Raw genomic sequence first — 45236 nt, 5'->3', positions numbered from 1 at the left:
CGCGGCGGCGCGGGTGGCCGGGGTGGCCGATGCCGGCGTGTCGGCGGGCGTGGACGCGGGGGCCGACGCCAGCGACCACGAGATCGTGCGCGCGTCGCCGTCGAGCGCGACCTTCGTCGCACCGGCCACCGGCGTGCTCTCGTAGGTGCGCGAGAAGCGCTCGACCGCGAGCAGGCCGAGCGCGTTCGACGTCGTGGTCTGCCAGGCGCCCTGGCGCTGCAACGCGAGCAGGCCGGCCGTCACGCGCGGCATCTCGTCCTTCCACGCCGGGTCGCCCGCGAATTCCAGCGCGAGACGCGCCGCGTTGGTCTCGTTGCTGGTCATCAGCCACCACAGGTCGTCGTCGCGTGCGGTCGAGAACACGAGTTGCGTGCCCTGGTACGTCAGGCGTGCCCGCAGGATCTGTTCGACCTGCGCGCGTTTCTCGTCGCGTTGCGGGATGTCCTTCACGCGCGTCAGGATCGCGTGATAGTCGATCACCGCGGAAGTCGGCCACTGGTTCGGCGCGATCTCGATCGAGCCGAGCATGCGGCCCTGCGCGGCGCCGTAGCGCGACAGCGCCTCGATTGCGGCGAGCTTGCGCAGGTCGCGATCCTGGCGCGGCGCCCACGTGTTGCGCTCGAGGCGGCCGTCGACGAAACGGGCGAGCCCGGCCTCGAGCTGCGTGCGCAGGTCTTCCGGCAGCGCGAAGCGCGGGTCGAGACGGCTCGCCTCGTCGGACACCACGAGCAGGTACGACGACAGCGTCGCGCTGCCGGCATGCGAATCGTCGGACGACGGCGGGAAGTAGCTCGCGAGCCCGTCGCTGTCGAGATAGACGGGCATGCGTGCGATCAGCGCCTGCCATTGCGCGGGGTCCCGCAGGCCGATCGCGCGCGACGTCTGCTGTTCGAGGCAGCGGTACGGATAGCGCTCGAACCAGCGTTTCACGCCGGGCAGCCCGTCGGCGAGCTTCGACTGCAGCGACACGGCGATGCCGCCGCGCGGCAGGCCTTGCGCGTTGTTCGCCGCGCCGGCCGGGGAGGCGATCGGCACCGTCAGCGTGCCGTCGACTTGCGCGAGGGTCGCCTGCTGGACCGTGACCGGGAGCGCGGGCACGACCTTCTGCGCGACCGCCAGCGCGTCGGACGCGCGCTTGCCGCCTTGTTCGGCCGCTTCGATGCGCCAGTTCAGCGCACCGGCCGCGTCGAGCGCCTGCTCGGGCACGGTGATCGTCCACGCGACCTCGGTGGCCGTGTTGGCCGCGAGCGAGACGGTTTGCGGCGCGACGTCGAGGCCCGTCACGCGCGGCGTCACGACGACCTGCATCGCGCGGTCGGTCGTGTTGCGCAGCGTGACCTGCGCACGGAACGCGTCGCCTTCGCGCACGAGCGGCGGCAGGCCGGAGATCAGCTGCAGATCCTGCGTGCTGCGGATCGACGTGCTGCCGGTGCCGAAGCGGTCGGGGCCGACCGCCGCGATCGCGACGATCCGGAAGCGCGTGAGCGCGTCGTTCAGCGGCACCTCGACGGTCGCGCTGCCATTGGCATCCAGCGTCACGCGCGGATTCCACAGCAGCAGCGTGTCGAACAGCTCGCGCGTCGGCGCGCTGCCGCCACCGCCGCCGGCGGGCACGGCCTTGCGGCCGAAGTGTCGGCGGCCCACGATTTCCATCTGTGCCGTGGATGTCTCGACGCCGTACGCGCGTCGCCGCAGCATCGCGTCGAGCAGGTCCCAGCTGTTGTTCGGCATCAGTTCGAGCAGCGCTTCATCGACGGCCGCGACCGCGATCTGCGTGCCGGCCGGCGCGGGCTGGCCGTTCGGCAGCGTGACCTTCACGTGCGCCTGCGCCTTGCTGCGCACCGTGTAGCGCGTCGCGTCCGTCGTCACGGTCACGCCGAGTCGATGCACGCCCGTGCCGACCTTGATCTCGCCGAGGCCGTAGCGGAACGCGGGCTTCGACAGGTCGACGAACGCGGTCGGCGCTTCATAGTGGCGGCCTTCGCGCCAGAACGCGCGCGCCCATTCGACCGGTGCCTTCCAGCCCCACGTGAAGAACGAGTACCACGGCACTTCGCGAATCCGGCCGCGCAGCGCGAGCACCGACACGTAGACGTTCGGCCCCCACGATTCGCCGACCTTCAGGTCGACCGTCGGGTTCTTGCCGTTCAGCTCGACGATGTGCGTTTCCATCACGCCGCCGCGTTCGACCGCGACCAGCGCGGTCGCGTAGCGGAACGGCATGCGTACCTGGAAGCGGGCGGTTTCGCCCGGTTCGTACGCGGTTTTCTCGGGGATCACGTCGATCCGGTCGGTGTTGTCGCCGCCGAACCAGAGTTCGTCCTCGCGCGTGACCCACACCGACGTCGATGCGTTCGACGTGCGGCCGTCGCCGTCCTTGGCGACCGCGATCAGCTGCACGTTGCCGGCCTGTTCGAGCGTCGCGTCGCAGGCCATGCGGCCCTTGTCGTCGGTCTTGCCCGAGCACAGCACGCCGAGGTCGCGCGTGTCGCTCTTGTTGTCGTACGCATAGAAGCCGCCGACCATCCGCTTGCGCGACGACGTCGTGATGCGCGCGATGCCCTTGATCTCGATCGGCACCGACGCGCGCGGCTTGCCTTGCAGGTCGACCGCCAGTGCCTGCACGGGCACGCGCTGGCCGACCGATACCCAGCGGCCCGCCTTGATGCCGGCCACCACCGCGGCCGGCCACAGGATCGTGTCGCCGCGAATCGTCTGCACTTCGCCGTTCGGGTCGGCGAACGTCGCTTCGAGCGCGATGCGCTTCGGTGCGTCGACGTCGGGCAGGCCCTTGAGCGTGACCGAGCCCGCGCCGTTTCGGTCGAGTGTCAGCGGCAGCTTGTCGGCGATCAGCTTCGTCGCGTCGGGATCGTTGTTCGACGCCGACGCGTTGTCGCCGTCCTGCGAATCGTCGTCGGCATTGCCGTCGCTCCGGTCGGGGCGGTACGGCGTGAAGCTGAAATCCTCGAAGCGATCCGCGAACGGCGGCGAGGTCCACTTCATCAGTGCCGACACCTGCACCGGCAGGTTCGATGCGCCGCCGCCCGACACGTAGTCGATCTGCACCGCGAGCGGCGCTTCCTTCACGGCGACGAGCGGGCTCTTCTGCGCGTCGCGCGCGCCGATCGACCCCTTCAGCACCGGCAGGCGGAACGCCTCGACGCGGAAGCTGCCGCTGTAATAGGTGGCGGTCGGTGCGTCTTCCGGGCCGCCTTCGAGTTCGACGCTGTATTCGCCGAGCTTCGCGGCGGCCGGCAGCGTGAACTGCGTGTCCGCGCTGTGGTCGGCTGCCCACGTGAGCGGCAGCTTGTAGGTCTGGCCCGTGCCGAGATGGCGGATCGTCACGCGCGTCGGGTATTGCGACGGGAACGCGAGGCTCTGCAGCGTCTCGGCGCGGATGAAATGCTTCATCGACACGGTTTCGCCGGCGCGCAGCAGCGTGCGGTCGAAGACCGTATGCGCGCGCACGGTTCGTGCGCTGTCCGTGTCGGTCGGCACGTTGAAGCGCCACGATTCGATCCCGCGGTTCCAGCCCGAGCTGACGAACGCCATGTCGGGGCCCGTCTTCGGATCGTTCACGCGGGCCGACACGAAGTAGTCGTCGAAGCGTTGCTCCGAATCGGACGAACTGCATGCGCGCTTCGATTCGAACGCGCCGTCGATCTTCAGCAGGCCCTGCGCATCGGTCTTGCCGGATGCGATCTCGTCGCCGTTGCAGTCCGACACGCGGATCTGCGCGTTCGGCACGGGCTTGCCCTTGTCGAGCGTCGTGACCCACACGAGGTTGTTCTCGCGGCCCTGTTTCAGGTGCACGCCGAGGTTGGTGACGAGCACCGTGGTGCGCACGTACATGCTCGACGGCTTCGCGAGCAGCGAGCGGCCGAGCGCGGGCGACGCGAGTTCGAGCACATAGAAGCCGGGCTTGTCGATCGGCACGCCGACGACCTCGAACGGGCGCAGCGCCTTCGGGTCCGCCTTCGGCAGCGTCAGCGCCTGCACGCCGGGCTGGCCCTTGAGCAGCGTCAGCGAGCGCACGTCGATGCGGCGATCCTTCGGCGCGGGCGCCTTTTCGCCGGCTTCGCGCGGCACGTAAACAGGATGCTGGCCCTTGCGTTCGAGCAGGCCGGGAATCTGGCTGTCGATCGAGCCGGCCGTCATCGACCAGTTGTCGAAGCGGTCGACGGTGCGCATCCACTGGCGGATCGCGGTGTCGTCGTCGACCTTCAGGTTCGAAAACTGCGCGCCCTGGGTGTTGAGGCCGTCGATATGCAGGTCGGCCTCGACGTTGCGCAGCGTGACGGGCACGAGCGCGGGCGAATCGGGTTCGGCGAAGCGCTCGACGATCCCGAAGGTGCCCGACGAGAATTTCGCGAGCGGCGGCATCGGCGCGGTGCGCGTCGCGAGCGGGAACAGGTCGGCGTTGGACAGCGAACGGTCGGTCACGTCGCGCAGGCCCGACGGCAATTCGATCGTCAGGGCGGCCTGTTCGGGCAGCGGCGGGTTGAACGTGACGGTGGTGACTTCCTCGCTCTTGTCGTCGGCCGCGAAGGTCGGCGCGAGCGAACCGTCAGGGCCGCGCAGCTTGATCGCCTCGGCGTTCTTGCGCGAGATCGGTGCGTTGAACGACAGCGTGAGCGGGCGCAGCGGCGTGCAGGGCGCCTTCGCGTTCTCGCGTTCGCACGAGAAGCTCGCGGCGAACGGCGCCCGCACGGTGAAGTCGAAGCGCCGTTCCGTTTCGTTCGGGATCCCGCTCGGGCTCGTGACGCCCTTGCCGTATACGAGCTGCATCTTCGCGCTCGCCGGCAGTGCCTGGGCGCACGACAGCGTCAGCACGCGCGCGGCATCCTTCTTCAGGCCGAAGTGATCGAGCAGTGCGTTGCGTGCATCGTCGTCGGCGGCCGTGACGGGAATGCGGTTGCCGATGCCGGCTGCTTCGCACCAGATGTTCGCGAGCGCCGAGCGCGGTTCGGCCGGGCCGTTCAGCTTCAGCACGAACACCTGCCGTTCCTCGATCTCGCGCGAGCCGGGACGGACGTTCACCGGGAACGGACCGCCCGTCTGGAACGTGAAGCGGCGCGGGCCGCTGGCCGCGTTGCCGGCGACCGAGCGCAACGTGTCGTTGAGCGCGACCGAGCAGCGCACGCCGGGCGGCAGGTCGTTTTCGAAATCGTAAACCCAGGTCTTGTCGTCGAGCCAGTGACCCTGGCCGCGCGCGGCCGTGGAATCGTTGCAGGTGACGCGTGCGGGATTCGGCGCGGAGGCCGAGCCGAACGCGACCATCGGTTCGTCGAACTTGACGACGGTTTGCCGGACCTCGGTGACGGTGCCTTGCGGCGACACGCTCACCGTGCGCGCCGCACCCGCATGCAGCGACAGCGCGGTGGCGCCGCCGAGCGCCGCGACGGCGCCGATGCGCCAGAGCAGCCGGGTGGTGTGGTTGGTTCGTTTTGCTTTGTTCTGTTTGTCGTGCTGCTTCATCGCTCGATTGCCCTCGGAGGGAAGCTTTCTGTTTGATTGCACGCGATTCTAACCGACCGACCTGCGTGCGCATTGCGCTGCACAGTGTGTCGTCGGCGTGCGACACTGGTGTGCGTGCCGCAGATTTGTCGCGTCAACGACACAAAAATGCAGCGAAATGTCGATTGTCTCGGATTGCGGAACATTTAATGGACTATAAAAAGATTGTTCGATCCGATTTGTGCGCGTACATTTCAGGTCCGCGCCAATGTTTGAGAAATATCAAGCGTGGTTTTCCCGAATCCGGTGTTCGAGAGAAGGAAACATGCACAACGACAACACTCCCCACTCGCGTCGCACGGGCGACGCAGCCGTAACAGGCATCACACGGCGTCAATGGCTGCAGGGCGCACTGGCGCTGACGGCAGCGGGCCTCACGGGCTCGCTGGCGTTGCGGGCCCTGGCCGACGATCCCGGCACCGCGCCGCTCGACACGTTCATGACGCTCTCCGAAGCAGTGACAGGCAAGAAGGGGCTGAGCCGCGTGCTCGGCCAGCGCTTCCTGCAGGCCTTGCAGAAGGGTTCGTTCAAGACGGCCGACGGCCTGCCGCAACTCGCCGGCGCACTCGCGTCCGGTTCGCTGAATCCTGACCAGGAAGCACTCGCGCTGAAGATTCTTGAAGCGTGGTATCTCGGCATTGTCGACAACGTCGTGATTACCTACGAAGAAGCATTAATGTTCAGCGCCGTATCCGATACGCTCGTGATCCCGTCGTATTGCCCCAACAAACCCGGCTTCTGGGCCGAAAAACCGATCGAGAGGCAAGCCTGATGGCCGATACCGATACGCAAAAGGCCGACGTCGTCGTCGTCGGGTCGGGTGTCGCCGGCGCGATCGTTGCACACCAGCTCGCGATGGCGGGTAAATCCGTGATCCTGCTGGAAGCCGGCCCGCGCATGCCGCGCTGGGAAATCGTCGAGCGCTTCCGCAACCAGGTCGACAAGACCGATTTCATGGCGCCGTACCCGTCGAGCGCGTGGGCGCCGCATCCGGAATACGGCCCGCCGAACGACTACCTGATCCTGAAGGGCGAGCACAAGTTCAACTCGCAGTACATCCGCGCGGTGGGCGGCACGACGTGGCACTGGGCCGCGTCGGCGTGGCGCTTCATCCCGAACGACTTCAAGATGAAGACCGTGTACGGCGTCGGCCGTGACTGGCCGATCCAGTACGACGACATCGAGCATTACTACCAGCGCGCCGAAGAGGAACTCGGCGTGTGGGGCCCGGGCCCCGAGGAAGACCTGTACTCGCCGCGCAAGCAGCCGTACCCGATGCCGCCGCTGCCGTTGTCGTTCAACGAGCAGACGATCAAGAGCGCGCTCAACGGCTATGACCCGAAGTTCCACGTGGTGACCGAGCCGGTCGCGCGCAACAGCCGCCCGTACGACGGGCGGCCGACTTGTTGCGGGAACAACAACTGCATGCCGATCTGCCCGATCGGCGCGATGTACAACGGCATCGTCCACGTCGAGAAAGCCGAGCAGGCAGGCGCGAAGCTGATCGACAGCGCGGTTGTCTACAAGCTCGAGACCGGGCCGGACAAGCGCATCACCGCCGCGGTCTACAAGGACAAGACGGGCGCCGACCATCGCGTCGAAGGCAAGTACTTCGTGATCGCCGCGAACGGCATCGAGACGCCAAAGATCCTGCTGATGTCCGCGAACCGCGATTTCCCGAACGGTGTCGCGAACAGCTCGGACATGGTCGGCCGCAACCTGATGGACCACCCGGGCACCGGCGTGTCGTTCTACGCGAACGAGAAGCTGTGGCCGGGCCGCGGCCCGCAGGAGATGACGTCGCTGATCGGTTTCCGTGACGGCCCGTTCCGCGCGACCGAAGCCGCGAAGAAGATCCACCTGTCGAACATGTCGCGCATCAACCAGGAAACGCAGAAGATCTTCAAGAGCGGCAAGCTGATAAAGCCCGACGAGCTCGACGCGCAGATCCGCGACCGTTCCGCCCGCTACGTGCAGTTCGACTGCTTCCACGAGATCCTGCCGCAACCCGAGAACCGCATCGTGCCGAGCAAGACGGCCACCGACGCGGTCGGCATCCCGCGCCCCGAGATCACGTACGCGATCGACGACTACGTGAAGCGCGGCGCCGTGCACACGCGCGAGGTCTACGCGACGGCCGCGAAGGTGCTGGGCGGTACCGAAGTCGTCTTCAACGACGAGTTCGCGCCGAACAACCACATCACGGGCGCGACGATCATGGGCGCGGATGCACGCGACTCGGTCGTCGACAAGGACTGCCGCACGTTCGACCATCCGAACCTGTTCATCTCGAGCAGCTCGACGATGCCGACCGTCGGTACGGTGAACGTGACGCTGACGATCGCGGCGCTTGCGCTGCGGATGTCGGACACGCTGAAGAAGGAAGTCTGACCGTGCGGAAATCTACTCTCACCTTCCTCCTCGCCGGCTGCCTCGCGCTGCCGGGTCTCGTACGCGCGGCCGATGCGGCCGATCCGGCGCTGGTCAAGCGCGGTGAATATCTCGCGGTCGCGGGCGACTGCATGGCGTGCCACACCGCGAAGGGCGGCAAGCCGTTCGCGGGCGGTCTCGGCATGCCGGTCCCGATGCTCGGCAAGATCTACACGAGCAACATCACGCCCGATCCCGAGACGGGCATCGGCAACTGGTCGGCCGAGGACTTCGAGCGCGCGGTGCGCCACGGGGTGTCGAAGAACGGCGACAACCTGTATCCGGCGATGCCGTACGTGTCGTACGCGAAGATCAACGACGACGACGTGAAGGCGCTGTACGCGTACTTCATGCACGGCGTCGAGCCGGTCAAGCAGGCGCCGCCGAAGAACGAGATCCCCGCGTTGCTGAGCATGCGCTGGCCGCTGAAGATCTGGAACTGGCTGTTCCTGAAGGACGGTGTATACCAGCCGAAGCCGGCGCAGAGCGCCGAGTGGAACCGCGGCGCGTATCTGGTCCAGGGTCTTGCTCACTGCAGCACGTGCCACACGCCGCGCGGCATCGCGATGCAGGAGAAGTCGCTCGACGAGACGGGCGGCAGCTTCCTGTCGGGCTCGGTGCTCGCGGGCTGGGACGGCTACAACATCACGTCCGACGCCAACGCGGGGATCGGCGGCTGGACGCAGCAGCAGCTCGTCCAGTACCTGCGCACCGGCAGCGTGCCGGGCCTCGCGCAGGCGGCCGGCCCGATGGCCGAGGCGATCGAGCACAGCTTCTCGAAGATGACGGAAGCCGACATCGGCGCGATCTCGACGTACATTCGCACGGTGCCGGCCGTCGCCAGCGGCGATGCGAAGCAGTCGCGCGCGTCGTGGGGCAAGCCGTCCGACGACGGCGAGAAGCTTCGCGGCGTGCCGCTGGCAACGTCGGGCATCGATCCGGCGCGGCTCTATCTCGGCAACTGCGCGACCTGCCACCAGATGCAGGGCAAGGGCACGCCGGACGGCTATTACCCGCCGCTGTTCCACAACTCGACGGTCGGCGCATCGAATCCGACCAACCTCGTGCAGGTGATCCTGAACGGCGTGCAGCGCAAGGCCGGCAGCGAGGACGTCGGGATGCCGGCATTCCGCCACGAGCTGTCGGATGCGCAGATCGCCGCGCTGTCGAACTACCTGACCGGGCAGTTCGGCAATCCGGCCGCGAAGGTGACCGAGCAGGACGTCGCGAAGCTGCGCTGATGCGGCACGTGACGAAGCAGGGCGATAACTGACAAGAGGAGGAGCACAGCACATCGGGTTGTTGCCCGATGCCGGTTGTTGCAGAGCGGGGCGGGCGGCGCAGGCGGCCGCCCGTCCTGGTTCATTCGCAATCCGGTGCGCCGGGGCGGTTCCCGCCACGCGCATCGTTTTCGTTGATCGATACCATGACACCGAATCAACCGTTTCTCGCGTCCCAGCGCGATGTGCTGCTGCTGCTTGCCCGGATCCTGCTCGTGATCCTGTTCATCATGTTCGGCTGGAAGAAGATCGTCGATTTCCCCGGGACCATCGCGTTCATGGGTTCCGAAGGCGCGCCCGCGCCGATCATCTCCGCCGCGATCTCCGTCGTGATGGAGCTGTTCGTCGGGATCGCGATCCTGGTCGGTTTCCAGACGCGGGCGCTCGCGCTTCTGCTGGCGCTCTATACGATCGGCACTGGCATCATCGGCCACCACTACTGGACGATGACGGGCGGCGAGCAGATCAACAACATGATTCATTTCTACAAGAACATCGCGATCGCCGGCGGCCTGCTCGCGCTTTGCGCGGCGGGCCCTGGTCGCTTTTCGATCGATCGCGGATAAACGGACCCGGGGCGCGCGCATGGGGCACGCGCTGGAAGGTCGAGACTCCGAGGGGGGCATCATTTTGCGACTCAAATATTTCGCATGGCTGATCGCGGCTGCCACACCGGCGGCCGCTTTTGCACAGACGAGCGTCACGCTGTACGGCCGCGTCGACGGCGGCATCGAATACCTGAACCACATCGCGAAGCCGAATGGCGGCAGCGGGACCCGCTGGAGCGCCGAAAGCGGCGACTGGGGCACCAGCATGTTCGGGCTGAAAGGCATCGAGGATCTCGGCGGCGGGCTGTCGACGGTCTTCAACCTGGAAACCGCGTTCCAGGTGATGAACGGCCAGACGGGCGGCGGCCGCATGTGGTCGCGTCGCGCGTACGTCGGACTGAAGAGCAACACGTGGGGCCAGCTGCAGGCCGGCCGCAACCTGTTCATCGACAGCGACGGCGTGTGGGAATTCGACCCGTTCGTGCAGCAGGCGTTTTCGTCCGCATCGCTCGTGCGCGGCCGTAACTGGCAGCAGACCAGCAACAACATCGAATATCACAGCCCGGTGATCGGCGGCTTCGACGTGCAGGCGCAATACGCGTTCGGCAACCAGTCGCGCGGCTTCAACTACGGCGCGGCCGACGATTTCGGCCGCTCGGACGGGATCATGATCTCGTACCACTCGCCGTTGCTCGACGTGCGTGGCATCTACGACGAACTGCGCGACAACAACGGCAAGTTCAGCAACATCTTCACCGCGTCGCGCGAGTATTTCGTCGGCGCGAACGTGAAGGTGTCGAAGTTCAAGATCCAGGGCGCATATACGCACTACCAGGCGCCGGACAGCCCGGCAGGTGTGGCCGATCGCGCCGATCACTACTGGCTCGGCGCGACTTACACCGCGACGCCGCAATGGGCCGTGACGGGCGGCGGGTACTACGTGAAGGTGGGTGACGGCGGCGGCGATGCGTCGCACGATCCGTCGGGGCACGCGATGATGTACGTGCTCGGCACGACGTACAACCTGTCGAAGCGCACGTTCCTTTATGGCACGGTCGCGTATGTGCGAAACGGCGGCAACTCGAATTTCTCGCTGCTCGCGACGCCGCGCGACGCGACGTCGGGGACGAGCCCGATGACGGGTGAGTCGCAGACGGGTGCGTATGTGGGGATGATGCATACGTTCTGAAGGTAGGCAACGCCAGATACGCAAAAGGCACGGGTGATTGAACCCGTGCCTTTTGCGTTTACAGCGCTTGCGAAGCGTTCTGGCAAGCATGCCGATGTCGGGCGGAGGAATCAGAGGCATCGTATCGGCCGCGGCAGTTCTCACGTACCCAACCGCACGTTGCTCGACTATCCATTGGCCCGCAGAGGGCGCATGGCTTGCGCGAGCATTGCGTTGCGGGGAGTTCGCGCTCGATGGATTCACGGTTTCTGACGTTTATGGACTAGAGGCTTCGAGGTAAACGGCGGTTATTCGATTTATCGCTATCTGGCTGGCCCGAGCTACGGTGGGCGCTGTCGTTAGCGAATGCCGTGGCCCACGGGCTGCGTGCCGGTACCGCCTGACGGCATCGATTTGCGCGAAAGCATGACGTAAGCCACATCCGAGTTCGTTTTGATATGATGAATTCCGGTTCGGCCAGATGTGGTTTGAATCGTGTCTATGCCGAAGGCCTCTGTAGGGGCCAGAAAAAATTCTGGGCCGTTTCCTATTGCGAAGAGATACCAATCTGCCGCCCGGCGATGCTCGGCGGCCGTTTTTGTTACTACACGGTACGGGGTAGTTTGATGGTTTCCGATCTCCTGAACAAGGCGCTGCGCACGCAATACGTGCAACACGGACGCATTGTCCGCCTCGATACGCCGCTTGGCGAAGACTGGCTGGTCCCGCTCTATGTCCGTGGGCGTGCTTGCCTCGGGCGAGACTTCGAATTCACGATCGACGCAACGTCGACGCGACTCGAAACGATTCAGGCGAAGGCACTGATCCGGCAATCCGTGACGCTGTGGATTCGGCAGACGGACGGCAGCGAAATGCCGATTCACGGTTATGTGACTGCGTTCAGTCGCTTGGGCGGGGACGGAGCCAACACCTATTACCAGCTCCGATTCAATTCGTTCCTCGCGCTGCTGCGGCTCGGCAGCGACCGGCGCGACTGGATCGAGACTCCTGCGCAACAAACCGTGTCCGATGTGCTTGGGAAGTATCCGCAGGCGGCCGGTAACTTTACGTGGCAACTGCGTCAGGCATTGCGCTCGTATTCGCAGCGGATGCAATGGGAATCCGACTGGAACTACGTCCACCGTACATTTGAAGAACTCGGCCTTTTTCCGCGTTTCGATATCGCGCAGGACGGCAAGTCGCACAAGGTCGTCATCATGGACGATCTTTTCTCGGTTCCCGAGTTGAAGCAAAAGACCATTTTGTTTAGCCGCTCAGTGCAGAACGAAGAATTCGATGGTCTTAGCGAGTGGATCGATTCGCAGGAAATCCAGTCGGCCGAACTCGACACAGGTACGTTCGACTACAAGCGTCCGGATCTTTCGAAGCACGTCACGATGCCTGCGTTCGATCTTGACGATGTACCGGGGCTGGGTGAGCAGTACGAATACACCGGGTCGCATACGTGGTCCGATCGCGACATGGGCGAGGCTCAGGCAAACGTTGTCACCGAGGAATGGCGCTCACGCGCGCAACGCTTCTACGGCGTGGGCGCATTGCGTTGCGCATGGCCTGGCTGCTATGGGGTGCTGACCGGGCACCCGGTGCATGACGCACAACCGGATCAGGATCGCGAAATGGCGATTCTCTCGGTGAACTGGCTCATCCAGAATAACGTGCCGGGACTCGAGAACCTGATGCGTTTTCGCAGGAGCCTGCGCGCTGAAGTCGAGCAAGCGCGCGCGAGCGGTGCGGGTTCGTCCGTGCGCCATGACGACGGCGGCGTTGGATTCTTCCACGTCGAAATCGAAGCGCAACGGCGCCGCGTCGCGTTTCGTAGTCCGTTCGAACACAAGAAGCCGATCATGCAGCTTCAGACGGGCATCGTCGGCGGTCCCGAGGACGAAGAGATTTATACGGATGCGATGCTGCGTGCGAAGGTGCGGCTGACGTCCAATCGACTCAATGACGGCGACCAGAACGTGTCGGCGTGGATACGTGCGGCGATGCCCGATGCGGGCCGAAAGCGCGGCGGCATGTTTCCACTGCGCAAGAACGACGAAGTCTTGATCGGCTTCATCAACGGTGATTGCGATCGTCCCGTGATCCTGTCCAGAATGCACGGCGGCGAAAGCATGCCCGAATGGCACACGCACGGGCTGACCTCTGGCTTGTTGTCGCGCGAATACGGCGGCGAAGGCTACAACCAACTGATGATGGACGACGCCAGCGGGCAGAACCGTGTGCACTTGTACTCGACGAGCTATAGCTCCCATCTGCACCTGGGCTATCTGATCCAGCATTCGAGCAACACGCGCGGCGCGTTCATCGGGCAGGGCTTTGACCTCAAGTCATTGGGCTACGGTGCGGTGCGGGCCGAACAAGGGCTCTACGTTTCGACGCAACCCGCCGCGACGCAACCGATGAGCGCGACGGCGGCAACCGAACAACTGACCCGCGCCGAGGCGACGCTGGAAACAACATCAAAGGCGAGCCAGACGAATCGGGCGCAAAGCCAGCAAGACGGCCACAACGCGCTGAAGACCTTCACCGACGCGACGCAACACCCGGTGGCAGGCACAACCAAGGGCGGTCGCACGGCAGGCGGCGGCACGGGCAACGCGAACGGCTTCGCGAAGCCGATCATGCTGCTGTCGAGCCCCGAGGGCATTGCCGCATCGACGCAAGGATCGGCGCACATCACAGCAAACCAGCAGGCCAATGTGGTCGCCGGCGAGAACATCAACCTCGCAGCCGGCCGTGCGTTGCTTGCCAGCGTACTGGAACAAATCAGCCTGTTTGCGGAAAAACTCGGAGTGAAAATTTACGCGGCGAGTGGTCCGATCGACCTTCAGGCACAGAACGATTCGATGAGCTTGGCTGCATCGCAGGATGTGAAGATTACGGCGGGCAAGAAGATGTACCTGTCGGCCGACGAAATCTGGATTGGCGCGAACGGTTCGTATATCAAATTGACGGCGAACATGATCGAAAACGCAACGTCAGGCCAGATTGTGGAAAAGTGTGCGGATTGGGAAAAGGCCGGCGCGGCAAGCGGTACGCTGAAAAATCCGCTGCATTCGTCGCCGGTATCGGTCGATGGCGGGCGTTTCACCCTGTTCTCCGGTTGAATCGCGCAGCCGGTATCGTATCAACATAAAAAATTCTGAAAACCGAATCCGAGTCGGGAATCATGAGCAAAACAACGCCTAAAAAGAAGCACCATCCAGCGGCCGCTCCTCACTCGGCCCCCAAGCACGCCGAGCCGGTTGATAGGCCGCTGAGTTGGGCCTACCCGTTCACGCCCGCAGACAAGAGCGACGCGGCGGACCCGATGACGTATTTCAAGGCGCTCGCGAAGTGCGGGACCGGCTTTTTTCCGTTGGGCATCAGTGGCATGTGGCATGGGGGCGTGCACTTCGACGAAGGCAGTGCGCAAATGCTGACGCAGGATAGCGGCGTGCGTGCAATTGCGGACGGTAAGATCGTCGCGTACCGGCTGAACACGAAATACGAGGAAACGAAGTACCCGGACAATAGTCTGGCGCACTTCTCGACCGGTTTTGTACTGGTCCGGCATGAACTGAAACTGCCGCCGAAGCCAGCACCGAAAGAGCCTGCCAAACCAGCGTCGGCTCCTGCGTCGGCTCCCGCGCCCGCATCGACCACCGCCGCGCCTCCCACACCCGCGTCCGCTCCGGCCGATCACGCGCCAGCAAACAGCAAACCGGGGAACGACAAACCCCTCGTGTTCTTCAGCCTGTACATGCACACGATGGATTGGAACACCTATCAAAAATCGCTTGGACAAGCGAAAACCGACCGGCATCCGAATCAAGTACCTCTCTCGCCGATGTCCTATTGGGAAGGCGACCGCTATTATCGGGTGGGCGACAAGGCGAAGGACAAGCAAGCCGTTCCGAAGCCGAAAGCGCCTGCGCAGCCGCCTGCGAGGCGCACCGATGGGGCCGACGATCTGCCGATTAACAATACGAACGAGAACGCACCGCCGCCCGTCGATACCGATCAGGATGTCGCCCTGCCGCCGCCCGAGACGGGATTGCATATTCGAGAATTGCCGAACGGCAAGAGCAAGATTATCGGGATATTACCGACCGGGGCCGAAATCATTGCGGGCGAAGGCGATCCCGCCCACCCGGACTGGATCAAGATCAAGTCCATCAAATCGGGCACGGTTTTGTCTGCGGAAGTTGGTAAGCCGGTGTCTCCCCAAGCGCAGTGGAGCTACGTGTTCAAAGGGGAACTGGACGCCGTTGTCGATCCGCAGCCGCTTGATACGGTCGTGATCCTGAAGGAGCCGCAACGCGTCAAAGCGGGCGAAGTCGTCGCGCATGTCGGCCAGTATCAATGGCCCATGAAAGCCAGTCCGATACCGCCGAAGCCGAACTACCCGATGCTGCATCTCGAAGTATTCGCGGGGCCGGACCTGAAGGACTTCATCGATCGAAGCCGCGCGCGTGCGAAAGAATTGAACGAGAAAAACAAACCGCTTCTGGAAATCGAGCCGGGGGCCAAACTGGTCAGCGAAATTCCCACGCCCGATCAGAAACTGACTCAATCGGGGTTGAAGCTCGTGCCGATAGGCGATGTAAAAAAGGGTTCGCGCTGGATCAAGGTGCAGCCCAAGAGCGTGACTAACGTGCCCGCGAAAGGCAAACAGAAGGCCCAACAAAAGTTAGCGGACGTTGGCAATCCGCTGTGGGTCGAAAGCAGTCTGGCGAACACGATCAGCACGACGAACGTTGCGGGATGGCAGAACTTTCCGCTGGACGTTTCCAAGGCAAGCGGACCGGGCGCGGACTTCCGTGACGTGCTGCGTCGTACTGAACTCGACAAACTCGGTGAGGGCAATGTCGCGGTCGACGACAAGGGCCATCATTGGTGGAACATCACGGTTGGCTCGAAGGACGGCTCCGGCCTGACTGGCTGGGTGTGCGACACCGATCACCCTCACGTACAGCTTCGTAGCCCTTGGGAATGGCCGGGTTTCGAATTGGTGGACAACGGCAGCGTCAACCCCGCCGACATGTTCAAACGTCATATTCATACGACCGAGCAGTATATGGCGGACGAGGAAGGCACTGAGTTTTTGGGGGAAACTGCGAAGGTCAACGCTGGCGAACTCATCACAAAGATTGAAAAGGCGATCGATACGGACCACGACGGAAAGGTGACGGCGCAAGAACTGAAACACGCGCTGGAAACTCCGTGGATGGCCGAAGCGGTGTCGCATCTGGTCGTGCGTAACGAAACCGAATGGGGTGGCGGTCTGGGCAAGTGGGAAGAACTCACCCCGCTCATGCAGAAGCAGACCGAGATGTGGAAGACGGAACTTGAACGGCTCGCGAAGCTTCAGTGGTGGGAGCAAATCAAGGGCGTCGACGGCTTCCCCGCGGACCTTTCTCCTTGGCATCTTCATCCGATTGGGTTGATCGGGAATTTCACGGCGAAAGAGGTGACCATCGGTCACGCTCTTTCTGACGATGGGTTATGGTTTATATTTTCACACGAGGCGCAGGCTGGCACGACTAATCGATTGCATTGGCCCGGCGGAGCAAGCGGAGTTACGTTGGGAGCTGGATATGATATGAAGGGGCGCAGCGAGGCAGGGATTGCTGCGGATATGAAAGCCATTGGCCTGTCTGACGAAGCCGCCGCAGGTATCGCGAAGGCTGCGGGAAAACAGGATTCTGACGCCAATGATTTCGCAAAAAATAATCGAAACTTGGTCGATCTGACCCATGAGCAAGAGGTCGGTTTACTGCGCCATACCGTCAAGCCATATGAGGAAATGGTCCGGCGCTCAATAAAAATCGAACTCTCTCAGAATCAATTTGATGCACTTGTCAGCTTTGCCTACAACCCTGCGGCGCGATGGGACAGTGTGACGAATTTGATTAACGATGGAAAAGTTGACGCTGCAATGAGTAAGATTAAAGAGGGCATTAAATCAAAGGGAACGGTGCTTCCCGGTCTCGTGCACAGACGAGATGATGAAGTGAATTTGTATCAAGAAGGGCGATATGAAATGAACGGTGTGCCGATTAATCATGAATGATCGAACTTGTAAGTCCATAGGGGGTGGCATGTTGATAAGATTGCGAGAAATTTTTAAACTGATGTGGGTTGGGTTATTTATTTTTCTCCAGTCGTTGCAAGCTATTGCTGCCGAATGGAATCCAGTCATTGAAGGTCGGTGGGAAGTAGAGTCGGTGCACTTGAATGCTGATGCGGAGTGGACTCCAAGCTACGGATGGAATGATCCAAGGTTGGTAGGAAGGCTGTTCGTTTTTAAAAAAAATCAGATATGGACTGACGCCCCTGAAAATCAATCTTGTGCCGAAATAAATAGCAAAACCTCACAAACTAGCTTGCGCGAACTGATTTCATCAAGCATGTCTGGATTTGGAAATCCAGCAATAAATGCTACCGAAAAAAATTACAAAATTGATATTCCGGGATCAACGGCGGTTGATGTTATTCGGGTCTTTTGTGGTGCTCAGCCATGGCAAGGAAGTTTGGGGGCATCAAATAAAGAAAGTGGTGCGTGGATGTTTTCTCCTAGTTCCGGAAAACTTCTGCTGCGGTGGTATGGGGAAACGATTCTCACTCTAAAACGGGTTCGCGATAACGCGAAGCCTAATCCATCTTTCAACTGTAACAAGGCAAAGAGTGAAGTGGAGATGGAGATATGCGGCTCATATGAGCTTTCATCGTTTGATAAAAGCGTTGCTACATCGTTTTCACAATTGATCGAGCAAAGAAAATCGGCCGGGGAGTCGCTGGGCGACGCAATTGGCCAACAAAGAGAATGGCTTTCGAAGCGAAATTTATGCGGCAAAGATGCTACCTGTATTCTTGATGCAATGAAGGCGCAGCTTCTAAAGCTTGACGGCATGGGTCGAAATTAGCGAAAACTATCTAGGTCATTTCATGATGAACTTGATTCGCGTCGGTGACGACACTGACCACGGCGGCAAAGTCGAAACGGGCTCATCGACCATGAAATTCGATGGTCGCTATGTCGCTCGCAAGGGCGATCGCGTGTCGTGTCCGCAGCATCCCGACGTGTCACCGAACCTCATCGAGGAAGGCGATGAATCGATGAAGGACAACGGCATTCCGATTGCTCGACACGGCCATCGAGCAACATGCGGCTGTCACCTGATTTCGAGTCTTGTGTAACGCTACAACAGCGGCGCGAGGCCCGGCCGCGTCGGGCAACGAACGATCACGGAGCCGTCGTTCTTCGATAGCACGACGAGCTGCGTAAAGCTATTGGCTGGCGCGTACCGCGACAGGTATAGGTCGAGCTGAAGGATCAGCGTACCCATGCTGTTTTCAATGAACGCGCTCTCATCTGCCGCCATCACAATTTCGAAGCCTCTCACTAGGGCCGAATGCGGCTTGATTGCCAGTAGTCTCTCGACGACGTTTCGCTTGACGAACGAAATCGCCCCGACGTGTTCGGCGCGTCGGTCGCTCGGTGCAAGTTGGCGCATAAGTTTCACGAAGTCCGGCCACCCCCCGCGTGTCAACTGCGTCAGGTTGGCTGTCGTCAGTGCGAGCACGCGCCACTGCGCTTCCGACTCACGGGACGCGCTATAGGTCGGCGTCGGCTGTTTCAGCAGCGTAATCCAGCAAGGCACTTGATCGTTTTCGTTTTTCAGATCGCCCTTGAGGGAGCCGATCCGCATCCGCGATGGCCAGTCGCGATTCGTGCAGGTGAGGTCTGCACTCAATTGCAGCGGTGTTTTCGCCACCGCTGTCCCGTCCGCGCGTAGCAGTACGAGCGACGTTTCACGTCCGGGGTGATGGATTGCCGCGTAGGGATCGTGGCGCGTGATCCAGAACCGTTCGCCGGCCCCGACGCCCCACGCATTCAGCGGCGGAATAGCGGTCCCGTCTGACAGATCGCGAACCGCATCAACCGAATAGATGCCGCGTATGTCTGGTCGGCTCGGTTTCGGCACTACGGGATAATCCGCGACGATTTCGCCGCGCGACGACTTCACTCCCATATGCTTAAAAAGGTTCACGATTGGCGTACAGAACAATCCCATGTTGTCCGCCGATAGCGGGGTGAGCGCTTGCGCGACCCGCGAATCGGCGTGCATACCTTCGATCGCCAAATGCAGGGTTAATCGCAGCGCGCGATTCATTTGGTCGGGTTTAAGACATCGGCGTAAATGAATGTCGACAAAATCGAACTTGTCCGGAAATCCGACGTATTCCAGCAGCGGTTGAACCAGCGGCGAATTTTGCGACGGCAGCAGCATATCGTTCGGGCCGAACCCGACCGGCGTGACCGGTATCCCTGCAATTGGCAACCACCGTCCACTGTCGTCCGCTTCGATAAATGCGCCCCGGACGCGTAGCAGGACCGTATCCAGCAGCGCGACGACGGTCTGGCGTTCTCCAGCGAAATGGACGCGCAGCGTGTCGGGCGAAACGGCGCCGAGCGGCGAGGCGGCGACCGTCGGCTCAATCGTGATGGAGATGAAGCTGGTTGTGTTCGGCGGCAATGCGACTTGTGCCGGTGCGACGGTGCTGCGCGAGAATCGAGCGTTTGCGATGCGGATCGGCGCAAGCGTTACGTCATAAGCGGTTCGAAAGCGAACTTCCCCGCCGCGCGACGTGAGCTCCATGCCACGCGGCAAGACGACCGGCTTGCCTGGTAATTCCTTGATCGGATCGAAGCGAGCGATCGAACATGCGGGGAACGGTCGCAAGTAGTGCGGGTGCAAGACATGAAGCAGCGCTTCGGTGAACTTCGGTGCGCCGTCGTCCAGGTTGGCCCGGATTTCGGCTGCAATCAACGCGAATGCCTGCATCATCCGCTGGACGTGCGGGTCGTCCGTCTGTCCGCCTGTAAAGCTCAGGCGGGCGGCAATTCGTGGATATTCGTTGGAGAAGGTTGCGAACTGATTTTCCAGCTTCGCCAGTTCCTGTTCATAGTAGCCGCGCAGCTTGTCGTGCATATTCAACGTCGTCAGGCCCTGCAGGTCACGACGTGCGTCGTCTTATCCAACGGTCATCGTAGTCGAATCTTCATTCTCCGAGTTCTCGCAGCCCATTAGTCCGACGCCAAAATATGAGTCCGATGCGATTACGGTAACTGCACGACGGCGGGAAAAAGCCGCTTACGTTCGCATGCGATTGATATTCAGTAACCGATATTGATGGATTTTGGCGTCAGCCGTCGTTCCTTCAATCTCGGCGTGAATATGTTTCGCACTGTGAAATTCGAGAGGCGGCTCGTCGAGATAAAGTCGAGGCGGCAGCCGCCGACGCGGGACGGGATCGGCAGGGTGATGTTGGCGAGCACGCGTTTCTCTTCGTATGGACGTTCGAGGCCGTAAAGCATCCCCGCATGCGTGTCGCTGATGGACAGTGCGCGTTGAAGATAGCGGATCGGCCATCGCGTTCTCGAGAGTGATCGGTATGGACGGAGACGCGGAAAGACCCCGTCTGGAACCTGCGGGGCCAATGAGGCGTATTGCTGAGAGACGTCGAGTATCTCGGCGGCAGCGATGCGTCGCACGCTCCGTCGGGGCACGCGATGATGTGCATGCTCAGTGCTGACGTTATCGCAACGCGCTCTCTCGCGCGCCCCAGTCCGATCGGCGCGTCGTGCGTCAGAACACGCACGCCTCGGTCGTCGTCAGCGTCGCGAACGGCCCCCCAAGCGTCGCGTTGTGATGCGCGACGATCCGCTCGGCCGGCAGCTCCGGCGTGTCCATGCAGGTGTGCGCATCGGTTACGAGCACCGCGCGAAAGCCGTGATCGGCGGCGGCGCGGCAGGCCGTGTCGACGCAGTACTGGGTCTTCATTCCCGCGATGACGAGCTCGCCGATGCCGGCTTCGCGCAGCCATTCGGCGAGTCGCGTACCTGCGAAGCTGCTCGACTGCGCCTTGTCGAACACGATGTCGCGCGCCGTATCGATCGCGAGCTCCGGCACCAGCGCGGTCAGCGGCGTGCCGGGTGCGATCGGCGAACCGGCGGGCCCGGTGTGACGCACGGCGAACACCGGTGCACCGGCTTCATGCGCGCGATCGATCAACCGGTTGATGTTCGCGAGCACGCGTTCGCCGTCGTACGGACGCTCGGGGCCGTGAAACAGGCCGACCTGCATGTCGATGACGAGCAGTGCGCGTTTCGGGGAACAGACTTCTGGCATTGCGTTTCTCCTGAGTGGCCGATACGGACGGAGAAACGACAAGACCCCGTCCGGAACCGGCGGGGCCTGTGAGGGATGGCGCTACGACCTTGCGCGCACTCGCCGCACGAGCCCGCCGAAGGCGGTCGTGCGGGTCGTGGTCGAGGTGGTGGTCGTGATGTGGCGCATGGAGCGATCATGCACGATGCGCGCGCGCCACGTCAATCGCGCATCGCGCATCGGCCACCAGTCAGTCGAGCGCCTTCCCGGCCTTTTCATCCATGCAACGGACAGCAAGCAGCGTCATCGCGCCGCAGCCGATCGCATACCACGCAGGCGCATTCGGATTCCCGGTCGCCGCGATCAGCCACGTGACGAAGAATTGCGCGAAGCCGCCGAAGATCGCGACGCCGACGCTGTACACGAGCGCACCGCCGGTCGCGCGCACCGCGCGCGGGAACAGTTCGCCGAGCATCGCGCCCGTCGCGCCGATGTTGATCGCATGCACGATCGACAGCGCGGCGATGATCGACAGCAGCGATGCGGCGCCCGGCCAGCGGTTCAGCGCGATGAACGCCGGGTAGATCGCGGCCATCAGCACGATACGCGTCCACCAGACGATCCGGTTGCGTCCGTAGACGTCGGACAGGTGGCCGCCGATCGGCGTCACGAGCATCAGGATCGCGCCCGCGACGCAGCCGGCCGTCATCGACAACCACGTCGGCAGGTGCAGCACCTGCACGCCGTAGATCGCCATGTAGAACACGATGATGTAGTGGATCGATGTGCCGCCGATCGTCACGCCGAGGCCTGCGAATACCGCCTTGCCGTGATGGCGCAACACGTCGGCGAGCGGCAGCGAGGCGACCGGCTCGTCGTGCGCGGCGGCCGGCGCGGCGGCCGGCACTTCCTCGACGGTGCGGCGCAGCCAGTAGCCGAGCGGCACGAACAGCGTGCCGATGATGAACGGCACGCGCCAGCCCCAGCTTTCGAGTTGCGCGGCATTCAGCGTCGACGTCAGCGCGACGCCGGTCAGCGCGCCCGCGAGCGCGGCGAGCCCCTGGCTCGAGAACTGGAACGATGCGTAGAAGCCGCGACGATGCTGCGGCGCCTGTTCGAGCAGCAGCGTCGTCGACGCGCCGACTTCGCCGCCCGACGCGAACCCTTGCAGCAGGCGCGCGAGCACGAGCAGCAGCGGTGCGGCGAGCCCGATCTGCGCGAAGGTCGGCGCGACCGCGATCGTCGCGGTGCCGAGCGCCATCAGCAGCAGCGTGAGGATCATCGCCTTCTTGCGGCCGGCGCGGTCGGCATACATGCCGATCACGAGCCCGCCGAGCGGACGCGTGACGAAGCCGACGCCGAAGCTCGCCACCGCGAGCATCAGTTGCCCGAACGGTGAATGCACGGGAAAGAACAGCTTGCCGATCAGGATGGCGAAGAAGCTGTAGACCGTGAAGTCGTAGAACTCGAGCGCGTTGCCGACGGCGGCGGCCGCGATCAGCCGGCGTTTCTTCGCGGCGGCGCGTGCATCGACCGGCGTGCCGGCGAACGAAAGGGCGGACGTTTCCATGTGGGGCTCCCCGGTTGGGCGCGAAACGATGGGAAGAAGGGCCGTCAGGCCGCGAGCCAGGCTTCGGCGATGCGAACCCAGTAGCTCGCGCCGATCGCGAGGATGTCGTCGTTGAAGTCGTAGCCGGGGTTGTGCACCATGCAGCCGCCCTTGCTGCCGATCCCGTTGCCGATGAACGCGTAGCAGCCGGGGCGCGCTTCGAGCATGAACGCGAAATCCTCGCTGCCCATCAACGGCGCGGCGTCGGTTTCGACGCGTTCGGCGCCGAGCATCTGGCGCGCGATGTCGGCCGCGAACGCGGTCGGTTCCGCGTGATTGACGAGCACCGGGTAGCCGTAGTCGTAGTCGACTTCCGCCGTGACGCCGAAGCTTTCCGCCTGGCCTTTCGCGAGCGCTTCGATGCGGCGCGCGAGCAGCGCGCGCACGTCGGCGTTCAGCGCGCGCACCGACAGCTTCATCGTGACGGTTTCGGGAATGATGTTGAACGTCTCGCCGGCCTGCACGCTGCCGACCGTGATCACGGCCGCATGCTGCGCGTCGACCTCGCGTGCGACGATCGTCTGCAGCGCGACCATGATGCTGCCCGCGGCCGACATCGGATCGCGCGCGAAATGCGGCATCGCGCCGTGGCCGCCGACCCCGCGCAGCGTGATCGTCACGCGGTCGGCCGACGCCATCGCGGCGCCGGTGCGGAAGGCCATGTCGCCGGCCGCGCGGCCCGGCATGTTGTGGATTGCGAAGATCGCATCGCACGGGAAGCGGTCGAACAGGCCGTCGTCCATCATCGCCTTCGCGCCGCCGAAGTTTTCCTCGGCCGGCTGGAAGATCAGGTTCAGCGTGCCGGAGAACTGGCGCGTGGCTGCGAGGTGGCGCGCCGCGCACAGCAGCATCGCGGTGTGGCCGTCGTGGCCGCACGCATGCATCTTGTTCGCGTGGCGGCTCGCGTACGGCAGGCCCGTGGTTTCCGCGAGCGGCAGCGCGTCCATGTCGGCGCGCAGCCCGACCGTGCGCGTGCCTTGCCCTTCGCGCAGCACGCCGACCACCCCCGTCTTGCCGATGCCGCGATGCACGTCATAACCCCAACTGGTGAGCAGCTCGGCGACGAGATCGCTCGTGAGCGTTTCCTCGAATGCGAGCTCGGGGTGAGCGTGGATGCGGCGGCGCACTTCGACCAGCTCGGGTGCGATCGCGGCGATACCGGGGATGACGGGGTTCACGGCTTGCAGCATGGTGTCTCCTGTGGGGCAGGTGGGGGCGTTTGACGCACCTATGACGAGCAAGCATATAAATTTCTTTTGTGTACCAGAAGCTGATAAATTGCTTTGGTGCTCACCACCGGTTGCCGCTCGGGAATACCCTGAGCCGGCTTATACCGCGCAGCACAGGGTTTCCACGGATCTCGCGTCGCCGCCATGAAATACCATCAGCTGAAAGCGTTCGTCACCGTCGCGGAAGAGGGGAGCATTCGCGCGGCCGCGCGGCGCCTGAACGTGTCGCCGGCGGCGCTGACCAAGGCGGTCAAGGAGCTGGAGATCGCGCTCGGCGTATCGCTCGTCGTGCGCACCGCACGCGGCGTGCAGCTCACCGCGTTCGGCCAGCAGTTGCAGGTGCGCGCGCGGCTGATCGTCGCCGAAATGCAGCGCGCCCGCGACGACATCGAGCAGGCGCAGGGCGCGATGACGGGCTCGGTCGCGGCGGCGATCACGCCGGCCGCCGCGGTGACGATCCTGCCCGACGCGTTTCGCGCATTCCGGCGCCGCTTCCCGGTGGCGCGCGTCAACCTGATCGAAGGGTTTCCGGGCGTCGCGCTGCCACGCCTGCACGACGGCTCGCTCGATTTTGCGGTGGCCGTTGTCGTGCCCGAACTGCTGGCGGCCGAATTCGATCACGCCGAGCTCTATGCGAGCCGGTCGCTGATCGTCGCGCGCAAGGGGCATCCGCTCGCATCGGCCACGTCGCTCGCCGATCTCGTCGAAGCCGACTGGCTGATGAACCCGTCGCCGGAAAGCTCGACGCAGGTGCTGTTCAATTCGTTCGTCGCCTACGGGCTGCCGGTGCCGGCGCGCGTCGTCGAATGCCCGAGCTTCGGGCTCGCGCGCAGTTTGATGATGGAATGCGACCTGATCGCGTCGATGCCCGAGCAATTGTTGCAGGCCGAGTGGGCACGCGACCAGCTCGCGGTGCTGCCGATCCGCGAGCGCTTGCCGGGCGTCTCGGTGCAGGTCATCACGCGCCGCGACAGCCCGCTGACACCGGCAGCGGCGATGTTGCTCGACTGCCTGCGTGATTCCGCGCGGCGCAAGGGGCTGCGGTGAACCGTCGCCCGCGGCTGGCGATCTTCAATGCATCGTTATCCTGACGATTGGCCGTGCGGCATTGCCGTCATCCGGCGGGCACGTGGCTTGCGCCGCGGGCACGCCATTCGGGCGCATGCCGCGCGAGCCGGTATCATAGCGGCCGGCCCGCCGCTTCGGCCGGCCTCCAACAACATCGCCATCCGGCATCCAGCAATCAGAGGCATTTCATGACCAGTGCAACCCAATTCGACAACGTATCGGTCGTCAAGCGCGCGAACGTCTATTTCGACGGCAAGTGCGTGTCGCATACCGTGCTCTTCCCGGACGGCACGCGCAAGACGCTCGGCGTGATTCTGCCGTGCGCGCTCAATTTCGGCACGGACGCCCCCGAATTGATGGAAGTGCAGGCCGGCAAGTGCCGCGTGAAGCTCGACGGCAGCAGCGAATGGCAGACCTACGGCGCGGGCGAATCGTTCTCGGTGCCGGGCAAGAGCCGCTTCGACATCGAAGTGCTCGAGACGCTTGATTACGTCTGCAGCTACCTGTAACACGCAGCCGCGCTGCAAAAAGAAAAGCCCCGCCGAAGCGGGGCTTGTCGCAAGCGGATGGCGCAAGGCCATCCGAAGCGCCTGTTCTCGTTACAGGCAGGCGTTGATGTCGCCGGCCGACGATGCATCGCCACCGCGGAAACCCACCCAGGTCTTCGCATTGGCGGCGTTGGCCGGGCGCACGACGGCCGCGGCGCCATTCGGCGGCTGCTGGCCCGGCGCATACACGGCCATGGCGAGGCCGTTCGCGAGTTCATACTGCGACGTCACTTGTTGCTGTGATTTGTCGGCCCAGGTCTTGGCGATGCACTGCGCGACCTGGTCGGCGGGTTTCTGGCTTTGTCCCACGTTTTGCAGGGCAGAATCGGCTGCATGAGCAGAAAATGCCACGGTCAATGCGATGAGCGGTAAGTATTTCGCGTTCACGTTATCTCCCTCGAGTCGTGATTGATTGAGTGGGATGCGCAGCAGGACTGCGTAACAGTGAGATCGCATCGGGCGAGCACGGTTCCGGCTATTCCGAAACAAGATGTTAACGCGCTTGCCAAACGGCGGCTCCGATGCTGTGCACTTTGCTGCGGCACGGCATGCATCGTGTGCGGCACGACGTCATGCGCTGCGTGGTCGGCGCGCTGCCCGGTCGTGTGGTGCCGGTCGCGGCGATCGGCATGCGTGTGCATGCCGTGCCGCTACTCTTTATTTGATCGCGAAGTGGAATGGCTGATTGATGGCCCCGTCGCATGAGCACCATGATGACAAACTTTCGTCAGTCGAATTGTTAACCAACTTTAAACACGAGAATCGGCAGGTGCGATGCGGCACGCAAGGGCGTGCCGCATCGAGCGGAAGCGGTGATGCGAGCGGGTCGTGTGCGGCGAGAGTGCCGCGCCGCGCGGTGGGTCAGCCGGCCTTGCGCGTGCCGATGTCGCGCAGGTTGGCCGGGACGATCGGGCGGAAGCGCTCGCGCTTCTGTTCGTCGTCGAAGTGCTGGAGTGCGGGCTTGATCAGGTCGCTGCGCGACACGATGCCCGTGATGCGCATCGATTGCTCGTCGGCGACGACGGGCAGGCGTTCGAGGCCGAGCATCGCGAGTCGCGACGCGACGACGCGGCACGTTTCGTGCGCCTGCGCGACCGCAGGCGCGCGGTTGGCGAATGCGTCCGCGATCGGCGTGTCGGCCGCGGCCTGTGCGCGCTGCGCATCCAGCGTCGCGCGATCGACAAGGCCGAGCAGGCGGCCGTTCTGCACGACCGGGTACGCACGGTGTGTCTGCTTCGCGCCGAAGTACTGCGACTCGACGGCATCGAGCGTCGCTGCGCCGTCGATCGCGACGAGCAGGTCGGCCGACGTCATCACTTCGCCGATGTCGTGCCGCTCGAGCGGATCGACGCCGTATTCGCGATAGATGTGATAGCCGCGACGTGCGATCTTTTCCGTCATGATCGAGCGCTTCATCACGATGGTCGCGAAACCGTGGGCGACGAGCGTCGCCGCGAGCAGCGGCAGCAGTGCATTCGCGTCGTGCGTGAGGCCGAATGCGAACACGATCGCGGTCAGCGGGGCGCCAAGCGTCGCGCCGAGCGTCGCGGCCATGCAGACGAGCGGCCACAACGCCGGGTCGCCGCCCGGCAGCATCGGCGACAACACGGTGCCGAGACCGGCGCCGAGCATCAGCAGCGGGGCGAGCACGCCGCCCGACGTGCCCGAGCCGAGCGCGATCACCCACATCACGGCCTTCACGATCAACAGCGCGAGCGCGATCTTCAACGCGATGTGCTGATGCAGCAGGTCGCCGATCACGTCGTAGCCGACGCCGAGCGCGCGCGGCTCGAGCCAGCCGCCGATGCCGATTACGATCGCGCCGAGCGCGGGCCACCACATCCAGTGCACCGGCAGCTTTGCGAAGGTGTCCTCCACACGATACAGCGCTGCCGACAGGCCGCACGCGAGCATGCCCGACAGCAGGCCCGCGACGATGCACGACAGCAGCGCGACGGGCGTCGGTGCGGCGGTGGTCAGCGGAAACAGCGGATCGACGCCGAAGAACACGGCGCGGGCGAAACCGGCCACCGCGCAGGCGAGCGCGACCGGCAGGAAACTGCGCGGACGCCATTCGAACAGCAGCAGTTCGACCGCGAGCAGCACGGCGGCGACGGGCGTGCCGAACACGGCCGTCATGCCGGCGGCCGCACCGGCGACGAGCAGCGTCTTGCGCTCGGCGGCCGTGACGTGCACGCACTGCGCGATCAGCGAGCCGAGCGCGCCACCCGTCATGATGATCGGGCCTTCGGCGCCGAATGGGCCGCCGCTGCCGATCACGACGCCGGACGACAGCGGCTTGAGGATCGCAACCTTCGGCGACATGCGGCTCTTGCCGAACAGGATCGCCTCGATCGCTTCGGGAATGCCGTGGCCGCGGATCTTTTCCGAACCGAAGCGCGCCATCAACCCCACGATCAGCCCGCCGATCAACGGCACGACGATTACCCATGCGCCCAGCGCGTTGTTCGCCGGCGAGCGGTCGGCGAACGAGAACTGCTGGTAGAAGAACAGGTTCGTGAACAGGTGGATCAGGCTCAACAGCACGAATGCGGCCAGCGTGCTGAGCAGGCCGATCCCGGCGGCGAGCAACGCGATCCTGGGCAGGCGGTCGTTGGTCGCGAAATCGCGTTTGTGTGGTGCGTTCATCGGCGTGAAAAGAGCAGGGGTCAGTAATCGATCTGGGGAACCTGGAACGTGTCCTTGAGCGACTTCAACTCGGCGCGATGCATGGCCGCGAGACGCGCGAGCAGCGTTTCGCCGGCTTGCTCGAGGTGGACCTCGACCTGCCGGCGGTCCGCTTCGCTCGTCTTGCGCTTCACGAGGCCGAGCGCTTCGCAGCGCGTGACCAGCGCGACGACGCCGTGATGCTGCGCCTGCAGGCGTTCCGCGAGTTCGCCGATGGTCGCCCATTCGCGATGCGGATAGCCCTTGATGTGCAGCAGCAGCAGGTATTGCAGCGGCGTCACGCCTTCGCTTTGCGCGGCGCGTTCGGAGAAGCGCTCGAAGCGGCGCATCTGGTAGCGAAACTCGGAGAGTTGCTGGAAATCGCTTTTCGCCAGCGCGCGTCGGGTATCGTTCATCGGGGCGGTCGGACAGTCAGTTTCGGTGGCGTAAAATATATCACAACATGATATAAGTGGCCGAAATTTGGCGAGAAGAACGCACTCCGCGCTGCACTAGCCGTTACATGGCGTTACGTGCGCCGCATGCGTTACGCGGCCTCGCGCATTTGCGTTTGCCGATAGAGGCCCGTGACGAGATCCGTCTGGGTAATGATCCCGACGAGCCGGCGCGATGCATCGACGACCGGAATATGGTGGTGGCCAGAATGCGTAAACAGCGGGACGAGCGCGGTGATCGGCATCGTTTCCGGCACGCACGCGACGTCGCGCGTCATCACGGTGGCGACGTTCGCCGGCTGGCCGCCGAACGATTGCGGCAGCCGCGCCGACAGGCGGTGCCACAGCGGGGTCGGACGGCGCAGTTGGCGCGTGAGGTCGGCGCGCGTGACGATGCCGGTCAGGCGGCCTTCGCCGTCGACGACCGGCAGCGCTTTCACAAGATGGCGGTCGAGCAGCGCGAGCGCGGCCGTCACCGACGTCGACGGCGCGACTTCGATCGCATTCTTCGTCATCAGGTCGGCGCACGAGAGCTGGCCGAACGTGCGCGTATAGGCTTGCATCTCGGTTTCGCGCAGCAGCGCTTCGAGATCGTCCGGATCGACGTCGAGCCATTCGCCGCGGCGCTTCAGCACCGCATCGAGGTCGCTGCGCGCGAAGCCGCCGCGCGCCGGTGCGGCGCCGCCTGCCTGCGGTTTCGCTTCGGGGCGCACGCCGCCATGCGGGTAGCGGTGCCCGGTCAGCGCGTGATAGGCGAGCGCGGCCGACAGCAGGATCACCGATTGCAGCGCGATCGGCTCCAGCACGAAGCTGAACCCGAGCGAATGGATCGCCGGGCCGCCGACCACGGCCGTGAGCGCGACGGCGCCCGACGGCGGGTGCACGCAGCGCAGCACGAACATGCCGCCGATCGCGCACGCGATCGCGACCGCGGCGGCCGTGATCGGATCGGCGATCCATTGCGCGCACGCGACACCGACCGTCGCCGCGACGAGATTGCCGCCGATGATCGACCACGGTTGCGCAAGCGGGCTCGCCGGGACCGCGAACAGCAGCACGGCCGACGCGCCCATCGGCGCGACGAGCAGCGGCACGAGGCCCGGCACGCCGGGCAGCAGCCGCATCGTCGCGCCAACCGTCGCGATGCCGACGAGCGCGCCCATGCACGAGCGCAGGCGCTCGCGCCAGCCCAGCGACATCGGGTGGGGAATGAAGCTGTGCAGCCATTGCCGCAACGTGCGGCGCGACGACGGAGTGCCTGACGACATGGACGGTAAGCGGTAAAAGTGACGGCGCGGATGCGCGCAGCGACGAGCCGCGAATTATATCGTGTTGTGATACAAATTGTCGCGCTGCATCAAGCCGTTGCCCGCGCGCGACGCGCATTGCTTGCAAAAACCTTTCACGGAATGAAAGTTTGCGGGCCGGGCAATCGCGCAAATTTGTCTGCAGCGGCGTACAATTCGGGCCACTGAATCCCCCGTCATGCCAGAACCCCGTACGCGATGCCCGCTCTCCCGCCTTTCTCCCGGCACGGTGATCGATTCGACGTGGTTCGCGGCTGCGTTCCGTTCCCCACCTGACGCGAGCGCCGCCGACGCCTCCCCACTGACTCTCCCCAAGCCAATTCAATGGACATGCTCGAAAACATGCGCCTGTTCGTGCGCGTTGTCGAAGCCGGCAGTTTTACTGCGGTCGCGAAGGAAATCGACGCGACCACCGCGCAGGTGTCGCGCGCGGTATCGAATCTCGAAGCGCACGTACAGACGCGGCTGCTGCATCGCACGACGCGCCACCTCGGCCTCACCGAAAGCGGCGAACGCTATTTCGAGCGCGCGAAATCGATCCTCGCGGAAATCGACTACGCGAACGCGGAGGCGCGCAATGCATTGCTGCGGCCGAGCGGCAAGATGCGCATCCATGCGATGACGGGGCTCGGGCAGAGTCATGTCGTGTCGTCGATCGTCCGCTACCAGGAGGACAACCCCGACGTGTCGGTCGAGCTGACGCTCGCGCAGCGGATGCCGAATCTCGTCGAGGAGGGCTATGACGTATCGATCGTGACGGCGTCGCAACTGCCCGATTCGGGCTATGTCGCGCAGACCTGCGGCACGAGCTGCAGCGTACTCGTCGCATCGCGAGAATATCTGGCGCGCCACGGCACGCCGCAGTCGCCCGACGAATTGCCGAACCACGTGTGCCTGCGCCTCGATACGCCGGCATCGCCGGCCGGCGAATGGCGGCTCGAGCGCAGCGATGGCGAGGAGGCCGTCTATGAGCTGCAGCCCGCGCCGTTCCAGGTCAACGTGCCGGACGCGCTGTGCGTCGCGGTGCGCGCCGGGCGCGGGATCGCGTGCGTCGCGCTGTATACGGTGCTCGACGACATCCGCGAAGGGCGGCTGATCCGCGTGCTGCCCGAGTACCGGCTGCAGACGGTGAGCGTGTATGCCGTCTACGCGACGCGCCGCTATCTCGACGCGAAGATCCGCACGTTCCTCGACCACCTGCGCACGACGCTCACGCCCGCGCTGGAGAACGACCTGCGCGAACTCGACCGGCTGACGACCGAACTGACGTCGGGCGGCCGCAAGCGCGCGTGACGATCAGCGCGGCCGTGCGCCGCGCGAACCGCACGGGCCGCGGCGCGGTTCATGCGCGCGGCGCGATCCGAATCCGCTCGAAGCGGCCCGCGAGCCATCCGTACGCGGCAATGCCGAGCAGCCCGTGCGCGGCGACGAACCACAATGCGCCGGCGAACGAGCCGGTGCGGGCGACGAAATAGCCGATCACGAGCGGCGTGACGATCCCGGCGATGTTGCCGAGGCCGTTGAACACGCCGCCGCTCAGGCCGACCATCCCTTCCGGCGCCGTATCGGCGAGTACGGCCCAGCCGACTGCCGCGAGCCCCTTGCCGAAGAACGCGATCGTCATCAGCGCGATCACGACCGCGTTCGACGATGCGCCGTTCGCAAGCACGAGCAGCGTCGCCATCGCCATCCCTACGACGAACGGCGTCTTGCGCGCCTTCGACGGATGCATGCCGCGCCGGATCAGCCAGTCCGACAGCACGCCGCCGAGCACGCCGCCCGTGAAGCCGCAGATCGCCGGCAGCGCGGCGACCCAGCCGGCCTCCATGATCGTCATCCCGCGCCCCTTGATCAGGTAGATCGGGAACCACGTGATGAAGAAGTAGGTGAGCGCCGTGATGCAGTACTGGCCGACGTAGATCGCCCACAGGTTCCGGTGGCGGAACAGTTGCGACACGTCATGCCACGACACGCGCGGCCGATGGCGCACGCGGTTCGCTTCGAGATCGACGAGCGCGCCGTGCGCGCGCAGGTAGTCGCGCTCCGCGTCGCTCACGCGCGGGTGGCCGTGCGGCTCGCGATACCACGCGAACCACAGCGCGGCGAGCGCGACGCCGAGCATCCCCATCCACAGGAACACGTGCTCCCAGCCGAGCGCATGCGTGAGCCACGCCATCGCGGGCGTGAACAGCACGACGGCCATGTACTGCGCCGAATTGAACAGGGCCGATGCCGTGCCGCGTTCGGCGGTCGGGAACCAGCACGCGACGATTCTCGAGTTGGCCGGAAACGCCGGCGATTCGACGAGGCCGAGCATGAAGCGCATGACGAACAGCGCGAGCGTGGCGGACGCGCCTTGCACGGCGAGCCAGCCGACCGTGCCCTGCAGCATCGTAAAGACCGACCACAGCAGCAGGCTCAGGCCGTACACGCGCCGTGCGCCGAAGCGGTCGAGCAGCCAGCCGCCCGGGATCTGGCCGATCGCGTAGGCCCACGCGAACGCGGAAAAGACGATGCCGAGCTGCACGGGCGTCAGCCCGAGGTCGTGCGCGACGCCGGTGCCGGCGATCGACATCGTCGCGCGATCCGCATAATTGATGACGGTGACCGCGAAAATCAGCGCGAGGACCGCATAGCGGACGCGGCCGATCGTGCGTGAGGCGGCGGGTGACGCGGCAAGGGCGGCGCCGCTGGATCGGTTGGGCATGCGTGTCTCCTGGCCTCCGTCGAGCGGAGGCATCCGGTGTTGTAACGAGGGGCAGCCGTGCGGTGCGCGGTGATCAGCGCGTGACGCTGGTCGGCGGGCGCTGGCCCGCGAAGCACGCGGCGAGGTTGGCGAGCACGATCCGGCCCATCTCTTCGCGCGTTTCGCGGGTCGCGCTCGCACGGTGCGGCTGCACGACGACGCGGTCGAGCTCGAGCAACTCGGCCGGCACCTGCGGTTCGTTCGCGAATACGTCGAGGCCGGCGCCGGCGATCGTGCCGTCGGCGAGCGCGCGAATGAGCGCGGCTTCGTCGACCAGCTTGCCGCGCGCAACATTGATCAGGAATCCCTTGGGGCCGAGCGCGGCGAGCACGTCGGCGGTCACGAGTACGTTGCCGTGATCGGCCGATGCCGCGATCACGAGTACCTCGCTGTCGCGCGCGAGCGCGGCGAGGTCGGGCACGAAGCGATAGCCGCTGTTGCGATGCTCGCGCGGGCCGAAGTAGCTGACCGGCATCCGGAACGCCTGCGCGCGCTGCGCGATCGCGCGGCCGACGCGGCCCAGCCCGACGATGCCGAGCCGCTTGCCGGTCACCTGCGTCGCGAGCGGCTGGGCCGTCTTGCCCCAGCGGCCGGCACGCACGATGCGCTCGCCGGCACCGAGATCGCGCAGCGTCATCAGGATCAGCCCCATCGCCATGTCGGCGACGTCGTCGGTCAGCACGTCGGGCGTCGTCGTCACGTGGATGCCGCGTGCCCGCGCGCGGTCGAGATCGACGGCGTCGGTGCCGATGCCGCTGATCGCGACGATCTCGAGCGCGGGCAGCCGGTCCATCAGCGCGGCGGACAGGCCGTTCGCGCCGCCGGTCACGACACCGCGAATGCGTGCGGCCACGCGATCGAGCAGTGCGTCCGGCTGCTCGGCCGCATACAGCCGGTGCACCGCGTAACGGGCGGACAGTTCGGCGTCGATGGTGTCGGGGAGCGGCTGGGTGAGGAGGATGTCGATGGTCATGAAGGTCTCGGTCGTCGTGCGCGGCGCGGGCAGCGCATCAGGTGCAACCGAGTATAGAAATCGCATCGATATGCGTCTAACATCAAAAGACTATCGATTGATTCAAGAATTGGATGATTGAACTGCACCAGCTTCGCTGCTTCGTCGCGGTCGCCGAGGAACTGCATTTCGGTCGCGCGGCGCGGCGGCTCTTCATGACCCAGCCGCCGCTCAGCCGGCAGATCCAGCTGCTCGAGCATGCGCTCGGCATCGCGCTGCTCGAACGCAGCAGCCGGCAGGTCAGCCTGACCGCGGCCGGCGAGCGGTTTCTGCGCGACGCGCGGCACATCCTCGAATTCTCCGCACGGGCCGAGCAGGCCGCGCAGCGCGTGGCACATGGCGGCGCCGGCCGTATCACGCTCGGCTTCACGGCGGTCAGCGCATACCGGATGATCCCGATGCTGCTCGCGCATGCCGCGCACGCGCTGCCGGACGTGGACATCGAATTGCGCGAGATGGTGTCGACCGTGCAGATCGATGCGCTGGCGTCGCGGATGCTCGACGCGGGCTTCGTGCGCCAGCGTGCCGCGTGCCAGCCGCTCGAATACCGGCTCGTGCAGCGCGAGCCGATGCTGGTCGCGGTCGCGGAGGGCGCGCCGCTTGCCGCGTGCGAGCGCATCGGCCCCGACGATCTCGACCGGCAACCGTTCATCGCGTATTCGCCGAACGAGGGGAAGTACTTCCACGACCTGATCTCGGGCCTGTTCGCGAACGCGGGACGGCTGCCGAACTACCTGCATTACGTCGGGCAGACGCATACGATCCTCGGCCTCGTGCGCGCGGGGCTCGGCGCCGCGCTCGTGCCGGCGTCGGCGCGCGAACTGCATGTCGACGGCGTGGTGTTCCGGCCGCTGGCGGGCGCCGACGTGGCGGCCGAACTGTATCTCGCATGGCGCGCGGACAACGACAATCCGGCGCTGCCGGTGTTCAACGCGATGGTCGAGCGGTTTCTCGCGCAGGAGCACGGCGGTGCGTAACGGCATACGCCCGGAATACGTACGTGCGATGTGACAAGCTTTCAATTCGGAAGCTTGCGCAAGCGATGCCAAGCAATCCTGACCGAGCGCGACAGGTCGCAGTCCTGCGAATCCTTACCGTGTTGAAAGCTCGTTCGCTGCCGGTGTTCCAACGGAGGAACGCGGTGCTTCGCTGCACTGCGACAACTGCTTGACGCTGCATGCCGGTCGGCGCAGGATACGTCCGTGCATTTGGAGCGGGACGCGCCGGCCGCGCGGTTCCCGCACCCGCGATACGCAGAAGAACAACGATGAGCCTTTACGCACTCGTACCGGAATACCGGCCCCGCGTTTGTCGGCCCGCCGGAACCACGCTTCCCCCGACGCCCGTCGCGTCACGTATCCGTCATCCCGTTTCGTACCGTGCATCGGTACACTTTCCCGTCCGCGCGCGAGCCGCGACGATGAACGGCGCCCGTCTGGCGCGCCGCATCGCAGCGCCGTCTGCCGTTCCTCATCACCGCATCCTGAACGGCGCCTACACCGGCGTCTCGTGACGTCCGTCGCGCCCATCCTTGTATTGCGCCGCCGGCTTGCCCGACTGCCCGGCGGCACCGGAGTCCGAAGCATTTCGATTGAGCCTGAAAAAGGCAAACGCAAGCAGTTCGGTTCGAGGTTCAAGGAGAAAAACTCATGTCGCAGCTTTCGAATGAAGAAGCAAACGGCAGTTCGGGGAGTGGCAAGGTCAAGCTGATCAAGTGGGCGATCATCATCGCCGGCGTCGCGATCGCGGCACCGGCGGCGTTGTTCATCCTGAAGGGGGTGATCGCGCTCGTCACGGCGGGCGTCATCGGCCTCGGCGCGATCTATTTCGCGCCGGTCGTCGCGATGAAGTTCGCGAACCAGAAGGTGAAGATGATCGTCCAGGAGGCGCAGGCCAATCCGATCGAGACGCTGATCAACCAGCTCGCGGAAAAGCGCCAGGCGGCCCAGAAGTTCGCGGACAGCATCACGGCGTTCCGCACCGAGGTGAAGAACTTCGAGAACAAGACGGAGCTGTTCGAGAAGCAGTATCCGGACGATGCGCCGCGCTTCCGGCAGCAGCTCGACACGATGAAGCAGCTGCTCTCGTTTCGCGAGGGGCGTTACAAGCAGGTGCAGGCCGAACTGAAGAACTTCGCATCGGCGATCGATCGTGCGAAGGCGATGTGGGACATGTCGCAGGCCGCGCAGCAGATGAACAAGCTCGCGGGCCGGCAGGCGTCCGACACGTTCGAACAGATCAAGACCGACGTGGCCGTGGATTCGGTGATGCGCTCGGTCAACAAGGCGTTCTCCGAAATGGAGACGTCGCTGATGGATAACCCCGAGGTCAAGCAGGCACAGCAGCAGGCGGTGATGAACGCGCCGCACGCGCCCGGGCTCGATGCGACGACCCCCGCGCAACTGCCGTCGAAACAACAATAACTTCCTGCAGGCTCGCAACCATGAAAAAATTGCTTGGCGCCATCGCATTTCTGATCGTGCTCGTCGGCGTATGGATCGTGCATCAGGGCGGCCTGTCGACGCTGATTCCCGCGCATGACGCGGCCCCGGCCTCGACGTCCGCGCAAGGTGGCGACAGCGGCCCGTCCACGCAGACGTCGCCGTCGTCCAACGTGCTGCCGGCCGGCTTCACGCCGCAGGCCAGCGCGCTGAAATCGATTGCAGAAAACGGCATCGTGCGGATCTCCGTGCAGAACCCGAGCGAACCGTTCTTCGGCGAGGACAAGGGCACGCCACACGGCTTCAACGTCGAATTCGCGCGGCTGCTGTTCGCGGATCCGTCGTTCTCGCACGGCGGCAAGCCGGTCGTCGTCGATACGCGTCACGAGGTCGATACGTACCCGGGCGTCCCGAAGCAACTCCTCGATACGGACGCGAAGGGGAACCACGTGGTCGACGTGGCGATGGACGGGCTGACGTTCCCGGACAACACACCGTCGGGCGTCGTCTATTCGGTGCCGTACGTCGACGATTTCGGCTACTCGCTGATCGTGCGGCAGGGCTCCGCGATCCGCTCGACCGACGATCTCGCGGGCAAGACGGTCGGCATCCTGAAGGGTGACCCGGACGTGCGTGCGTTCGTCACGCGCCAGTACCCGAACGTGAAGTTCGTCGAGGTCGACGATTCCGATCCGGCCTTCATCGCGAAGAGCATCGACGGCCATACGGTCGACGCGTTCATCTACGACTATCCGTTCGCGGTCAGCTCGATCAAGAACACCGACCTGAAGTTCGCGGTGACCAAGCTCGACGGCTCGAACATCGCGTACAAGATAGGCGTGCGCGCCGACGACCAGGATCTGCTGATCTACCTGAACGCCGCGATCGCGAAGCTCAAGCAGTCGCCGCAGTATCTCGACTTGCTGCGCAAGTACTTCGTCAGCGACCAGGCGGTGACGACCGCGGCCGCGTCGGGCGAGCACACGTACGTGGTGAAGGCGGGCGACACGCTGAACCTGATCGCCGCGAGCAAGCTCGGCAGCGGCCAGCGCTATCGCGAGATTCAACGTCGCAACAACCTCGCCAACCCGAACCTGATCCTGGCGGGCCAGCATCTGGTGATTCCGGTGCGGTAACGGCGGCGCGACGTGAACGAAGGAAGCTGAAGGGACGTGAAGGACGGCGCGCGGCCCGGCGGAGAGGATCCGCCGGGCCGCGCGCTTTTCTGCGTCAGTGCGTAATCGACAGGAACAGGTAAGCAGCGAACAGCGACAGGTGCACGACGCCGTGCAGCACCGTCGTGCGCCCCTGGCTGAGCGTCAGCGTGCTGACCAGCAGGGTGAGCGCCAGCAGCACGGTTTCCATCGGGCCGATGCCCAGCGTGAGCGGCTGGCCGACCCAGATGAACACGGCCGCGACGGTTGGGATCGTCAGCCCGATACTCGCGAGCGCCGAACCGAGCGCGAGGTTCATGCTGGTCTGCAGGCGATTCGCACGCGCGGCGGTGACGGCCGCGAGCCCTTCCGGCAGCAGCACGAGCGCGGCGATCACGATACCGACCGCGGCCTCGGGCGCACCGAGCTGCATCACGGCGTGCTCGACGGCCGGCGACAGCAGCTTCGCGAGCAGCACGACCGCGACGAGGCTCGCGAACAGCAGCAGCATGCTGATCACGGCGGTGCGGTTGCTCGGCGCCGCCGCGTGAACGGCTTCGTTCGCGCTGTCGTGCGCGGCGAGGAAGTAGTCGCGGTGACGCACGGTCTGCACGAACACGAAGGCGCCGTACAGCACGAGCGACGACACGCCGGCGAACGCGAGTTGCGATTTCGAGAAGAACGGGCCCGGCGCGGCGTTCAGGTAGTTCGGCATCACGAGCGACAGCACCGACAGCGACGCCAGCACCGCGAGCGCCTTGCTGGCGCCACGGCCCTGGAAGTCCTGTTCGCCGTGCTTCCACGCGCCGACGAGCAGGCAGATACCGACGATGCCGTTGCAGATGATCATCACGGCGGCGAACACGGTGTCGCGGGCGAGGCCCGATTTCTCCGGGCCCGCGCCGAGCATCACCGACACGATCAGCGCGACTTCGATGACGGTCACGGCGACCGCGAGCACGAGCGTGCCGAACGGTTCGCCGACGCGGTGCGCAACGACTTCGGCATGGTGGACGGCGGCGAACACGGCGCCGGCGAGGGCGGCGGCGAACACCGCGATGACGAGGCCTTCGGCCGGTACGACGCGCGACAGCGCGAGGACCAGCCAGGCGGCAAGCGGGGCCACGAGGGTCCAGCGCGGGAGCTGGTTGGACGAGAGCGGCATGGAGGGTTTCCTTATGCGAGTGGCGGCGCGCGACGCGCCGTCACGGGTTGACGAAGCCCGGCCGTACTATCCGCCGAACGAGGATGATGAAACCGAAGGTGGGCGGCACGCAACGGTGCTGCCCTGGGTTCGCCGCCCTGAGGCGGCGAGGGGCGCGGGCGGGCCGGAGCCCGTCGCGAGATGAAACGATTCGATGCGGCCGGCCGCGAACGACGAGGCGAGCACGTGTGACGACGCACGGGCCGGCGGGTCGGTTCCGACCCCGGAAGGGCGGCCGGCGATGGACGGCGGTGGCGACATGTCACGCGGTTTCCCCCTGAAATCCGGCGATTTGTCGAATTTTATCAGGCGTTCGGGGGTCACTATCTCATATTCGAACTCTTTCATTGACCTTTCGGTTTACAAAAAGTGCCCCGACCTTTCGATTTTTTTGTCTTTGCCGTTTCCGTAACGATCTCTTGCACGACAAATTCGGGCTCGCCCTGACATAAATCTACCGACCGGTCGGTTTATAATCGCTCGCACCTCCACTTCATGACGGATCGCAAGCGATGGCTGTTTCTTCTGCACATTCGGTGAACTCGGGCGCGCTGGCGCCGTCGGCCGTCGTCGGCGTGATCGGCGCCGGCGCGATGGGCGCGGGCATTGCGCAGGTCGCGGCGGCGGCCGGCCATACGGTGCTGCTGTACGACCTGAACGAAGCAGCCTGCGACAAGGCGCTGGCCGGCATCCGCGCACAGTTCGCGCGCCTCGCGGAGAAGGGCCGGCTCGAACCGGAGCAGGCTGACGCGGCCGGCGCCCGGATTCGCGCGGTGCACGAACTGGCCGACTTCGCGGGCGCCGCGCTGATCGTCGAGGCGGCGGCCGAGCGGCTCGACGTGAAGCGCGAGATCTTCGCGACGCTCGAGCGCCATGTCGACGACGCGTGCCTGCTGGCGACCAATACGTCGTCGATCTCGATCACGTCGATCGCAGCCGGGCTGCGCGTGCCGCAGCGCGTCGCCGGCCTGCATTTCTTCAACCCGGCGCCGCTGATGGCGCTCGTCGAGGTGGTCAGCGGGCTCGCGACCGCGCCCGAGGTCGCGCAGGTACTGGTTGAGACCGCCGCCGCTTGGGGCAAGCAGCCCGTGATGGCGAAATCGACGCCCGGCTTCATCGTGAACCGCGTCGCGCGGCCGTATTACGCGGAGGCGCTGCGCGTGCTGAACGAGCAGGGCGGCGCGCCGGCATCGATCGACGCGGTGATGCGCGAGGCCGGCGGCTTCCGGATGGGGCCGTTCGAGCTGATGGACCTGATCGGCCACGACGTGAACTTCGCGGTGACCGAATCGGTGTTCCGCGCGTATTTCAACGATCCGCGCTACACGCCGTCGCTGATCCAGCAGGAACTCGTGAACGCGGGCTTCCTCGGACGCAAGTCGGGGCGTGGCTTCTATTCGTATGCGGACGGCGCGACGCCGCCCGCCCCGGATCTCGAAGCATCGCGCGACGCGCCGGCCGACGTCGCGCTGTTTGCGCAGGACGGCCCGGCCGCCGCGCTGCATGCGCGCTTCGCCGAACGCATTCCGGGCGCCCGGCAGTCCGGCGCGCATGCCGACGACCTGCTCGCAAAGGCCGGCCGCGCTTCGATCGCGCTGACCGACGGCCGTACCGCGACCGTGCGCGCCGCGCAGACGGGTGTCGCCGATCTCGTGCTGGTCGACCTTGCGCGCGATTACGCGCAGGCCGGGCTCGTTGCACTGACGCGCGCGCTCCAGTGCAGCGATGCGGCCTATGCGGATGCGGTGGGCCTGTTCCAGCAGGCGGGGTTTCGCGTCGTCGGCGTCGCGGACGTGCCGGGCATGGTCGCGATGCGCACCGTCGCGATGCTCGCGAACGAGGCGGCCGATACGGTGAACCAGGGCATGTGCTCGCCCGCCGATCTCGATCTCGCGATGGAGAAGGGCGTGAACTACCCGTGCGGCCCGCTCGCGTGGGCCGATGCGATCGGCATCGGCCGCGTGCATCGCGTGCTGTCGAACCTGGCGGCGAGCTACGGCGAGGACCGCTATCGCGTGTCGCCGCGCATCGCCGCGCTGCATGCGGCCGGCCGCACGTTCCGGTCGTAGCCGTCGCCCCCGTTACCTCGAACACGATAACGACATCACTCCATTGGAGGAGCACCCCGATGACTCACCCGACGCATCCCGCCGCCGCCCTCGAGCCGATCGAGACCGCCAGCCGCGACGAACTGCAGGCGCTGCAGCTCGAGCGCCTCAAGTGGTCGCTGCGCCACGCATACGACAACGTCCCGCACTATCGCCGCACGTTCGATGCGGCGGGCGTGCATCCGGACGACCTGAAGTCGCTCGCCGATCTCGCGAAATTCCCGTTCTCGACCAAGAACGACTTGCGCGACAACTATCCGTTCGGGCTGTTCGCGGTGCCGCGCGAGCAGGTCGTGCGCGTGCATGCATCGAGCGGCACGACGGGCAAGCCGACGGTGGTCGGCTACACCGCGCGTGACATCGACACGTGGGCGAACGTGACCGCGCGCTCGATCCGCGCGGCCGGCGGCCGCCCGGGCGACACGCTGCACAACGCATTCGGCTATGGGCTCTTTACGGGCGGCCTCGGGATTCACTACGGCGCGGAACGGCTCGGCTGCATGGTCGTGCCGATGTCGGGCGGGCAGACCGAGAAGCAGGTGCAGCTGATCCGCGATTTCGAGCCGAAGATCATCCTCGTCACGCCGTCGTACATGCTGAATCTGATCGACGAGATGGTGCGGCAGGGGATGGACCCGGCCGAATCGTCGCTGAAGATCGGCATCTTCGGCGCCGAGCCGTGGACGCAGGCGCTGCGCGAGGAAGTCGAGACGCGCGTGGGCATCGACGCGCTCGACATCTACGGGCTGTCGGAAGTGATGGGCCCGGGCGTCGCGTGCGAATGCGTCGAGACGAAGGACGGCCCGGTGATCTGGGAAGACCATTTCTACCCGGAAATCATCGACCCGGTCACGGGCGAAGTGCTGCCCGACGGCAGCCAGGGCGAGCTGGTGTTCACGTCGCTGACGAAGGAGGCGATGCCGGTGATCCGCTACCGCACGCGCGACCTCACCGCGCTGCTGCCGCCGACCGCGCGCGCGATGCGCCGGCTCGCGAAGATCACGGGCCGCTCCGACGACATGCTGATCGTGCGCGGCGTGAACGTGTTCCCGAGCCAGATCGAGGAGATCGTCGTCGCGCTGCCGCAGTTGTCGGGCCAGTTCCAGATCACGCTGTCGCGCGACGGTCACATGGACCGCCTCGACCTCGCGGTCGAACTGCGCTCCGAAACGGCTGCGTCCGTCACCGAAAGCGATCGCGCGGCGCTCGCCCGCGAGCTGCAGCACCGGATCAAGACGATGGTCGGCGTGTCGTCCGGCGTGACCGTGCTGGCCGCGGGCGGCATTCCCTCGACCGCGACCGGCAAGGCCCGGCGCGTGATCGACCGCCGCCAGGCGGCCTGATTCCCCTGTTTGCCGTTCAACCCGAGGAAACCTGTTCGATGGATGGATTGAAGACCCTGGCCGTCACGGTCGATGCGCGCGGCGTCGCAACCGTCGCGCTGCAGCGCGGCGACGTGCTCAACGCGTTCGACGAGACGATGATCGCCGAACTGACCGACGCGTTCACCACGCTCGGCCGGCGTGACGACGTGCGCGCGATCGTGCTCCGCTCGGATGGCCGCGCGTTCTGCGCGGGCGCCGACCTGCAGTGGATGCAGCGCGCGAGCGCGAACGACGCGGCCGCGAACCTGCGCGATGCGGAGCGGTTCGCCGCGATGATGCGCGCGATCCGGCAATGCCCGAAGCCGACGGTGGCGCGCGTGCAGGGCCATGCGTTCGGTGGCGGCGTCGGCCTGTGCGCGGCGTGCGACGTCGTGATCGCGAGCGATCACGCGCGCTTCTCGGTCAGCGAGGCACGCTTCGGGATCCTGCCGGCCGTGATCGGCCCGTATCTGGTCGAGGCGGTCGGCCAGCGCCAGGCGCGCCGCCTCGCGCTGACGGCGACCCAGCTCTCTGCCGGCGAAGCGGTCGCGATCGGGCTGATCCATCAGGCCGTGCCGCTCGATGCGCTCGACGAAGCACTCGACAAGACACTCGCCGAACTCGGCCGCAACGGTCCGAACGCGCTGATGGAGATCAAGCGCTTCTTCGATGGGATCGGCGAGTATCCGCCGTCGGATGCGCGCGCGGCGTTCACCGCGCAGACGATCTCCCGCGTGCGTGCGACGCCGGAAGCGAAGGAAGGCTTCGCCGCGTTCTTCGCGAAGCGGCCGCCGGCCTGGGAGGCGGGCGCCGAGTAAGGGGCAACCACGGGGAAACCAGGGGGAAACGGCGATGATCGACGGCACGGCGGGCCCGGCCGAATTTTGCGGCTCGGCCGCGGGCGCTTGCTCTACAATGCGTGACCTCCGGCGCGCTGCCGGCCCAGCCCCGACCGATTCTTCATCCGATGATCGTCAACCGCCTTATCTCCGAGATCCTGTTCGGCTTCACCGGCCTGATCGGCATCATCAACCCGATCGGCATCGCGTTCCTGTTTCTCGAACGGACCGAGGCGCTCACCGAGCAAGAACGCGATCTGCTCGCGAGGAAGGTCGCGTTCAACGCGTTCGTCGTGCTGATGGTCGCGTTCTTCGCCGGCACGCCGGTGTTGCATTTCTTCGGGATCTCGATGGAAGCGCTGCGGATCGGCGGCGGCTTCGCGGTTGCGGTGGCCGGTTGGCAGATGCTGAACGAGCCCGACGGGCCGGGCGGCGGCGACACACCGGTCAAGCCGATCGACGCGAACGCGATCATGACGCGCGCATTCTTCCCGCTGACCATGCCGCTGACGGTCGGCCCCGGCTCGATCGCGACCGCGATCGCGCTGAACGCGAACCGCACGCACAAGCTGTCGGAGTTCGCGCTGTCGAGCATCGTGTCGATCGCCGTCTCCGTGCTGGTTGCGATCGTGATCTGGCAGGTCTACAGCCGCTCCGCGCTGCTGTCGCGCTACCTCGGCAGCGAAGGCACCAAGGTCGCGAAGCGCGTGTCGGCGTTCCTGCTGCTGTGCATCGGCGTGCAGATCATGCTGACCGGCTTTTCCGCGTTCCTGCAGCCGATCGCCGACCAGGTCAAGTAAAGCGGCCGGCGCCGCTGCGCACGCCCCGCGCAGCCGACGCCGCGCGCGCCCTCGCGCTCGCGAGCACTTCCTTCGCACCTTGCGGCGACGCCGCACGCATTTTTGCCGCCCGGGATACCATGCGACGGTCCGGCGGATGCGCGGCGCGCATCCGGCCGTCAGCTCAACTTCAATGGCGAGGCGTGCAATGGAATACGTGAAATTCGGATCGACAGGACTGGAAGTGTCCAAGCTGGTGCTGGGTTGCATGACGTTCGGCGAACCGTTACGCGGCACGCATCCGTGGACGCTGCCGGAAGCGCAGAGCCGTCCGATCATCCAGCGGGCGGTCGAAGCCGGCATCAATTTCTTCGATACCGCGAACATGTATTCCGACGGCACGTCGGAGGAGATCGTCGGCCGTGCGCTGCGCGATTTCGCAAAACGCGACGACATCGTGATCGCGACCAAGGTGTTCTACCGGATGCGGCCCGGGCCGAACGGCGCGGGGCTGTCGCGCAAGGCGATCATGACCGACATCGACCAGAGCCTGAAACGGCTCGGCACCGACTATGTCGATCTCTACCAGATTCACCGCTGGGACGACGGCACGCCGCTCGAGGAGACGCTCGAGGCGCTGCACGACGTCGTGAAGGCCGGCAAGGCGCGCTATATCGGCGCGTCGTCGATGTTCGCGTGGCAATTCGCGAAGGCGTTGCACACGTCGAAGCAGCACGGCTGGACCCGCTTCGTCAGCATGCAGAACCACCTGAACCTGCTGTATCGGGAAGAAGAACGGGAAATGCTGCCGCTGTGCGAAGACGAAGGGATCGCGGTGATTCCGTGGAGCCCGCTCGCGCGCGGCCGCCTGACGCGCAACTGGGACGAGTCGACCGAGCGGCAGCAGAGCGACGCGGTCGGCCAGCGGCTTTACGATGCGACGGCGGAGTCGGACAAGGCGGTCGTCGATGCCGTTGCGACGATCGCGGCCGCCCGCAACGTGCCGCGTGCGCAGGTCGCACTCGCCTGGGTCGCGCAGAAGCGCGGGGTCACCGCGCCGATCGTCGGCATTTCGAAGCCGCAGCAGCTGGACGATGCACTGGCCGCGCTCGAACTGAAACTGACCGACGACGAGATCGCCACGCTCGAACGCCCGTACGTGCCGCACGCGGTCGCCGGGATCAACTGAGCGGCGGCGCCGCGCGGCCGTCAGCGCGCGGCGTCGAGCATCGGGTAGGTGAACAGGCCGAAGTGGACGACGTTCAACCCCGCATGCGCGAGCGCGGACGCGAGCAGCCCGCCGCGCCGCCAGGCGAGGCCGTAGCCCACGCCGGCCACCGTGCCGAGCACGATCCATTGCCAGCCGCCGGCCGCATGCGCGGCGCCGAACAGCACCGCGCCGATCGCAAGCGCGGCCCACGGCCCCCATGCGAACGCGCGCAGCGCGCGGGTCAGTCCGCCTTGCACGTAGCCGCGGAACAGCGCTTCCTCGGCGAGTGTCACGATCAGCAGGTTGTTCACGAGCCACAGCCACCCCGACGGCGGCCATTTGGGTGCCCAGCCGACCATCCCGAACGCGAGC

Annotated in this window: 36 protein-coding genes; 21 read left to right on the top strand and 15 right to left on the bottom strand. The window is 65.2% G+C overall.

What is annotated here, in order from left to right:
• Nucleotides 1-5478 (bottom strand): MG2 domain-containing protein (locus F3J15_RS26625; RefSeq protein ID WP_166894971.1); only part of this gene is annotated, 5478 nt, incomplete at its 3' end.
• Between the two features lie 304 nt (nt 5479-5782).
• Between F3J15_RS26625 and F3J15_RS26620 the strand changes: the two genes are divergently transcribed.
• The 9 genes from F3J15_RS26620 (at nt 5783) to F3J15_RS26580 (ending at nt 18149) form a co-directional block, all read left to right on the top strand.
• Nucleotides 5783-6289: a sugar dehydrogenase complex small subunit gene (locus F3J15_RS26620; RefSeq protein WP_089485575.1), complete on the top strand. Its 507-nt coding sequence runs from the start codon at nt 5783-5785 to the stop codon at nt 6287-6289.
• Entirely contained in the window at nt 6289-7908 is a 1620-nt protein-coding gene (locus F3J15_RS26615) for a GMC family oxidoreductase (RefSeq protein ID WP_089447857.1), read from the top strand. Before F3J15_RS26620 ends, F3J15_RS26615 begins: the two co-directional genes overlap by 1 nt.
• A 2-nt stretch (nt 7909-7910) precedes the next feature.
• Nucleotides 7911-9188 (top strand): cytochrome c, encoded by a 1278-nt coding sequence (locus tag F3J15_RS26610; RefSeq protein WP_089447856.1) that lies wholly within the window; start codon nt 7911-7913, stop codon nt 9186-9188.
• A 185-nt stretch (nt 9189-9373) separates the two neighbouring features.
• Nucleotides 9374-9793 (top strand): DoxX family protein, encoded by a 420-nt coding sequence (locus tag F3J15_RS26605; protein WP_046548032.1) that lies wholly within the window; start codon nt 9374-9376, stop codon nt 9791-9793.
• A gap of 64 nt (nt 9794-9857) precedes the next feature.
• A complete protein-coding gene (locus F3J15_RS26600) occupies nt 9858-10964 on the top strand; it encodes a porin (protein ID WP_089447855.1) in 1107 nt (368 codons plus the stop codon).
• A gap of 605 nt (nt 10965-11569) precedes the next feature.
• Nucleotides 11570-14074 (top strand): type VI secretion system Vgr family protein, encoded by a 2505-nt coding sequence (locus F3J15_RS26595; protein WP_166894973.1) that lies wholly within the window; start codon nt 11570-11572, stop codon nt 14072-14074.
• Between the two features lie 62 nt (nt 14075-14136).
• Nucleotides 14137-17022, top strand: a complete 2886-nt coding sequence (locus tag F3J15_RS26590; RefSeq protein ID WP_089447854.1) for a glycoside hydrolase family protein — start codon at nt 14137-14139, stop codon at nt 17020-17022.
• Entirely contained in the window at nt 17015-17875 is an 861-nt protein-coding gene (locus F3J15_RS26585; protein WP_124577258.1) for a hypothetical protein, read from the top strand. The genes F3J15_RS26590 and F3J15_RS26585 overlap by 8 nt, the downstream gene beginning before the upstream one ends.
• Nucleotides 17876-17897: 22 nt before the next feature.
• Complete coding sequence (locus F3J15_RS26580; RefSeq protein ID WP_047849812.1) at nt 17898-18149, top strand: PAAR domain-containing protein; 252 nt, start codon at nt 17898-17900, stop codon at nt 18147-18149.
• 2 nt (nt 18150-18151) lie between these two features.
• Here F3J15_RS26580 and tssF read toward each other — a convergent pair whose 3' ends face one another.
• The 5 genes from tssF to F3J15_RS26555 form a co-directional block, all read right to left on the bottom strand.
• A complete protein-coding gene (tssF, locus tag F3J15_RS26575; protein ID WP_089447853.1) occupies nt 18152-19945 on the bottom strand; it encodes a type VI secretion system baseplate subunit TssF in 1794 nt (597 codons plus the stop codon).
• 185 nt (nt 19946-20130) lie between these two features.
• Nucleotides 20131-20508: a hypothetical protein gene (locus tag F3J15_RS26570; RefSeq protein WP_144020698.1), complete on the bottom strand. Its 378-nt coding sequence runs from the start codon at nt 20506-20508 to the stop codon at nt 20131-20133.
• A 94-nt stretch (nt 20509-20602) separates the two neighbouring features.
• Nucleotides 20603-21145, bottom strand: a complete 543-nt coding sequence (locus F3J15_RS26565; protein ID WP_089447851.1) for a cysteine hydrolase family protein — start codon at nt 21143-21145, stop codon at nt 20603-20605.
• Nucleotides 21146-21374: 229 nt separating this feature from the next.
• On the bottom strand, nt 21375-22694 hold the full coding sequence (locus tag F3J15_RS26560) for an MFS transporter (RefSeq protein WP_089432841.1): 1320 nt from the start codon (nt 22692-22694) through the stop codon (nt 21375-21377).
• A 44-nt stretch (nt 22695-22738) separates the two neighbouring features.
• On the bottom strand, nt 22739-23923 hold the full coding sequence (locus F3J15_RS26555) for a M20 aminoacylase family protein (protein ID WP_166894969.1): 1185 nt from the start codon (nt 23921-23923) through the stop codon (nt 22739-22741).
• A 183-nt stretch (nt 23924-24106) separates the two neighbouring features.
• Here F3J15_RS26555 and F3J15_RS26550 point away from each other — a divergent pair, with 183 nt between their 5' ends.
• A complete protein-coding gene (locus tag F3J15_RS26550; RefSeq protein ID WP_046548027.1) occupies nt 24107-25009 on the top strand; it encodes a LysR substrate-binding domain-containing protein in 903 nt (300 codons plus the stop codon).
• Nucleotides 25010-25218: 209 nt separating this feature from the next.
• Nucleotides 25219-25539: a pyrimidine/purine nucleoside phosphorylase gene (locus F3J15_RS26545; RefSeq protein WP_006478890.1), complete on the top strand. Its 321-nt coding sequence runs from the start codon at nt 25219-25221 to the stop codon at nt 25537-25539.
• A gap of 90 nt (nt 25540-25629) precedes the next feature.
• On the opposite strand, the gene F3J15_RS26540 is transcribed toward F3J15_RS26545, so the two are convergent.
• The 4 genes from F3J15_RS26540 to F3J15_RS26525 all read right to left on the bottom strand — a co-directional run bounded on the left by F3J15_RS26540 (nt 25630) and on the right by F3J15_RS26525 (nt 29968).
• The gene (locus F3J15_RS26540; protein WP_021162025.1) at nt 25630-25965 is read right to left on the bottom strand and encodes a hypothetical protein; all 336 of its coding nucleotides are present in this window, start codon (nt 25963-25965) and stop codon (nt 25630-25632) included.
• Nucleotides 25966-26439: 474 nt separating this feature from the next.
• Nucleotides 26440-28227, bottom strand: a complete 1788-nt coding sequence (locus F3J15_RS26535; protein WP_166894967.1) for a chloride channel protein — start codon at nt 28225-28227, stop codon at nt 26440-26442.
• A 20-nt stretch (nt 28228-28247) separates the two neighbouring features.
• Nucleotides 28248-28661 (bottom strand): helix-turn-helix domain-containing protein, encoded by a 414-nt coding sequence (locus tag F3J15_RS26530; RefSeq protein WP_069251779.1) that lies wholly within the window; start codon nt 28659-28661, stop codon nt 28248-28250.
• Between the two features lie 131 nt (nt 28662-28792).
• Complete coding sequence (locus F3J15_RS26525; RefSeq protein WP_166894965.1) at nt 28793-29968, bottom strand: HPP family protein; 1176 nt, start codon at nt 29966-29968, stop codon at nt 28793-28795.
• 363 nt (nt 29969-30331) lie between these two features.
• On the opposite strand from F3J15_RS26525, the gene F3J15_RS26520 reads away from it, so the two are divergent.
• Nucleotides 30332-31300: a LysR family transcriptional regulator gene (locus tag F3J15_RS26520; RefSeq protein ID WP_166894963.1), complete on the top strand. Its 969-nt coding sequence runs from the start codon at nt 30332-30334 to the stop codon at nt 31298-31300.
• Nucleotides 31301-31349: 49 nt separating this feature from the next.
• On the opposite strand, the gene F3J15_RS26515 is transcribed toward F3J15_RS26520, so the two are convergent.
• Both F3J15_RS26515 and F3J15_RS26510 read right to left on the bottom strand, forming a co-directional pair.
• A complete protein-coding gene (locus F3J15_RS26515) occupies nt 31350-32714 on the bottom strand; it encodes an MFS transporter (RefSeq protein WP_166894961.1) in 1365 nt (454 codons plus the stop codon).
• 73 nt (nt 32715-32787) lie between these two features.
• Entirely contained in the window at nt 32788-33726 is a 939-nt protein-coding gene (locus F3J15_RS26510) for a 2-hydroxyacid dehydrogenase (RefSeq protein WP_166894959.1), read from the bottom strand.
• Between F3J15_RS26510 and F3J15_RS38150 the strand changes: the two genes are divergently transcribed.
• The 4 genes from F3J15_RS38150 (at nt 33719) to F3J15_RS26495 (ending at nt 37342) form a co-directional block, all read left to right on the top strand.
• Nucleotides 33719-33847, top strand: a complete 129-nt coding sequence (locus tag F3J15_RS38150; protein ID WP_275691239.1) for a hypothetical protein — start codon at nt 33719-33721, stop codon at nt 33845-33847. The genes F3J15_RS26510 and F3J15_RS38150 overlap by 8 nt on opposite strands.
• Entirely contained in the window at nt 33840-34742 is a 903-nt protein-coding gene (locus F3J15_RS26505; RefSeq protein ID WP_166894957.1) for a LysR substrate-binding domain-containing protein, read from the top strand. Before F3J15_RS38150 ends, F3J15_RS26505 begins: the two co-directional genes overlap by 8 nt.
• A gap of 672 nt (nt 34743-35414) precedes the next feature.
• Entirely contained in the window at nt 35415-36188 is a 774-nt protein-coding gene (locus F3J15_RS26500) for a hypothetical protein (RefSeq protein WP_046548017.1), read from the top strand.
• Nucleotides 36189-36208: 20 nt separating this feature from the next.
• Nucleotides 36209-37342, top strand: a complete 1134-nt coding sequence (locus F3J15_RS26495) for a transporter substrate-binding domain-containing protein (protein ID WP_166894955.1) — start codon at nt 36209-36211, stop codon at nt 37340-37342.
• Nucleotides 37343-37436: 94 nt separating this feature from the next.
• Here F3J15_RS26495 and F3J15_RS26490 read toward each other — a convergent pair whose 3' ends face one another.
• Together F3J15_RS26490 and F3J15_RS26485 are read right to left on the bottom strand one after the other, a co-directional pair.
• The gene (locus tag F3J15_RS26490; RefSeq protein WP_069251773.1) at nt 37437-38525 is read right to left on the bottom strand and encodes an ionic transporter y4hA; all 1089 of its coding nucleotides are present in this window, start codon (nt 38523-38525) and stop codon (nt 37437-37439) included.
• A gap of 66 nt (nt 38526-38591) precedes the next feature.
• Nucleotides 38592-38912 carry a hypothetical protein gene (locus tag F3J15_RS26485; protein ID WP_166894953.1) on the bottom strand — a complete coding sequence of 107 codons (321 nt, stop codon included), beginning with the start codon at nt 38910-38912 and terminating at the stop codon, nt 38592-38594.
• A gap of 164 nt (nt 38913-39076) precedes the next feature.
• On the opposite strand from F3J15_RS26485, the gene F3J15_RS26480 reads away from it, so the two are divergent.
• The 5 genes from F3J15_RS26480 to F3J15_RS26460 all read left to right on the top strand — a co-directional run bounded on the left by F3J15_RS26480 (nt 39077) and on the right by F3J15_RS26460 (nt 44843).
• Nucleotides 39077-40633: a 3-hydroxyacyl-CoA dehydrogenase gene (locus F3J15_RS26480; RefSeq protein ID WP_166894951.1), complete on the top strand. Its 1557-nt coding sequence runs from the start codon at nt 39077-39079 to the stop codon at nt 40631-40633.
• Nucleotides 40634-40692: 59 nt separating this feature from the next.
• Entirely contained in the window at nt 40693-42015 is a 1323-nt protein-coding gene (gene paaK / locus F3J15_RS26475; RefSeq protein ID WP_069251771.1) for a phenylacetate--CoA ligase PaaK, read from the top strand.
• Between the two features lie 38 nt (nt 42016-42053).
• Nucleotides 42054-42854, top strand: coding sequence for an enoyl-CoA hydratase-related protein (locus tag F3J15_RS26470; protein ID WP_166894949.1), 801 nt, complete (start codon nt 42054-42056; stop codon nt 42852-42854).
• A gap of 149 nt (nt 42855-43003) precedes the next feature.
• Complete coding sequence (locus F3J15_RS26465; protein WP_069251769.1) at nt 43004-43675, top strand: MarC family protein; 672 nt, start codon at nt 43004-43006, stop codon at nt 43673-43675.
• Nucleotides 43676-43862: 187 nt separating this feature from the next.
• On the top strand, nt 43863-44843 hold the full coding sequence (locus tag F3J15_RS26460; RefSeq protein ID WP_166894947.1) for an aldo/keto reductase: 981 nt from the start codon (nt 43863-43865) through the stop codon (nt 44841-44843).
• A gap of 20 nt (nt 44844-44863) precedes the next feature.
• Here the strand turns inward: F3J15_RS26460 and F3J15_RS26455 are convergent.
• Nucleotides 44864-45236 (bottom strand): CPBP family intramembrane glutamic endopeptidase (locus F3J15_RS26455; protein ID WP_166894945.1); only part of this gene is annotated, 373 nt, incomplete at its 5' end.

It is taken from the genome of Burkholderia sp. Ap-955, from assembly GCF_011753045.1.
Taxonomy (GTDB): domain Bacteria; phylum Pseudomonadota; class Gammaproteobacteria; order Burkholderiales; family Burkholderiaceae; genus Burkholderia; species Burkholderia lata_D.
This window is presented reverse-complemented; position numbering and strand designations above follow the sequence as displayed.

What these genes read in the sequence shown, in the direction of transcription:
- tssF (WP_089447853.1), bottom strand. Translation starts at nt 19,945, where the DNA reads ATGCACGACAAGCTGCGCGGCTACTATGAACAGGAACTGGCGAAGCTG.
- F3J15_RS26565 (WP_089447851.1), bottom strand. Translation starts at nt 21,145, where the DNA reads ATGCCAGAAGTCTGTTCCCCGAAACGCGCACTGCTCGTCATCGACATG.
- F3J15_RS26535 (WP_166894967.1), bottom strand. Translation starts at nt 28,227, where the DNA reads ATGAACGCACCACACAAACGCGATTTCGCGACCAACGACCGCCTGCCC.
- F3J15_RS26615 (WP_089447857.1), top strand. Translation starts at nt 6,289, where the DNA reads ATGGCCGATACCGATACGCAAAAGGCCGACGTCGTCGTCGTCGGGTCG.
- F3J15_RS26465 (WP_069251769.1), top strand. Translation starts at nt 43,004, where the DNA reads ATGATCGTCAACCGCCTTATCTCCGAGATCCTGTTCGGCTTCACCGGC.
- F3J15_RS26620 (WP_089485575.1), top strand. Translation starts at nt 5,783, where the DNA reads ATGCACAACGACAACACTCCCCACTCGCGTCGCACGGGCGACGCAGCC.
- F3J15_RS26590 (WP_089447854.1), top strand. Translation starts at nt 14,137, where the DNA reads ATGAGCAAAACAACGCCTAAAAAGAAGCACCATCCAGCGGCCGCTCCT.
- F3J15_RS26480 (WP_166894951.1), top strand. Translation starts at nt 39,077, where the DNA reads ATGGCTGTTTCTTCTGCACATTCGGTGAACTCGGGCGCGCTGGCGCCG.
- paaK (WP_069251771.1), top strand. Translation starts at nt 40,693, where the DNA reads ATGACTCACCCGACGCATCCCGCCGCCGCCCTCGAGCCGATCGAGACC.
- F3J15_RS26545 (WP_006478890.1), top strand. Translation starts at nt 25,219, where the DNA reads ATGACCAGTGCAACCCAATTCGACAACGTATCGGTCGTCAAGCGCGCG.
- F3J15_RS26525 (WP_166894965.1), bottom strand. Translation starts at nt 29,968, where the DNA reads ATGTCGTCAGGCACTCCGTCGTCGCGCCGCACGTTGCGGCAATGGCTG.
- F3J15_RS26500 (WP_046548017.1), top strand. Translation starts at nt 35,415, where the DNA reads ATGTCGCAGCTTTCGAATGAAGAAGCAAACGGCAGTTCGGGGAGTGGC.
- F3J15_RS26605 (WP_046548032.1), top strand. Translation starts at nt 9,374, where the DNA reads ATGACACCGAATCAACCGTTTCTCGCGTCCCAGCGCGATGTGCTGCTG.
- F3J15_RS26510 (WP_166894959.1), bottom strand. Translation starts at nt 33,726, where the DNA reads ATGACCATCGACATCCTCCTCACCCAGCCGCTCCCCGACACCATCGAC.
- F3J15_RS26460 (WP_166894947.1), top strand. Translation starts at nt 43,863, where the DNA reads ATGGAATACGTGAAATTCGGATCGACAGGACTGGAAGTGTCCAAGCTG.
- F3J15_RS26515 (WP_166894961.1), bottom strand. Translation starts at nt 32,714, where the DNA reads ATGCCCAACCGATCCAGCGGCGCCGCCCTTGCCGCGTCACCCGCCGCC.
- F3J15_RS26585 (WP_124577258.1), top strand. Translation starts at nt 17,015, where the DNA reads ATGAATGATCGAACTTGTAAGTCCATAGGGGGTGGCATGTTGATAAGA.
- F3J15_RS26580 (WP_047849812.1), top strand. Translation starts at nt 17,898, where the DNA reads ATGATGAACTTGATTCGCGTCGGTGACGACACTGACCACGGCGGCAAA.
- F3J15_RS26505 (WP_166894957.1), top strand. Translation starts at nt 33,840, where the DNA reads ATGATTGAACTGCACCAGCTTCGCTGCTTCGTCGCGGTCGCCGAGGAA.
- F3J15_RS26555 (WP_166894969.1), bottom strand. Translation starts at nt 23,923, where the DNA reads ATGCTGCAAGCCGTGAACCCCGTCATCCCCGGTATCGCCGCGATCGCA.
- F3J15_RS26560 (WP_089432841.1), bottom strand. Translation starts at nt 22,694, where the DNA reads ATGGAAACGTCCGCCCTTTCGTTCGCCGGCACGCCGGTCGATGCACGC.
- F3J15_RS26490 (WP_069251773.1), bottom strand. Translation starts at nt 38,525, where the DNA reads ATGCCGCTCTCGTCCAACCAGCTCCCGCGCTGGACCCTCGTGGCCCCG.
- F3J15_RS26530 (WP_069251779.1), bottom strand. Translation starts at nt 28,661, where the DNA reads ATGAACGATACCCGACGCGCGCTGGCGAAAAGCGATTTCCAGCAACTC.
- F3J15_RS26485 (WP_166894953.1), bottom strand. Translation starts at nt 38,912, where the DNA reads ATGAAAGAGTTCGAATATGAGATAGTGACCCCCGAACGCCTGATAAAA.
- F3J15_RS26520 (WP_166894963.1), top strand. Translation starts at nt 30,332, where the DNA reads ATGGACATGCTCGAAAACATGCGCCTGTTCGTGCGCGTTGTCGAAGCC.
- F3J15_RS26470 (WP_166894949.1), top strand. Translation starts at nt 42,054, where the DNA reads ATGGATGGATTGAAGACCCTGGCCGTCACGGTCGATGCGCGCGGCGTC.
- F3J15_RS26595 (WP_166894973.1), top strand. Translation starts at nt 11,570, where the DNA reads ATGGTTTCCGATCTCCTGAACAAGGCGCTGCGCACGCAATACGTGCAA.
- F3J15_RS26495 (WP_166894955.1), top strand. Translation starts at nt 36,209, where the DNA reads ATGAAAAAATTGCTTGGCGCCATCGCATTTCTGATCGTGCTCGTCGGC.
- F3J15_RS38150 (WP_275691239.1), top strand. Translation starts at nt 33,719, where the DNA reads ATGGTCATGAAGGTCTCGGTCGTCGTGCGCGGCGCGGGCAGCGCATCA.
- F3J15_RS26550 (WP_046548027.1), top strand. Translation starts at nt 24,107, where the DNA reads ATGAAATACCATCAGCTGAAAGCGTTCGTCACCGTCGCGGAAGAGGGG.